The following is a 57,671-nucleotide window of genomic DNA, read 5'->3' as shown; positions in this document are numbered from 1 at the left end:
CATTGATGGGCGAATTGTTGGAAGATCCATTTGCAATGTTAGATGACATGGTGGCCCAAGTCAGCAAGGAAACCAATTGTATTTTTGTCGATTTTCATGCCGAAACAACGAGTGAAAAATTGGCCTTAGCTTGGTATTTAGATGGTCGGATTTCAGCGTTAGTTGGAACGCATACGCATGTGCAAACAAATGATGCACGTGTTTTACCAGACGGAACGGCAGTGTTGACAGACGCCGGGATGACAGGTCCTTATAACGGGATTCTTGGTGTGAAACGCGAAAAAATCATTTCACGGTTTATGACGCAACGCCCAGAACGATTTGAACTAGTGACAGAAGGTCCTGGCCAATTGAATGGCTGTTTAATTGAAATTGATGATCAAACGGGTCATGCCAAATCAATCAAACCCATCCATATTTCACCAGATCATCCATTCGGATCACGCTTTTAAGAGATAGAAAGGGGCTTGAAAATGCCGCAAAAAACAAAAGAAACGCCAATGATGGCCCAATATCAAAAGGTTAAGGATCAATATCCAGACGCCTTTTTATTTTATAGATTGGGTGATTTTTACGAATTATTCAATGACGATGCTGTTAAAGCATCACAACTTTTAGAATTAACGCTGACAGCGCGTAATAAGAATGCAGCAGACCCCATTCCGATGTGTGGTGTGCCCCATCATGCAGCGCAAAACTACATTGATATTTTAGTGGATCAAGGTTACAAGGTCGCCATTTGTGAACAGATGGAAGATCCTAAAACGGCTAAGGGCATGGTGAAACGCGAAGTTGTCCAATTAGTAACACCTGGGACTGTGATGGACGAAAAAGCCGGTCACGCTAAACAAAATAATTATTTAACGGCAGTCGTTGCACAAGGCGATCAATTTGGCTTTGCCTATACGGATTTATCCACAGGTGAAATGAAGGTTAGCCAAATCAGTAGTTTAGATGTGTTATTAAACGAAATGTTGAGTTTACAAACCAAAGAAGTGGTTGTGAATCATGATGTCCCAAGCGAAGTCGTCCAAGCCTTTGTCCAACAACAAATCTTGGTTTCTTATCAAGATGAGGGGGCCGATACGGCAGAGGTCAGTTTTGTTTCTCAAAACATCTCACAACCACTAGCGTTAGCCGTCATTAAACAATTAGTTGTTTATTTAGCAACGACGCAAAAGCGGCACTTGGGTCATTTACAACGCGCCCAAGCCTATGAACCTTCTCAATACTTGAAGTTGGATCATTCGGCTAAGATGAACCTCGAATTGACGGCTTCATTACGAACTGGTCATAAGAGTGGGACGTTATTGTGGTTATTGGATGAAACGAAGACTGCGATGGGTGGTCGTTTATTAAAACAATAGTTGGAACGACCATTGTTGGATCTAAACCAGATTAAGAACCGGCAAAACCAAGTCGCTAGTTTCTTACAGCATTACTTTGAACGGACGAACCTTCAAGAAGCCCTAACTAAAGTTTATGATTTGGAACGTCTAGCGGGTCGCGTTGCTTTTGGGAGCGTTAATGGTCGCGATTTGATTCAATTAAAAACATCCTTAGAACAGATTCCAAAGATTAAAGATGTTTTGACGGGCATTAACGAAACGCAGGCTTTTGATCAAGCGTTAACGCGTTTGGATCCAGTTGATGATGTGCGGACGTTAATTGAAACAGCGATTAACCCGGATTCACCGATTTCAGTGACTGATGGTGGGATTATTCAAGATGGTTACGACGAACAACTTGATCAATACCGCAATGCGATGTCTAACGGCAAGCAGTGGTTGGCGCAATTAGAGGCGCAAGAACGAGAAGCTACGGGCATTCATAATTTGAAAATCGGCTTTAACCGCGTCTTTGGGTATTATATCGAAGTCACGCGGGCTAACTTGAGTTCATTACCGGAAGGGCGGTATGAACGCAAACAAACGTTAACCAACGCCGAACGATTCATCACACCGGAATTAAAAGAAAAAGAACAACTGATTTTAGAGGCGGAAGAACGCTCAACCGCTCTAGAATACGAATTGTTTACCCAAGTTCGGGAACAAGTGAAGTTACAAATTGAACGGCTCCAAACATTGGCTAAAGGCGTAGCGGCCCTAGATGTCTTGCAAAGTTTTGCGGTCGTCAGCGAAAGCTACCACTATGTCCAACCAACATTAAGAACTGATAGTCGCGAAATTGATTTAGTCGATGGCCGTCATCCGGTGGTTGAAAAAGTATTGGGACGCCAAAAATATATCCCCAATGCTGTTCAAATGGGCAAAGAAACGGATATGTTATTGATTACCGGGCCTAATATGTCTGGTAAAAGTACCTACATGCGGCAATTGGCCTTAACGGTCATCATGGCGCAAATGGGTTGTTTTGTACCTGCCAAGTCAGCGAACTTGCCTGTATTTGACCAAATCTTTACCCGCATTGGTGCGGCAGATGATTTGATTTCAGGACAAAGTACGTTTATGGTAGAAATGATGGAAGCCAACCGTGCGATTATGAGTGCGACCGCCAATAGTTTAATTCTCTTCGATGAAATTGGTCGGGGAACGGCCACTTATGATGGGATGGCCTTGGCACAAGCGATTATCGAATATATCCATGATCATGTCCACGCTAAGACGCTCTTTTCAACGCATTATCATGAACTGACGGCTTTAGCCGATACGTTGACCGCCCTTCGTAACGTGCATGTTGGTGCAGTTGAGGAAAACGGTGAGTTGGTCTTCTTACACAAGATGTTGGCCGGACCTGCGGATAAGTCTTACGGGATTCATGTCGCTAAACTAGCGGGCATGCCAGAAACCTTATTACAACGGGCCGATGTTATTTTAGGTCAGTTAGAAGATAAACCAAAAGCACCGGTGCAACCAGAAACAGTCGTACCAGCACAACCGACTGCAGCGGCTGTCGAAGAACAGATGGCGCTTTTTGAACCAGAAGTGGCGGCCCCGGTCGATAAGAAAACAGATAAAGTGGTAGCGGCAATTAAGAATTTTGATTTGATGAGCGCCACACCACTAGAAGCCCTCAATCAATTATATGAGTGGCAAAAGCAATTAAATAAACATTAATAGTGAACTGAGAGGATTAGATGATGGGGAAAATTCATGAACTGTCGGAAATTCTGAGTAATCAAATTGCGGCGGGGGAAGTGATTGAACGCCCCGCCTCAGTGGTCAAGGAATTGGTTGAAAACGCGATTGATGCTAATAGTACGCAAGTCGATATTGTTGTTGAACAGGCCGGTTTACAGATGATTCAAGTGATCGATAACGGTGACGGGATTGAACCAGAAGATGTGCCAGTCGCCTTTAAGCGGCATGCCACCAGTAAGATTGCGACTCGGCAAGATTTGTTCAAGATTCAATCGCTAGGGTTTCGGGGTGAAGCGTTAGCTAGTATCGCGTCCGTTTCCGATTTAACGATTGAAACGGCAACTGCGGACTCTCTAGGAACCTTTGCTCATTTTAAGGGTGGTCTGTTAGAGGAACAAAAAACAAATCCGATTCGACCGGGGACGGCGATTACGGTGCGGGATTTATTCTTTAATACACCGGCACGATTGAAATACGTGAAGACTTTTCAAACCGAATTGGCGAATATCGTCGATATCGTCAATCGGCTAGCAATGAGTCATCCACAGATTGCCTTTACGCTAACCAATGATGACCATCTACTTTTAAAAACGGCCGGCAACAATGATTTAAAACAAACGATTGCTGGTATTTATGGCGTCACCATGGCCAAGAAACTCTTAGCCGTGAGTGCTTCGGATTTAGATTTTAAACTAACGGGCTACGTGTCATTGCCGGAATTAACGCGGGCAACGCGCAATTATTTGTCGATTTTAATTAATGGTCGGTTTATTAAAAATTACCAATTGAATAAGGCCATTATCAAGGGCTACGGTTCTAAATTGATGGTCGGACGCTATCCAATCGCCGTCTTAGCGATTGAGATGGATCCGCTATTGATCGATGTCAACGTGCATCCAACAAAACAGGAAGTCCGCTTAAGCAAAGAAACTGCCTTGATGACCTTGATTGAAGGGGCAATCAAAGAAAGACTGGCAACCGAGAATTTAATTCCAGATGCCATGCAGAATTTGAAACGGACCAAGACGGTAGATGTTGATCAGCTCCAGATGAATTTAAACCAAATTACACAAGAACGACGGCACCCAAGCGGTACGGTGCGACCAGTCAGTCCAATGCCAATCCCAGTAAAAACGGTAACACCCGAAATTGCGGAAACCGAAACGCCGTTAGCCGCACCAACTGCTAAAGCGCCATCGATGACACCGGAGCGGCCCTTATTTGAGCAACCCCAGGCATTGGCCGAGTGGGATCAGAAGTACGCGACAGAAGCGGTTGGAAAGCCGTTTGGTGATCAAGTGATAGACGAAACGGACGAAAGTGAAGAAAACGTAGTCGAACCCACTGTTCGGTTCCCAGAGTTACGCTACATTGGGCAACTGCATAGTACTTTCTTATTAGCGGAAGGCGAAGATGGCTTTTATATCTTGGATCAACACGCTGCGCAAGAACGGATTAAGTACGAATATTACCGAGAAAAAATTGGGGAAGTCAGCACCTCTGTGCAAAACTTGTTAGTACCACTTGTTTTGGAATATCCGAATAGTGATGCGCTAAAGATTCAGGAAAAAACTGAACTTTTAGCCTCAGTCGGAATCCAATTAGAAAATTTCGGGCAGAATAGTTTTGTGGTCCACAGTCACCCAACTTGGATTGAACAGGGACAAGAGGAAATGACGATTCGTGGGATGATTGACGATGTTTTAAAAGACGGTCGCATTAGCATTGCCCAATTCCGTGAGAAGACGGCGATTATGATGAGCTGTAAGCAATCGATTAAAGCGCACCATCATTTAGATGATACCCAGGCTAAAGCACTTTTAGCTGATCTAGCGAAGACCGAGAATCCGTTTAATTGTCCCCATGGGCGCCCGGTTTTGATTCACTATACGCAAAAAGATTTGGAAAAGATGTTTAAACGGATTCAAGAACCACATCATAGTTGGGAGGGCGAATAATGTTTATTTTAGCATCGCAATCACCGCGCAGACAGGCACTATTAAAGCGCGTTGTAAATGACTTTGAGGTACAACCAGCACAGATTGATGAACACGAAACACCGCTAACGACACCGGGCGATTATGTCCAAACTTTAGCGCAACGCAAGGGTGAAGCAGTCGCGGTTCAATATCCAACGGCGACCATTCTAGCGGCGGATACGGCGATTAGTTTTCAAGGAACGCTTTATGGCAAACCCAAGGATCGCCAAGACGCCTATGAAATGCTGCGCCAGTTAAGTGGTCAGACACACCAAGTGTATACCGGATTGTGGCTGATGAAAGACGGTCTGGTGCAACAAAAGGTTGTCCAAACCGACGTTACATTTTGGCATTTAAGCACCGCCGAGATTGAACAGTATTTAGATCAGAATGAATATGCGGACAAAGCAGGTGCCTATGGGATTCAAGGCGCGGGTGCGCTATTAATTAATAAGATTAATGGTGACTTTTACAACGTGGTTGGCTTACCAGTCAGCACCGTTGCAAGAATGTTGCAGGATTAAGAGGAAATAAAAATGATGAATGTGGCAGTTTTTTGTGGGGCCAGCAGTGGCCGTCGCCCGGTTTATACACAGGCCGCCAGCGATTTAGGCCATTGGTTAGTCAAACGACAAGATCAATTAATTTATGGTGGGAGTCGGGTTGGCTTGATGGGTACGATTGCCGATACCGTTTTAGAAAACGGTGGTCGGGTAATCGGTGTGATGCCTGAATTCTTAAATCAACGAGAACCAGCGCATGCTGGCTTAAGCGATTTGGTGATGGTTGACAATATGGCCGAACGGAAATCAAAAATGATTGAATTAGCCGATGTCTTCATCGCTTTACCCGGTGGACCAGGTACGTTAGAAGAAATGAGCGAAGTGATTTCGTGGGCGCGAATTGGCCAGCAAGATGGCCCCTGCATTTTCTACAACGTAGCGGGTTATTATGATTTATTACAACAATTCTTAGCCCACATGGTTGAAGAAGGCTTTTTAACACAAGGCGATTTTGAAAAATACTTGTTTACCGATTCTTTAACTGAAATGGCGACGTTTATTGTGACTTATCAACCACCAAAAATACGAGAATATTAATCATTGGGATTGGGACCGAGTATGATGGGCCTGATCCCAATTTTGATGAAACGTGCTCTTCACACCAACTTCCTGTGCTTTGCCGACACTTGTCAAATCAACGATTGCATCGTTAATTCGCCAAGTTAAGCAAATGCTCGGAAGTTACCCGGTGTGAAGAGCACTCTTAGCCAAATCGTTTTGAATCACACTCTGTATTTATGGTACAATTTAGCAAGCAAATATATGTTCTCGTAAAGTAGGTTAGATTATGTATGAATATTTAAAGGGTTTAGTGACGGCGGTTAATCCGTATTACGTTGTTTTGGAAGTCCAAGGAATTGGCTATCAATTACAAGTTGCCAACCCATATCGGTATACGGAATCGATGAGCGAAGTGGTTCAAATTTATGTCCACCAAGCGGTACGCGATACTGATATTACGCTTTTTGGTTTTTACGACTTAGATGAAAAACAACTTTTCCAAAAATTAATCAGTGTTTCCGGAATTGGTCCCAAAAGTGCCTTGGCAATTTTGGCTAACAGTGATCATTCTGGCTTAATTCAGGCGATTATGAACGATGATATTGGGTACTTAACGAAGTTCCCAGGCGTCGGGAAGAAGACGGCCCAACAGATTGCCTTAGATCTTAAAGGTAAGTTAGGTGATCTAGAACAAAGCGCAACGTTAGTCGGCCAAACGGCAATTGATTTAGGCAGCCAAGGCGATTCACCTGAATTAAGTGATGCACTAGCGGCCTTGAGTGCGCTTGGTTATTCCGCACGGGAAGTCAAAGCGATTACGCCTAAGTTAACTGATTTTGCAGCGCAAACAACTGATCAATATCTCAGAGAAGGTTTGCGGTTATTGATGAAGAAATAAGGAGGACTTTAAATGGCAGATGAGCGAATTGTTTCAGCCGAAAACGATGATTTTGCTGAAGCAAGCATTGAAAAAACATTGCGGCCACAAGTCCTTGCACAATATATCGGTCAAGATCGGGTTAAAAATGAATTAGCGGTCTATATTGAAGCGGCCAAAAAACGGGAAGAGTCCCTCGATCACGTTTTACTTTATGGCCCACCAGGTTTGGGGAAAACCACGTTAGCGATGGTGATTGCCAACGAGTTGCAAGTCCAGATTCGAACGACGAGTGGTCCTGCAATTGAGCGGCCTGGGGATTTAGTGGCGTTATTAAACGAGTTACAACCTGGGGATGTTTTATTTATTGATGAAATTCATCGCTTACCTAAGATGGTTGAAGAATTACTTTATTCAGCGATGGAAGATTTCTACATCGATATTGTGGTTGGTCAAGGGCCCACCGCACATCCCGTCCATTTTCCATTACCACCGTTCACATTGATTGGCGCGACGACGCGGGCGGGCTTATTGTCTGCGCCATTGCGAGATCGTTTCGGGATTGTGGAACACATGGCTTATTACACGGAGGCTGATTTGATGGACATTGTGCAACGCTCAGCCGGCGTCTTTAATATGTCGATTGTGCCAGATGGTGCGTTAGAAATCGCACGTCGCTCGCGAGGGACGCCGCGGATTGCCAATCGGTTGTTGAAACGAACTCGAGATTACGCACAAGTGGCTGACCAAAATACGATTGATCAGGCGATTGCTGATCACGCATTAAGTCAGCTGCAAGTTGATATTCGGGGCTTAGACGGTGTCGATCGCAAAATCCTCCAGATGATGATTGATTATTATCAAGGCGGACCAGTCGGTTTAAAAACCATTGCCGCCAATATTGGTGAAGAAAACGAAACAATTGAAGAAGTTTACGAGCCTTATTTACTGCAAATTGGCTTTTTAAAACGAACGCAAAGAGGCCGGCTGGTAACGCCGGCTGGTTATGCCCATTTAGGCATGCCTTATCCAGAAAAATAGAAAGAGGTAACCACATGGTATCCACAGAAGATTTTGATTACAATTTACCAGAAGAATTAATTGCACAAACACCAATGATTGAAAGAGCAGCATCACGTTTATTAGTGATGGATCACGAAACTGGTGCTTTAGAAGACAAGGTTTTCTACGATATTATTGACGAATTAAACCCTGGCGATGCAGTTGTCATGAACAACACGCGTGTTTTACCAGCACGTTTATACGGTGTTAAACCTGATACTGGTGGTCATGAAGAAGTCTTGTTATTAAACAATACGCATGACGATGAATGGGAAGTTTTAATGAAGCCTGCTAAACGGGCTAAAGTGGGGACTGAAGTTGTCTTTGGTGATGGCCAATTAAGAGCCATTGTCACTAAGGAACTTGAACATGGCGGTCGGATGATCGAATTTAAATACGACGGCATCTTCATGCAAATTCTAGAAGCTTTAGGCGAAATGCCATTGCCACCATACATCAAGGAAAAATTAGATGATCCAGAAATGTATCAAACAGTTTATGCTAAGGAACCAGGTTCAGCCGCTGCACCAACAGCCGGTTTCCATTGGACAGAAGAACTTTTACAAAAGGTGCAAGATAAAGGCATCAAATTGGTTTACTTAACATTGCACGTTGGTCTAGGGACTTTCCGCCCTGTTTCAGAAGACAACGTTGAAGATCACAAGATGCACAGCGAATTCTATCGTTTAACAGAAGAAGCTGCTGCAACGTTGAACGAAGTCAAACAAAATGGTGGTCGGATTGTAGCGACTGGGACAACCAGCATTCGGACATTAGAAACAATTGCAACGAAGTTTGATGGCGAAATCAAAGCTGATAGTGGTTGGACAGAAATCTTCATCAAACCTGGTTACCAATGGAAAGCCGTTGACGCTTTTATCACGAACTTCCATTTACCAAAATCAACCTTAGTGATGTTAGTGGCTTCATTTACTGGCCGCGAAAACATCTTAAACGCTTATCAACATGCTGTTGATGAACGTTATCGTTTCTTTAGCTTTGGCGATGCCATGTTTGTTAAATAAATTATGTAATCGAGGTGTGAGCATTGATGTATTTAAGAAAAGCCGCTTTTTCTGATTTACCACGAATTTCAGCAATTATCGATGGTGCTAAAGCCGCGTTAAAAGAACGGGGTGTTAACCAGTGGCAAGCTGGCGATCCTAGTGAAAGTCAGTTTGAAAATGATATTCGCCAAGAATATTGTTATATCTTAATTAAGGATGATACGATTGTTGGCGTCGCATCAATTGTCGATACAGTTGATGACGGCTACAGTGCAATCACGAATGGTGACTGGCAATCGGTTGCTTCTAATCATCCCTATTATTCAATTCACCGGATAGCCTTAGATGGTTCAGTTCGCGGCCAACATTTGGCCCATCAGTTTATGACGTTATTAATTACGGCCGCCAGTATTGACGGCGCGCACGATGTTAGAATCGATACGCATCCCGATAATTTAGCCATGCAACACGTCATTCAAAAGGCGGGCTTTACTTACTGTGGCGATATCTTGATTGCTGATGATCCGTCACCTAAACGCTTTGCTTACCAACTCGTTTTAAAATAAAGTTTAAAATTAAATTGTCCAAACGAAACTAAGATACTCAGGTATCTTAGTTTTTTTTATGTTTTTAAAGTAAGCGTTATCAATTGGTGCGATAGGATTCTGGTTATAAAACGTGAAATTGCTAACATTAAAAGTGTAAGAATCCCCCTGAAAGCGATTACCATCGCGACTATAGTAGGTCTTGTAAACAAAGGAGGTAGTTTTAAATGACAAGTCCAATTCATGTAAATTCCGAAATCGGAAAACTTAAGACGGTCTTACTAAAACGGCCAGGTAAAGAAGTCGAAAACATTACACCTGACATTATGTATCGTTTATTGTTTGATGATATTCCTTATTTACCAACAATCCAAAAAGAACACGATCAATTTGCACAAACATTACGTGACAATGGTGTTGAAGTGCTTTACTTAGAAAACCTCGCTGCCGAAGCAATCGATGCTGGTGACGTTAAGGAAGCTTTCCTTGATAAGATGTTGAACGAATCACACATCAAATCACCACAAGTTCAAGCAGCCTTAAAAGACTACTTAATTAGTATGGCAACGTTAGACATGGTTGAAAAAATCATGGCTGGGGTTCGGACCAACGAAATCGATATTAAATCAAAGGCATTGATTGACGTTAGTGCTGATGATGACTATCCATTCTATATGGATCCAATGCCTAACCTATACTTCACACGCGATCCTGCCGCATCAATGGGGGATGGCTTAACAATTAATAAAATGACTTTTGAAGCTCGCCAAAGAGAATCAATGTTCATGGAAGTCATCATGCAACATCATCCTCGTTTTGCCAACCAAGGCGCACAAGTTTGGCGCGACCGCGATCACATTGACCGCATGGAAGGCGGCGACGAATTAATCTTGAGCGATAAAGTGCTTGCAATTGGGATTTCACAACGGACTTCCGCACAATCAATTGAAGAACTTGCCAAGGTATTATTCGCTAACCACAGTGGCTTTGAAAAAATCTTAGCAATTAAGATTCCACATAATCATGCCATGATGCATTTAGATACAGTCTTCACCATGATTGATTATGATAAGTTCACCATTCATCCAGGCATCCAAGGTGCTGGCGGCATGGTTGACACTTATATCTTAGAACCAGGCAATAACGATGAAATCAAGATTACACATCAAACAGATCTTGAAAAAGTTCTCCGCGATGCTTTGGAAGTGCCTGAATTAACCTTAATCCCATGTGGTGGCGGCGATGCAGTTGTTGCCCCTCGTGAACAATGGAATGACGGTTCTAACACATTAGCAATCGCACCTGGCGTTGTTGTCACTTATGATCGCAACTATGTTTCAAACGAAAACTTACGTCAATATGGCATTAAAGTGATCGAAGTCCCATCAAGTGAATTATCACGCGGTCGTGGGGGTCCACGTTGTATGAGTATGCCACTTGTAAGAGAAGACTTAAAAAAATAAACAATAAAAAACGAGGTTGATCAACATGACAAACAGCGTATTTCAAGGCAGAAGTTTATTAGCAGAAAAAGATTTTACTAAATCAGAACTCGAATACTTAATCGATTTCTCATTACATTTGAAGGATTTAAAGAAAAAAGGGATTCCACATCACTATCTAGAAGGTAAGAACATTGCCTTACTATTTGAAAAAAATTCAACCAGAACGCGTGCTGCTTTTACAACAGCTGCCATTGACCTAGGGGCTCACCCAGAATTCTTAGGTAAAAATGATATTCAACTTGGTAAAAAAGAATCAGTTGAAGATACAGCCAAAGTATTAGGAAGCATGTTTGACGGCATTGAATTCCGTGGCTTTAGCCAAAAAGTGGTTGAAGACTTAGCTAAATATTCAGGTGTTCCTGTATGGAATGGTTTAACTGACGAATGGCATCCAACACAAATGATCGCCGACTTTATGACAGTTAAAGAAAACTTCGGCAAATTAAAAGGTGTGACATTAACTTATGTTGGTGATGGCCGTAACAACATGGCTAACAGCTTGTTAGTAACAGGTTCAATGTTAGGTGTAAATATCCACATCGTTGCCCCAGATTCATTACAACCAACACAAGAAGTCCGTGATTTAGCTGAAGGTTACGCTAAAGAAACAGGCAGCAAGAATATGATTACTTCAGACGTTGACGCTGGTGTTAAAGGCTCAGATGTTTTATACACAGACGTTTGGGTTTCAATGGGTGAAGAAGATAAGTTTGAAGAACGGGTTAACTTGTTGAAACCATACCAAATCAACATGGACATGGTTAAGAAGACCGGTAACGAAAACATGATTATCATGCACTGTTTACCAGCTTTCCATGATATTGAAACTGAATATGGTAAGAAGATTGACGAACAATTCGGTATTCAAGAAATGGAAATTACTGACGAAGCATTCAGAAGCAAATATGCCCGTCAATTTGAAGAAGCTGAAAACAGAATGCACTCAATCAAAGCAATCATGGCAGCAACATTAGGCAACTTATTCATACCTCAAGCATAACTAGATTGTAGAAAGGGGCTGGAAAACAAAACTTTGTTTTGTCCCGGCTCCTTTTTTAATTGAAACCACAATTAATTAACAGAAAGTAGGACAGGATTATGACAAAACGTAAAATCGTCGTTGCATTAGGTGGCAATGCTATTTTATCAACTGATGCCTCAGCAAACGCTCAAATCAAAGCCGTTAAGGAAACGGTTAAACAATTAGTTGCATTCGTAAAACAAGGCGACCAACTCATTATTTCGCATGGTAATGGGCCTCAAGTCGGTAACTTGTTGATTCAACAAGCTGCTAGCGATTCTGAAAAGACACCAGCAATGCCATTAGATACGGTCGGTGCGATGTCACAAGGCGAAATTGGTTACTGGATGCAAAATGCTTTTAACGAAGTTTTAGCAGAAGAAGGCTTGGCTTTAGATGTTGCCACAATCGTAACTCAAACGATTGTTGATGCTAAAGATGAAGCTTTCCAAAACCCAACGAAACCAATCGGACCTTTCTATAGCGAAGCAGAAGCTAAGAAACAACAAAGTATCAACCCAGAAGCACACTTTGTTGAAGATGCCGGACGTGGCTGGCGGCGAGTAGTCCCTTCACCACGGCCAATTGGTATTCAAGAAGCACCCGTTATTCAAAAATTAGTTGAAGGTAACGTGATCACGATTTCAGCCGGCGGCGGTGGTGTGCCAGTTGCGAAAGAAGGCAACAAGCTCCGCGGGGTTGAAGCCGTAATCGATAAAGATTTCGCTTCAGAAAAATTAGCGGAATTAGTGGGTGCAGACATGTTAATTATTTTAACAGCTGTGGATAACGTCTACGTTAACTTCAACAAGCCAGATCAAAAGAAATTAACCAACGTCTCAGTCGCTGAATTAGAAGATTACATCAAAGACGATCAATTCGCTAAAGGCAGCATGTTACCTAAGATTCAAGCCGCAATCGAATACGTTAATAATCGTCCTGATAGTAAGGCCATCATTACTTCCCTTGATAACGTGAAGAATTTATTGGCACATGATGCCGGGACAATTATTACGAAATAGAGGCTAAGCTAATGGAAATTGCAAATTTCGGCGTTGAAGAGTGGTTAAACGTGTACGAAACACAAGCGACTTTGGATATCGCGCAAAGTACGATTGCCTCAATGACCATGTCAGAATTGATGGCCCTCTCGCCTGATAACGGGACACAATTTTATCAAGACTTAGCGCAACAAAAGATGAATTATGGTGCGATTGAGGGTTCAGAGGCCTTTAAGCAAGCTGTTAGTGAATTGTATCAAACGGTCAACAGTAATCAGGTGTTGCAAACTAACGGGGCGACCGGTGCCAATTTATTAGCGCTCTATGCCTTAGTGAAACCGGGCAATCACGTGATTACCATGTTTCCGACTTATCAACAACTCTACGAAATTCCCATCTCAATTGGGGCAACCGTTTCGTATTGGCAGTTGGATGAGGACAATAATTGGGTACCAGATATTGCTGAACTGAAAAAGTTAATTAGACCAGAAACCAAATTGATTTGTTTGAACAATGCTAATAATCCAACTGGGACGGTCATTTCGACTGAACTGATGCAAGCAATCGTTGAAGTGGCACGAACGGTGGGCGCATACGTCCTTGTGGATGAAGTTTATTTACCATTAGGTGAAGGCTAACAAACAACTTCGATTGCTGATTTATATGAATTGGGCATTGCGACCAATAGTTTATCGAAGACCTATTCAGTCCCTGGTATTCGGGTTGGTTGGCTTGTCGCTAACGAAACATTAACCGATTTGTTTAGAAAATATCGTGATTACACCATGATTTGTGCCGGTGTTTTCAGTGATCAGTTAGCGGTTTATGTATTACAGAATCGCAAGCAGGTTTTAGCCCGTAATCGGGCGCTTGTTCAACACAATCTTGAGATTTTTAAAGCGTGGGTTGCACAAGAACCACTCGTTGATGTGGTCTATCCAGAATCAGTATCAACATCGTTTATTCATTTCAAAGAGATTGAAGACGATGAAGCATTTTGCAAATATTTATTAAAAGAATACGGCGTCTTATTAGTGCCCGGCAAGCGTTTTGAAATTCCCGGACATGCAAGATTAGGGTATTGTGCACCAGAAGCAACTCTGAAAAAAGGGTTGGCCGAATTATCAAAAGCGCTCAGAACCTATTAATAATTGAGTGACGCAATTTAGGAGTGGTTTAAAATGACGGAAGAAAAACCAGCAAAAAAAATTGGCTTATTGGCATTAATTGCATTGGTTATTAGTTCATCTATTGGTAGTGGGGTCTTCGGATTAACATCTGATTTAGCGAGTGCATCCGCACCGGGCCCAGTGTTAATCGCATGGGTGATTGTCGGCTTTGGGATTTTAATGCTGGCATTATCCTTGAATAATTTATTGATGAAAGAACCTGAACTAGAAGGGATTTTCTCTTACGCTGAAAAGGGCTTTGGCCCCTTTGCCGGCTTCATTAGTGGCTGGGGTTATTGGTTGTCAGCATGGTTGGGGAACGTAGCTTTTGCGACAATTTTAATGAGTGCGTTGGGTTATTTCTTCCCGATTTTTAAATCAGGGCAGAACTTACCCTCAATCTTAGTTGCCAGTGTTTTATCGTGGAGCTTAACATATTTTGTTAATCGCGGGGTAGAAGGCGCAGCTGCGATCAATACATTGGTAACAATTTGTAAATTGATTCCACTATTTGTCTTCATTATTTTTGGGATTGTGTTATTTAAAGGTCATCTTTTCACACAAGCATTTTGGAATAATATGAGTAGTAGCTTTGTTGCCGGCGATGTGATGAGCCAAATCAAGAACTGTATGATGGTTATGATGTGGGTCTTTGTCGGTATCGAAGGCGCTTCAATGTTATCGGCGCGGGCGGAAAAGAAGTCTGATGCTGGTAAAGCAACAATTTTAGGATTAGTGAGTTTACTAGCCATTTATATCTTAGCGTCTGTTTTACCTTATGGGTATTTAACGCAAGATCAATTAGCTAGCATCAAGCAACCAGCGATGTTATACATTTTTGAACAGATGGTTGGGACTTGGGGGGGCTACTTCATCGGTGTTGGGTTAATCATCTCAATTTTAGGGGCTTGGTTATCTTGGACAATGTTACCTGCCGAAACAATGTTGTTAATGGCAAAGCAAAATTTATTGCCAGCTTACTTCGGTCGCGTCAACAAGAAAAAAGCACCGACGTTTGCACTAGTCGTGACAGCGGGGTTGATTCAAGTTTTCCTATTCACCCTATTATTCACAACGAAAGCTTATAACTTCGCTTATTCATTATGTACGGCTTCAATTATCGTTTGTTACATGTTGGTGGCAGCTTATCAAATTAAATATTCTTGGGCCCACCTGCAAGAAAAAGGAAATCGGCAACAATTATTAATTGGGGTTTTAGCCTTATTATTTGAAATTGCCGGAATCTTAATGGCGGGTGTCAGTTACTTATTACTCTGTTTTATAGCCTATATTCCGGGGATTTACTTCTATGGTCGTGCCCGTAAAAATAATGGGCACCAACATTTCTTATCAAAAGGGGAATGGTTAATCACGACAATTATTGTCATCGGTGCAATTATCGGGATTTGGTTAGTTGTTTCAGGGAAAATCGTTATTTAGATATGTTATATTAGAACTTTGGTTACTTTGAGTAAAAAGTAATAATTGAGAATACTTTGGGAGCGAAAATCATGATTGCCGCAGACGAATATCCAAGATATATTCAATACTTAAGGACCAGACCTGAATTTATTGATTTTTCAGATGAAGAAATGAATATTCTGATGAATAATATGAAAGTCAAAGATTTTCATAAAGGCCAGGAATTGTTTGATCAAACAGATGAGCGCAGCCGATTCTATTTCGTTGTAAGCGGTCTCGTAAGAGCCGAACGGACGGATGAAAGTGATGAATTTACGTTCTATACGTATATCAAGCAAAACTTAGCTTTTCCTTATCGGGGGATGTTTACTGATCAATATTATCCATACACCGCTCGGGCGATGACGGATATTGAGATTATTTATTTCCCAATGGCGACTTTTGAGCATCTTTTACAAAAGAATACCGATTCAATTGTTAAAGTCGTTCAAGAAATGGGCTCGATTATTAGTGAATCAGAAGATCAAATCCAGCGAATGGTAACTTCTAGTGCGAAACAACGGGTTATTCAAGCCCTAAAAATATTTGAAATTAACTTAGGTGAACCGCTACGGTGCGGCCGCTCATATATTCCGTATCCGATTACGGTGAAGGAATTAGCGACAATGAGTGGGACTACCCGTGAAACAGCGGGCCAAATTGTTAAACAATTGGCTGCCCAAAAACTGCTGAGTTATGAGCATAAAGAATTTCGGTTTGAAAAAGCCTTCTTTAAAGATGACTTGGCGTAAAAATTAAGGGGCACTTCGTCTCGAGATTAAGTTTAAAAGCCCATAATAAATCGTCTTAAAAGACGACTATTATGGGTTTTTATGTGCCAATCATTGTAAGCGTTTTAAAGGGGTGTATTAAAAAAGGAGATGGCATGATGAATGATGCTGAAATAATCAAGACTAAGAAGCGGTTTAAACTTAAAATGCCGGGGGCTTTTGTGATCCTCTTCATACTGACAGTGGTCGCGGTGATGGCGACGTGGGTTGTGCCGTCAGGATCTTACGCGAAGTTATCGTATGACCAAAAGAGTACGCAACTGGTCGTGACAAAACCATCAGGTCAAGTTGAAAAGGTGCCAGCAACACAGGCATCATTAGACCGACTCGGCGTTAAAATCAAAATTAGTCAATTTACTTCTGGTAGTATTAATGCAGCCGTGTCGATTCCCAATACCTACCAAAGATTGAAACAACGGCCGGCCAGTTTAGCAGCTGTTCCTAACAGTATGGTTCGTGGGACCGTTGAAGCTGTCGATATTATGGTTTTTATTTTAGTATTAGGGGGCTTGATTGGCACGGTCAAGGCTAGCGGCGCATTTGAGTCGGGGCTGTTGGCCTTAACCAAGAAAACAAAAGGGCATGAATTTCTGTTAATCTTTTTCGTCGCGATTCTCATGGTTCTAGGCGGGACTTTATGTGGGATTGAAGAAGAGGCGGTGGCCTTTTATCCAATTTTAGTACCGGTCTTTATTGCGATGGGGTACGATTCGATTGTTTGTGTGGGGGCGATTTTCCTTGCCAGTTCAATTGGCACGACTTTCTCGACCATTAATCCCTTTTCAGTTGTGATTGCTTCAAATGCCGCTGGGATTAGTTTCACAGAAGGCTTGTTGTGGCGAGTTGGCGGCTGTATCGTAGGGGCCATTTTTGTCATTTATTATCTCTATCGCTATTCTAAAAAGGTCAAGGCTGATCCGACCCAATCGTATTCATATGAAGATCACGACGCTTTTGATAAGATGTGGGCAATTACATCTGAGGGGACGCAGTCAAAAGCCGTTTTTACCTGGCGGAAGAAATTAATTCTGGTCTTATTTGTGGTGACCTTCCCGATTATGGTCTGGGGCGTTATGTCTCAAGGGTGGTGGTTCCCAACGATGGCGGCGTCATTTTTAACGTTTGCGATTATCATCATGTTTTTAACCGCGACAGGACCAGAAGGCATTGGCGAAAAAGGGGTTATCGACGCTTTTGTGAACGGTGCTTCTAGTTTAGTAGGCGTCTCGCTCATTATTGGTCTTGCGCGAGGGATTAACTTGATTATGAATGAAGGGATGATTTCAGATACCTTATTACAATATTCGTCATCATTAGTCGCACATGTTAGTGGTCCGATTTTTATTTTGATCATGTTAGTGATATTCTTCGTGCTTGGCTTTATCGTTCCATCTTCTTCGGGACTAGCCGTCTTATCGATGCCGATTTTAGCACCGTTAGCAGATACGGTTAATATTCCCCGATTTGTTGTGGTAACGGCCTATCAATTTGGGCAATACGCAATGTTATTCTTGGCACCAACTGGCTTGGTAATGGCCACCTTACAAATGTTAGATGTTAAATACGCTCACTGGTTACGGTTCGTTTGGCCAGTAGTCGCTTTTGTGCTGACTTTTGGTGGGGCCATGTTAGTCTTACAAGTCCTAATTTATTCGTAAAATCGCGTAGAGAAATAACGTGTTTTCTTGCTTAATCACTAAAGTCTGATAGAATGAAGCAAGTAGAAATTCTAGAATTGGAGTCGATTAAATGGAACCAGCGATCAAGTATCGTTTAATCAAAAAAGAAAAACATACAGGCGCGCGCTTAGGCGAAATTGTAACACCGCATGGGACTTTTAAAACACCGATGTTTATGCCGGTGGGGACCCAAGCCAGCGTTAAAACAATGGCCCCTTAAGATTTGAAAGAAATGGGTGCCGGCATTATTTTGTCGAATACTTATCATCTATGGTTACGCCCTGGTGAAGATATCGTCGAAAAAGCAGGCGGGTTGCATAAATTCATGAACTGGGATCGGGGTGTCTTAACCGATTCAGGTGGTTTCCAAGTCTTCTCATTAGCAAAATTACGTGATATCAGTGAAGAAGGGGTGGCCTTCAAGAGTCATTTGAATGGTGAAAAACTATTCCTATCACCTGAAAAAGCAATTCATGTTGAAAATGCTTTGGGCGCAGATATTATGATGAGTTTCGATGAATGCCCACCATTCTTCGAAAGTTATGACTACGTTAAAAAATCAGTTGAACGGACTTCACGTTGGGCTGAACGAGGCTTAATTGCGCATCAAAACCCAGCTACACAAGGCTTATTTGGGATTGTCCAAGGGGCCGGTTTTGAAGACTTACGTCGCCAAAGTGCACGTGATTTAGTGGGGATGGATTTCCCCGGCTATTCTATCGGTGGTCTTTCAGTTGGTGAATCAAAAGGTGAAATGAACCGGGTTCTTGATTTTACAACACCGATGTTGCCTGAAGACAAACCACGTTATTTGATGGGCGTTGGCTCACCAGATGCGTTGATTGATGGTGTCATTCGGGGTGTCGATATGTTTGATTGCGTGTTACCAACTCGGATTGCGCGTAACGGAACAACGATGACGTCTCAAGGCCGTTTAGTGGTTAAGAACGCGAAATATTCTGAAGATTTTAGACCACTAGATCCAAAATGTGACTGTTATGTCTGCAAGAATTACACACGGGCTTACATTCGTCATTTAATCAAAGCGGATGAAACTTTTGGCATTCATTTAACGAGTTACCATAACTTATACTTCTTGATCAACTTGATGCACCAAGTGCAAGATGCGATTGAACAAGATAACTTATTGGAATTCAGAGAAGCATTCTTCGAAGAATACGGCTATAACGAAAATAACGGCCGTAATTTCTAGCGAATCACTGGAAGTTAGGCGATAAGTCTGCTAAAGTTGATTAGTAGATAAATAACGAAAAGAGGTATTTTAAATGTTAAACCTAGTATTAGGTGCCAATCCATTTGGCGGCAACTCAAGTTTCTTAATCATCCTTGTTTTGATGATGGTCATGATGTATTTCATGGTTATGCGGCCACAAAAGAAACAACAACAAAAACATCAAGAAATGGTTAACCAAATGAAAAAAGGTGACCAAGTCGTAACAATTGGTGGTTTACACGGTGTTATTGACTCAGTGAATAACGATACTAAAATTGTTGTTTTAGATTGCGATGGCGTTTACCTTAAGTTTAACTTAAGTGCTATCCGGACAGTTGAACCAACTGCTAAGGCAACAGAAACAGTTGTTGAAGAAACGGTTGACGAAACAAAAGAAGAAACAAAATAGTAATTTAAAAAGCGTGGTTAATTTTCTAGCGATAGAAAAATTAGCCATGCTTTTTTTGTGATTGGTATTAGTGATTTTAAATACAATCAGCGGTGATGTGATAGGTTATTATGAATTTGATGTGTTAAATTGGTGTTTTTAATATGTTAAAAAAATCGCAATAATGGTTTACAAACGGTTTCAAATGCGTTATGCTTTCTTTGTTAATTAAATCACATATAAAAATTACGGAGGCATTCCTGATGGTTAAAAAAGAAGGCGTTAAAGCGGTTGTTGATGCGGTATCTGAAGTGGATAAGATGGTGACGGATTTAGTCACACGGGCCCATGAAGCACTTAAAATCATGGAAACATTCGATCAAGAAAAGGTGGATCATATTGTCCACCAAATGGCGATTGCCGGCCTTGATCATCATATGGAATTAGCTAAAATGGCCGTTGAAGAAACAGGTCGTGGGATTTATGAAGATAAAGCCATTAAAAATATTTTCGCAACGGAAGAAATTTGGCACGCGATTAAAGATAATAAGACAGTTGGTGTCATTGAAGAAGATCCTGAACATGGGATTACTAAGATTGCGGAACCAGTCGGGGTCATTGCTGGGGTAACACCTGTTACCAACCCAACTTCAACCACAATTTTTAAGGCAGAAATTGCCATTAAAACACGGAATCCAATCATTTTTGCTTTTCATCCCAATGCTCAAAAATGTTCTGCCAGAGCACTAGAAGTCATTAAAGAAGAAGCCGTTAAAGCTGGCTTACCAGCTGACGCGTTATTATTCATTGAAGAACCTAGTTTGGCAGCCACCCAAGCTTTGATGAATCATACCGGCATTGCAACGGTCCTAGCAACTGGTGGACCAGGGATGGTCAAGGCTGCTTATTCAACTGGGAAACCAGCATTAGGGGTTGGGGCTGGTAACGCACCAGCTTATATCGAAGAATCAGCCAATATCAAACAAGCAGTCAATGATTTAATTTTATCGAAATCATTTGATAATGGGATGATCTGCGCATCAGAACAAGCGGTGATTGTCGATGCTAAAATCTACAACGAAGTTAAAAAAGAATTCCAAGCACAAGGTGTCTATTTTGCTAAAGCAAGTGAATTACCAGCTTTAAACGAAGCAATTATTGATCCAGCTAAAAACGCTGTGCGGCCAGCAATTCCTGGTCAATCAGCTGCTAATATTGCTAAGTTAGCTGGGATTGATATTCCAGAAGATACACCCGTTTTAATTGCTGAAATCAAGGGTGTTGGTCATCAATACCCACTTTCACATGAAAAATTATCACCAGTCTTAGCGATGATTAAAGCTAAAGACCGTGAAGATGGGTTGGCATTATGCGAGGCGATGCTTGATCTGGGTGGTTTGGGCCATACAGCATCATTGCATACGACAGACGATGCGTTACCATTAGAATTTGCAAGACGGATGAAGGCTTGTCGTGTATTGGTCAATACACCATCTGCCCAAGGTGGGATTGGTGATTTATACAACGAAATGATTCCATCATTAACACTTGGCTGTGGCTCTTATGGGCATAACTCAATTTCACATAACGTCTCAACAATCGACTTATTGAATATTAAAACATTGGCGAAACGCCGCAATAATATGCAATGGGTCAAATTGCCAAGCAAAATCTATTTTGAAAAAAATTCGGTCAACTATTTAGAAAAGATGGCTGATTTAAATAAGGTTTTTATCGTCGCTGATCAAGGGATGGTTAACCTTGGTTATGTCCGGATTGTTGAAGAAGTGTTAGCTAAACGGGCGAATGACGTTCAAATGCAAATCTTCTCAGATGTTGAACCAGATCCATCAACCAACACGATTTATAAGGGTGCTGCAGCGATGCGGAGTTTTGAACCAGATGCAATCGTCGCAATTGGTGGCGGTTCTGTCATGGATGCTGCTAAAGGGATGTGGTTGTTCTATGATTCAGAAGAAGCCGACTTCTTTGGCGCAAAACAAAAATTCTTAGACATTCGCAAACGGACTTACAAGTTCCCTAAACTTAACAAAACGAAGTTAATCTGTATCCCAACGACTTCTGGGACGGGCTCAGAAGTAACACCTTTTGCGGTGATTACCGATAGTGAAACCCATATTAAATACCCATTGGCAGATTATGCATTGACACCAGACGTTGCGATTGTTGACAGTCAATTTGTCGAGAGTGTGCCACCACGAGTTGTTGCACACACTGGATTGGATGTGCTCTGTCATGCGACTGAAAGTTACGTATCAACAATGGCTTCTAACTACACGAAGGGGCTTAGTTTACAGGCGATTAAATTAGTTTTTGATAACTTGAAGGCTAGTTACGATGGCGATATTACGGCCAAAGGTAACATGCACGATGCCTCAACAATGGCGGGGATGGCCTTTGCGAATGCGTTATTAGGCATCAACCATTCACTGGCACATAAATTAGGCGGGGCGTTCAACTTACCTCACGGTTTAATGATTGCCATCACGATGCCGCATGTTATCCGCTATAATGCGACAACGCCAACCAAACGGGCACTCTGGGCTAAATATAGTTACTTCAGAGCTGATGAAGATTACGCCGAAATCGCACGTTATATTGGGTTGAAGGGTAATACGACAGCAGAACTTGTTGAAGCTTATGCAAATGCAGTGACTGAATTGGCCGAAAGTGTTGGTATTCAAATGAGTTTGAAAGCTAATGGCGTCACAAAGGCGGACTTCAAGCAACATGTGGATGAGTTAGCTGAATTAGCTTATGAAGACAACTGTACTGTTACAAATCCAAAAGAACCATTGATTAAAGAATTAAAAGGCATTTTAGAGGCAGAATTTTAAAATAAATTGAACAAAAGGGTTAAGCTGAACAAGAAGGGCTTAATCCTTTTTATATTGCTTAAATTTAAGCTTGAGAGTATTAATATTATCCAAAATAGGGCATAATAGAGGGTAGACATTCATTTAATTCAGGGAGAACTGAGAAAAGTTTGTCGACAAACTTGATTAAGGATCGGGATGGCAATGACACCCAATAAAGAAGACTATTTAAAAATTATTTTTGAACTTGGTGGCGACGCAAAAAAAGTTACCAATAAGGAAATTCTAGCGGGATTGAACGTTTCGGCAGCATCAGTCACGGAAATGGTCAACAAATTAGTGAAAGAGAATTACGTCAACCACACACCCTATCAAGGGATTCAATTGACAAGTGAAGGTGCTAGAGAAGCAGCGCTATTAGTGCGCAATCATCGCTTGTGGGAAGTTTTTCTAGTCGACAAGTTACATTATCAATTTAATACCGTTCATCCAGAGGCGGAGCAACTCGAACATGTGACCAACCACGACTTGGCTGAACGCTTAGCCGATTTTCTAGGTCATCCAAAACGATGCCCGCACGGTGGGATTATTCCCAATGCCAAAGGTGAGTTTGAACAACAGAGCCATCACGCGTTAGTCGACCTTGAAGTTGGCGAAAAAGCAGTGATTGAACGGGTACTAGATGATAATGATTTATTGAAATACACATTAGAAATCGGCTTGACAGTTGGCGATACTGTGACCTTGACGAAGGTGGGCCTTTTTGAAAGCCCCATTACCGTGATGGACGAAACACAGCAAACTGAAATTCAAGTTGGCATTAAAGCGGCGCAACACATTTTTGTGACGCCAATTGCAGCAGATTAATAAAGAAAGTGGTGTGAACATGCGCTCAGATTTAGCAGCATTATTTATTATATTTGGTGGCTCGGGGGATTTAGCACAACGGAAGTTATACCCAGCCCTTTTTAACCTATATCGTAAGGGTTACTTAAAAGAAAGCTTCGCAGTGATTGGCACCGCTAGACGACCTTGGACGGATGAACATTATCACGAAATCGTGATGGCCTCTCTAGAAGGTTTTGAAGAAGATGACGAAACGAAACAAACTTTTACTAGTCACTTCTATTATCAATCGCATGACGTTACGGATGCTGAACATTATGAAACACTGAAGGCATTAGCAGCGAAATTAGATGACAAGTACCAATTAAACCAAAACCGCATCTATTATATGGCAATGTCACCCCGTTATTTCGGGACAATTGCGAGTCATTTAGGGTCAGAAGCTTTATTGACCGCAGATGGGTTCAACCGTTTAATTATTGAAAAACCATTTGGTCGTGATTATGAAAGTGCCAAAGCACTCAATCAAGAATTAACTCAAACTTTTGATGAAAACCAAATTTATCGAATTGATCATTATTTAGGTAAGGAAATGATTCAAAACATCGTTGCTTTACGTTTCGGTAATGGTCTATTGAGTGGTGTTTGGAATAATCAATTCATCGATAACGTGCAAATTACGTTAGCTGAATCAGTTGGGGTTGAAGAACGGGCTGGCTATTACGAAACGTCTGGTGCTTTGCGCGATATGTTCCAAAACCATATCATGCAAGTCATTGGGATGTTGGCAATGGAAGTCCCTGTTAACTTCTCAGCAGAAGATGTGCAACGCGAAAAGACACGTCTGTTCAGAAGCATCCAACCTTATTCACCTGCAGAGATTAAACAAAACTTTGTCCGCGCCCAATACGCTGAAACAACGGTCGATGGTGAAAGCAAACCAGGTTATCGTCAAGAAACTAACGTGGCACCAGACTCACAAACCGAAACGTTTGTTGCCGGTAAAGTGATGATTGATAACGAACGCTGGTGTGGTGTGCCGTTTTATGTTCGGACCGGGAAACGTTTGGCCCGCAAGGAAACTCAAATCAACATCGTCTTCAAGAAGACCGGGGTTAATATTTTTGCTGATGATAAGTCAGATCGCTCAGCTATGGCGCCCGATGTCTTAACGATTTATGTGGAACCAGAACAAGGTTTCTCATTAACGATCAACGGTAAGGAAGTTGGTCAAGGCTTCTCATTGAAACCCGACCAATTAAATTACCAATATGACGAACAAATGTTAGCTGACAGCCCAGAAGCTTATGAACGTTTGATTTTAGAAGCGTTAAATGGCGATGGCACAAACTTTACGCATTGGCATGAATTAGCTGCTTCATGGCAATTTGTCGATGCGATTCGTCAAGTTTGGGATGCAGATCAAACACCGCTTCCTACGTATGCAATCGGTTCAATGGGCCCTAAAGAAGCGACGGATTTGTTGGCTTCAACAGATGCAAAATGGATTTTTGATCCAACTCAAACAAAAAAATAAGAATTACCGAGAAGTCTGCGTGTGAAGCCATTCATACCAGGCTTTTCTTATCGCGTGAAAGTGGAGGTGTAAAATGGCTGAATTATTTAAAATTCCGTTGGAAAACGATACGAGTCGCAAGATTATTCATATTGATATGGATGCTTTTTACGCCGCCATTGAAGAACGTGAGCAGCCCGACTTACGGCAAAAACCGCTGATTATTGCCCGTGATCCGAGTGACACAGGGGGCAAAGGGGTCGTAACGACGGCCAATTACGTTGCTCGTCAATATGGTGTGCATTCGGCGATGAGTGCCCAAAAGGCTGCCGAATTAATTCCTAAACACCAAGCTGTTTTTAAGACGCCGAACTTTCCGTTATATCAGTCCGTTTCGGCGCAGATCCACGAAATTTTCCATACGGTGACCGATAAAATCGAACCGATTGCTTTTGATGAAGCTTATTTAGATGTTACTGAAAATAAGTTGGGGTTAGCGCACACGATTGAAGTCGTCGCTTATTTACAAAAGGCGATTTTAGAAGAAACGCAATTGGTCAGTTCCGCCGGAATTTCCTACAACAAATTTTTAGCGAAGATGGCTTCTGATTACCGTAAACCGGCTGGTCGAACACTGGTTTTGCCGGAACAAGCAATCGCCTTTTTAAGCCGATTGCCGATTGAAAAATTTAGAGGGGTTGGTCAAAAGACGGTGCCGAAGATGCAGGATTTAGGCATTATGACCGGTGCTGATTTATTGGCGCAATCGGAAATGTTTTTGATGCAACATTTTGGCAAGTTGGGTTATGGGTTATATCGCCATGTGCGGGGGATTGATAACCGACCAGTTGAATACCAACGCGAACGTAAATCAATCGGTAACGAACATACTTACGGACAACCGTTGATTAGCGAAGAACAAGTACAGGCCCAACTGAAAAGCTTGGCGGTTGAATTGGCCCAGCGGCTGCGCAAAAATCAAAAACACGGTTTAACAGTCGTTTTAAAAGTGCGTAATCGACAATACGAAACAATTACCAAACGCAAAACACTTGGTGAGTATGTCGGCAATGCAGCCGAATTAGAGGCAATTGCTAACCAAATTTGGCAATCAATCGGGCAGGCGGAAGTCGGGATTCGCTTGTTAGGGATTACCGTGACCAATTTAGCACCCCAGACTTTTGAAAATATAACGCTCCCACTTTATGATTGGGAAAATGATAGATGAGATTACTTTGTTTTTGTCGGGTAAAACCGATATACTGTAAGTAACTATGAAAATGGGCTAATAGTCGAATTGGCGCAAAATAGGATTAACTAAGCGGAAACGGCGGTGGTGTTTGAGTGGCAACGAAGCATGATCAAATATTAATGTACATTGAGAATTTGCCAATTGGCGATAAAATTTCGGTGCGCTCAATTGCCAAGACGCTAGCGGTTAGTGAAGGGACGGCTTATCGGGCAATTAAGGCCGCCGAAAATAACGGCTTGGTCAGCACGATTGAACGGGTCGGCACGATTCGAATTGAACAAAAATTAAAAGGTAAGATTGAAAACCTGACTTTTGCCGAGATTGTTCAAGTTATCGATGGTGAAGTTTTAGGTGGCAAAGATGGCTTGAATAAGTTGTTGGATAAGTTCGTAATTGGTGCGATGCAGTTAGCAGCCATTACCCGGTACATCACGCCGAAATCGTTATTGATCGTTGGTGATCGAATTGATGTGCAACGATTAGCGTTGGAAAATGGCGCGGCGGTTTTAATCACGGGTGGCTTTCACACCTCAGATGAAGTGATTGCGCTTGCTAACGAGCTAGCATTGCCCATCTTGCAAACGACTTACGATACGTATACCGTTGCGACGTTGATTAACCGGGCATTAACCGACCAATTAATCAAAAAGGAAATTACGACGGTTGCTTCAATCTATCGCCCATTTTCAGAAACATACTCATTATTGGCGACTGATACGGTTGGCGATTACAAGAAATTGAGTGCCGCCGTTAAACATTCACGCTTCCCTGTGATTAATGAACACCGGCGCTTAGTCGGGATTGTCACGGTGAAGGATATTTTGGATAAACCAGCTTCGATGACGCTTGATAAGGTGATGACTAAAGAACCTGCGAGTGTTAAGAAGTATATGAGTATTGCCAGTGTCGGACATGCGATGACTTGGAATAGTTTGGAAATCATGCCGGTGGTTGCTGATAATCTTGAATTAGAGGGGATTATCACGCGCCAAGACGTGATGAGTAATATGCAAACGGCCCAACGACAACCGCAAGTGGCCGAGACTTTCTACGACCAAATTATCGAACTACTGCACCCTAGCGAGAGCTTCCCCGAATTTTATTCGGCGGCATACCAGTTTGAAGTGAGCCCGCAAATGACCAACAACTTAGGGACGATTTCGTTTGGTGTCTTGAGTGAAGCCGTTTCGGCCGCTTGTCAGCGCATGTTGCAGTCGACACATCAACGCCATTCAATGATTGAACAGATTAATTTGCATTATCTGCGCTTAATTCAAATTGAAAGTCAGATTCAGATTTTACCGCGGATATTAGAGATTGGCCGGCGTTCCGCTAAAATTGATGTTGATGTTTATGCCAATCACGTCATTGTTGCCAAAGCAATTGTGACTTGCCAAATTTTAGAAAGAGGTTAATCAATGACTATTCCAGAACAAATTATTGCTAAAATTAAAGCTTATCAAACGATTATTATTCATCGCCATGTCAATCCAGATCCAGATGCGATTGGTTCGCAAGTTGGTTTGGCTGAAGTGATTCGTAATAGCTACCCTGATAAAAAGGTTTACCAAGTCGGTAGTGATACCGGCAACTTAGCTTGGTTAGCCAATGCACAACCAATTGATCCGGCTTTATACCAAGGCGCTTTGGTGATTACAACTGATGCTGCCAACACGCCCCGGATTAGTGGCGAAGATTATAACCAAGGTGCTTACTTGATTAAGATTGATCATCATCCTAACGATGAACCCTATGGTGATTTAAATTGGGTGTTACCGGATGCTTCTAGCACATCCGAAATTATTGTTGATATGATCAATGATAGCCAAGGCCAATTACAATTGAATCAAGCAGCAGCTCGTGTGCTTTACGCCGGGATTGTGGGCGATACTGGGCGCTTCATGTTTAATTCAACGACACCGCACACAATGACTTGTGCCGCGCAACTAATGACGTTTGACATTCAACATGATAAGATTAACCAACGGATGAACGAGATTACACTCGAACAAGCGAAGTTACAAGGTTATTTATTTGATCAATTGCAGGTTAATGACGACCAAGTGGCTTATCTGGTTGTGGACCAAGAAACGCAAAAACGTTTGAATGTATCAGCCCAACAGGTTCATTCAATTGTCGGCACACCTGGTCGGTTAAAAGGTGTGTTAACGTGGGTCATTTTTGTCCAACAAGACGATGGCACTTATCGCGTCCACTTCCGTTCTAAAGGGCCAATCATTAATGAGTTGGCTAAGCAACATGACGGCGGTGGGCATCCGCTTGCCAGCGGGGCCAAAGCAGCTGATCAAGCTGAAATTGACACGATTATTACGGCATTATCAGCGCTTGCCGCTGATTACACAGCACAGTAACAGATACTTTTTTGACGGATTTAAACAATAGAAAGCAGGACTTTATGGATAATCAATTTACACAATTTAATCTAAAACCAGAAATCATTACGGCTTTAGACGAGATGCACTTTACAAAACCAACGGCGGTTCAACGCCGTGTAATTCCAGCCATCAACGCTGGTAAGAGTGTTATCGGACAATCACAAACAGGGAGCGGGAAGACACATGCCTTCTTATTACCACTTTTAAATAAGTTAGTCCCTGAAAAAGACGAAGTTCAAATCGTCATCACAGCCCCTAGTCGGGAATTGGCTTACCAAATTTATACGGCCGCTGAATTAATCACAAAGCATATGACTGGTGATATTCGGATTGGTCGCTACGTTGGTGGGACTGATAAACAACGTCAAATCGAAAAATTACAACAACACCAACCACAAATCGTGATTGGGACACCTGGTCGGATTTTAGATTTGATTACAAGTAAGGCACTTAAGATTTATACAGCTAAAACATTAGTCATTGATGAAGCTGATATGACGCTTGATATGGGCTTTTTGAAGCCAGTTGATAATATTGCGAGCCGTTTACCAGAAGACTTACAAATGATGGTCTTCTCAGCAACGATTCCTGATAAATTACAACCATTCTTACAAAAATACATGCATAACCCAGTAATTGAAGAAGTGAAAAATGAAACGATCATTAGCCCAACGATTGAAAACTGGTTGGTGCCAACTAAGGGCAAAGCCCTCAATCAAACAATCTATTCATTAATTACAATGGGCCATCCATTCATGGTCTTGATCTTTGCAAATACCAAGAGCAAGGTTGATGACATCCATCATTACCTCCAATCACAAGGTTTGAAGGTCGCTAAGATTCATGGCGATATTCCACCACGTCAACGGAAACGGATTATGAAGGAAGTTCATAACCTCGATTATCAATACGTTGTTGCGACTGATTTAGCCGCTCGTGGGATTGATATCGAAGGGATTAGCATGGTCATCAATGCCGAAGTGCCACGCGAAGATTTAGAATTCTTCGTGCATCGTGTTGGTCGGACAGGCCGGAATGGTCTTAAGGGTACTGCGATTACACTTTATGGTCCAGATGACGAACAAGCTGTTGCACAAATCGAAGCAATGGGAATTAAGTTTACACCAAAAGCCTTTAAAGATGGCGAATTGGTGACTTCTTATGACCGTAACCGTCGTAAAAAACGGGTTGCAACAACTCATGAATTAGACGTTAACTTGAAGGGCTTTGTTAAAAAGGCCAAAATCAAGCGTAAGCCTGGTTACAAGAAAAAGATTAAAGAAGCAATCCAAAAGGATGCGCGTCAAAAACGTCGGATTGAACAACGTGTTGAAATGCGTGAACGTAAACGTAATAATAAAAAACAAAATCAAAAATAATAATCGCTAATGAGTTTATAAATGAGGTGTTGTCATGGTACATGAAAATGACTTGCAATTACCAAATTGGTTACAATTATCGGAACAAGCCCGGCGTGCTAATTTTGGCCAGGTTTTACGGTATTTTGTCAGCCCACTTGTCGCCATTGAAGGGATTCAACCGGAAGTGGTCCAAGCTGGTCGACTAACATTTAAGACATATAGTGCTTGGTTTTCTGGTGAACAGTTCGTCTTCATTCCGGCACAATCAGCCGTTAGTTTAGGTTGGTCATTGGGTGCGGATAAGCTGGCGCCGAGTGAATGGTTTGCACAAACCAATCGGCAACTGGCTGCTAACGAGGGGCAACTCTGGGCAGATAAGGCTGATGTAGATGCGTATGTTGAGCAACTCACCACGCCGAGTCGGATTGTTAATATGCCAGCGTTACTGGTGGCACGAGAATCCGTACCGCGTGATTGGCTAGCGCAAGGACGCTATTCACCAATCACACGACATTTTACAGGCAACCAACTATTCTTCAGTCGTTTTCAAGCTGAGATTCAAAATGGACTATACCGAACGCAGCCTGAGACACCGTTGTTAGAAACGGCGCACTTAGTGTTACGGCTTTTGGCAGACCAACAAGTTTATCAGGTTTTTGAGAAAACGACTTTTACGGATCAACAACTCAGACAAACATTGCGGCAACAAGGCTATGACTTTGTCAGTGTTGATCAGTACGAATGGTTAAGAGGTGCGGGTGCGCCTACTTTATGGCCAAGTGGCAATCATTTACCACAACCAATGGCTGAATCAGCGGCTTCGTTTGGTTTAGATTTTACGGCTGACCAACAGGCTTATGAAATAACAACTGACCCGCTTGTTTACAAGGGTGGGCCGTGTGTCACTGGTGGTCGCTATCAACTTGAACGTCAGTTACCAAGCTCGCCATTTTATGAATCAGGCGTACCAACTGCGTTGATGGGCAATACCGATCTTGCGACGCGTTATCGGCGCACAATCACTGTTGCACTCGAGTAGTTGACAAGTGGCGGATTATTTTCTATACTTTTGAAGTGCTGGGATATACGTTAATCATTAGAACGACAGGAACAACACCCTTGACTGAGAGGTGCTGACTACGGATTGACGCGCTCCCCAACGCCTAAATAATTGAATAAACTCATAAAGAGGTTAACGACTAACATCGTTGCAATCAAGGTGGTACCGCGCTTTTGCGTCCTTGAATTTGCAGCGGTGTTTTATTTTTTAAGGAGAGAATGATATGAAACAACTCACAAGCGCCCAAGTGCGCCAAATGTTTTTAGACTTTTTTAAAGAAAAAGGCCATGATGTTGAACCAAGTGCCTCATTGATTCCAGACGAAGATCCAACGTTATTATGGATTAACTCTGGGGTTGCCACTTTGAAGAAATATTTTGATGGCCGTGTTGTGCCTAATAATCCGCGGATTACAAATGCACAAAAGAGTATCCGGACAAACGATATCGAAAACGTTGGTAAGACTGCCCGTCATCATACATTCTTCGAAATGCTCGGTAACTTCTCTGTTGGTGATTACTTTAAAGAAGATGCTATTCCTTGGGCTTGGGAATTCTTAACAAGCGACAAGTGGATTGGTTTAGATCCTGAAAAACTTTATGTGACGGTTTATCCTAAGGATAAGGATGCGCACCGCATCTGGCACGAAAAAGTTGGTTTAGCAGAAGACCGAATTATCGAAGTTGAAGATAATTTCTGGGATATCGGTGAAGGCCCATGTGGTCCCGATTCAGAAATTTTCTACGATCGTGGTCAAAGCTTCAACAATGTAAGTGAAGACGATCCTGAAAACTACCCTGGCGGCGAAAATGAACGTTATCTCGAAGTTTGGAATATCGTGTTCTCAGAATTTAATCACTTACCAAACGGTGAATATGTCGAACAACCACACAAAAATATTGATACGGGGATGGGTCTTGAACGACTTGTCTCAGTGATTCAAGAAGCCCCAACTAACTTTGAAACAGATTTATTTATGCCATTGATTGAAGCCACAGCTGCAATGAGTGACCATAAACAATACGGTCAAAATGCCGCTGACGATATTTCATTTAAGATTATCGCCGATCATGCACGGGCAGTTACCTTTGCGATTGGCGATGGCGCAATGCCAGCTAACGAAGGACGCGGTTATGTGCTCCGTCGTTTAATCCGTCGGGCCATCTTAAACGGTAAGAAGTTAGGCATCAACGACGCTTTCATGTACAAATTAGTCCCAATCGTTGGCGAAATTATGCACAGCTATTACCCAGATGTCCTAGAACAAAAAGACTTCATTGAAAAAGTGATCCGTTCTGAAGAAGATCGTTTCCGCGAAACTTTAAATGATGGGTTACGCTTATTAAACCAAACAATCGAAGCCGTTAAAGCTGAAAACGAAACTGAAATTAACGGCGCAGATGCTTTCAAACTCTTTGATACATTTGGTTTCCCAATCGAATTAACAACTGAATATGCTGAAGATGAAGGTTTAACCGTTGATCAAGCTGGTTTTGAAAAGGAAATGGCTGCTCAAAAAGCACGTGCTCGTAATGCACGGAGCGATGAACAATCAATGGGCTCACAAAACGAAGTCTTATTAAACATCAAGACTAAGAGTGAATTCACAGGTTACAGCGAATTAGAAACTGAAAGTCGTCTAGCAGATATCATTCAAGATAATGCTGAACAAGAAAGTGTGACAACCGGCGTTGCGCAATTAGTCTTTGAAGCAACACCGTTTTACGCTGAAATGGGGGGCCAAGTGGCTGATCAAGGGATTATCAAGAACCTTGCCGGTCAAGTGGTTGCTGAAGTGACAGACGTTCAATACGCACCAAATGGCCAACCTTTACACACTGTTAAAGTGTTAAAAGAAATGATCAGTGGCGTCCACTATACCTTATCTGTTGATCCAACTTTCAGAGGCGGCGTTGTTAAGAACCATACGGCAACCCATTTATTGGATCAAGCATTAAGAGATGTGTTAGGCGAACATACTCATCAAGCTGGTTCATTAGTGGAACCTGATTACTTACGTTTTGATTTCACTAACCTGGGCCAAGTGACACCAGACCAATTAGCTGAAGTGGAACAAATCGTAAACGATAAGATTTGGGCAGCTCTTCCAGTTAATACGGTTGAAACCGATATTGAAACAGCTAAACAAATGGGGGCCATCGCGCTCTTTACTGAAAAATATGGTAAAACAGTTCGTGTTGTTCAAATTGGGGATTACTCAATGGAACTTTGTGGTGGGACACATGCTAATAACACTTCAGATCTTGGCTTGTTCAAGATTACCAGTGAATCAGGTATTGGGGCTGGCACACGTCGGATTGAAGCCGTTACTTCTAAGGCAGCCTTTAAATATTTAAATGACAAACAAGTGCTTTTAAATGAATTAGCTGGTGAATTAAAAGTTGCACAAACAAAGGATCTTCCTAAGAAGATTCAACAATTACAAGCTGATTTAAAAGCAGAACAAAAAGAAAATGAACAATTAAAAGCTAAATTTGCGCAAGAACAAGCCGGCAATGTTTTTGAAAATGTTGTTGATGCAGGTCAATGGCGCTTAGTGGCAGCAGATGCAAAGGTTGCCGGGATGAATGAATTACGGCAATTAGCGGATAAATGGCAACAAAAACAAATTTCAGACGTCTTAGTGCTCGCAACTGTTGCGGGTGACAAGGTTAGTTTGATTGTGGCAGTAGCTCCTGATGCGATTAAAGCTGGGATCAAAGCTGGTGACTTAATCAAACAAATCGCCCCACTTGTTGGTGGTGGCGGTGGTGGCCGTCCTGATATGGCCCAAGCTGGTGGTAAAAATCCAGCTGGGATTCCAGATGCTTTGGCAGCTGCTAAAGAATTCTTAGCTTAATAGATAAAAAATAAAGTTGATTATTTTTAATCAACTTTATTTTTTTGCAGAAAACAGCATGTTCCGTTTGAATTGTGGTATAGTGGATATTCAGCATTATGACAACCGAGTGATGCGAGTTGTACTTTTACTGATTTTCGAGTAGAATATGGTTGTATAAGTAGCGAAAAGTTGAGGTGTTGAGAGATGAATCTAGATAAAACAGTCCATTTTGATTTTGGTAAGAATAGTCCTAAGAATGTGCATGAAACATTGGTAACGGTCTACCAAACTTTAGAAGATAAGGGCTATAATCCAATTAACCAGATTGTCGGCTACCTGCTATCAGGGGATCCTGCTTACATTCCACGCTATAACGACGCTCGTAACTTAATTCGTAAGCACGAACGAGATGAGATTATCGAAGAACTCGTGAAGAACTATCTTGATAAGGGGAATACTAAATAATGCGCTTAATGGGATTTGATGTCGGTTCAAGAACCGTCGGTATTGCTGTGAGCGATTTATTTGGTTGGACCGCCCAAGGTGTTGAAATCATTAGAATTAATGAAGATGAATCTGAATTTGGTTTAGACCGAGTGAAGGAACTCGTTGCACAGCACCAAGTAACGGGCTTTGTCTTGGGGTTACCTAAGAATATGAATAATTCAATCGGCCCCCGGGCGGTTAAAGCACAGGAATACGGTGCCATGTTAACCGAGTTATTCCCAGAGATCCCAGTTGATTATATTGATGAACGACTAACAACTGTTCAGGCTGAACGGATGTTAGTTGAACAAGCTGACACCTCACGGAAAAAGCGTAAGCAAGTGATTGATAAACTTGCTGCGGTAATGATTTTGCAGAATTATTTGGATGCTAAGGGCCCTTTGACGAAACAAGGGTATTAAAGCAACCGGTTAATGAATTTGATAATTAAATATTAAGGGGTTTTGATGAATGACTGAAACAAATAAGAACATCCACCAAGAAGCAGAACAAGAAATTACTTTAATCGATGATCAAGGTAACGAAGAATTATACCAAGTGCTCTTTACTTTTGATTCTGAAGATTACGGTAAATCATATGTCCTATTATACCCAGCAAGCTCAGCTGAAGACGAAGAAGTCGACATCCAAGCTTTTGCATTCACATCAGACGTTGCAGGAGACGCCAGCCAAGGCGATCTCTTCCCAATCGAAGATGATGAAGAATGGGAAATGGTAGAAGAAGTCCTAAACACATTCTTAGCAGACGACAATATGCAATAAAACAGAGTGCCTCTCAAGCTTGATCAGATATTGAGCATTAGCATAGGTTGTCGGATTAGCGATTATATCGCTAATCTGACAACCGGCGCTAAGCGCAGAAATCTAGCTTGGGAGGCACGTTTTAATGAGGCTATGCTATAAAAAAAATAGGGATCAAGACGCTAAATCGTCTTGGTCCCTATTATCATTATGAGCGTAAAGCCTGTGCTTTTTTGGTGTTAATAAAATGCAATTTAGCAAATTGGCCTAGGTATTCTAAACCGCCTTGGTCCAATAAATCAGCCGCAATTTTGTCGATCGATTTGTGTGCACCGACTGGGATGTCGCGTCCAGCGAGTTTGGAAAGTTCAATCATTGATAGGTTAGCTTGATGGCGGGCAATAATAGAAGCTGCCGCAACCGCTAGATGAAACTGTTCCGCTTTAGTTGTAAAGTAGACGTTATCTCGTAATACCACCGGTTCGTCTTTTAAATAACGATAGTAGGTGGCACGAGGTTCGAATTGATCGATTAAAATGCCTTGGGGCTGATCAGGTTGGATTTTTTTCAAAACTTTTAAGAGGGCGAAGTTATGGCTGACCGCCTTCATTTTTTCGATATTCATTTGTTCGTGAACTTGGTTATACTTTTGCGGCATGATATTGACGATATGATAAGGGAGTTTGGTCATCATTTTAATCGCCATCTGATCAATCTGAGCGTCAGTTAATGTTTTTGAATCAGCGACGCCTAAATTGCGGACAAAGCTGAGATTTTCCTGACTGACATAGACGGCGGCAATCGTCAGTGGGCCAAAGTAACTGCCATTACCAACTTCATCTGAGCCGATAACCGACCAGTTAGCAAAATCGGGTGGTAGCGTGTCACCTTTAGCAGACCCCTTAGTAGCCTTACTTTTCTTGGCAGGTGCTAGTGGGCCCCATTTAGCAGCGGCTGCTTCGGCTGTTGCGCCTTGAAAAAGGACTTTGCCGGAGCGATAGCCGGTAACGTTCAAACCGTTGCCACGGTGGGCAAAAACGGCACCAGGTGGTAGGGGACGGTTGGACGGATAAGTTTGTTGAATTGTTTTTAATTGCGCTGGGGTCATTTTTATCACAGCTTGCATGCGCCATCCTCCTCAATGAATGGTAAAATAAGATATTAATGGTAAAATTGCTACTTCTCCTTATTTCATGATAAAATAGTTCAGTTGAAGTAGCAAATTTTATTTGCGATGTCTGAAGCAGGTTACCAGAAATAGCTGGTTGGCCTGATAGTGATGAATCATATCAAATTAAAAGCGCGGTTAAGGGGAAATTATGCTAAGTCTAATTATTATCTTAATGTTGTTACATGCGGTTTATACTGGGATGCGCCGGGGAATTGTCTTACAGGTCGTTTATGCAATTGGTTATTTTATCGCCTTTTGGATTGCGGTTCCATTGAGTCAGACACTCGGACCTAAATTGAATTTGTTAGTGCCGTATCCATCGGCAACAGAAGAAAGTTACTTTGCCTTTTTCCAACAGAAGGTGGGGTTATCACTCGATAAAGCTTTTTATATCGGTGTGGCCTTTGTATTAGTGATGTTCATCAGTGGCCTGATTATTCGTTTTATTGGCTTATTACTGAACTCGTTAACGTTTATGTATGTTTTCAGTCGATTTAATAAGGTTTTAGGTGGTGTTTTAAACTTCATCGTTGTCTATATTGGGATTTTCTTAGTGTTATATGTCTTGGCCTTAGTACCAGTTGACGGGTTACAGAACATGTTGGCCCATTCGTGGCTCGCTAAGATGATGGTGCTTAAAACACCACTATTAACCTCACTTGTAACGCAATGGTGGATAGTTGGTTAACATAGTTGTAAGGGGCTGACGAAGGTCGCCCCTTTTTTAGAAGGAGTTAACAGAAATGAATCATAAAATATTAAAAACATTAGAGTACGATAAAATTAAACAAATGTTGCAAGGCTATGCGATTACAGCATTTGGTCAAGAACAAATAGCAACTTTAGAACCGATTAATGAAGCAGATCTGATTCAGATTCGCTTAAACCAAACCAAAGATGGTGTTGATATCGAACGGTTAAAAGGTGGCATTCCATTGCCCCAACTGGAAAATATCAGACCACATTTAAAACGAATTGAAATCGGTGCGATGTTAAATGGTAGTGAGCTCGCTCAAATCGGGCGCGTTTTACGTGCGACATCTGCCGTGGTTCGTTTCTTTGATGACCTGGAAAAAGACGAACTCGAATTAAAAGCCTTACCCGAATTAGTAGCGCAATTTGTCACGTTACCGCAATTAACCGAACGAATTAGAAGTTCGGTGGCTGATGATGGTGCCATTTTAGATACTGCTTCAACCAAGTTACGCGGTTTAAGAACGGGCTTGAAGCAGTTAGAAGGCCAGATTAGAAGTCGGATGGCCAGCTACACACACGGTGCCAAGGCTAAATATTTAAGTGATCCGATCGTGACGATTCGTAACGACCGCTACGTGATTCCTGTTAAACAAGAATACCGCGGCCAATTCGGTGGTGTGGTACATGATCAAAGTGCCAGTGGGCAAACCCTATTCATGGAACCCCAAGCGATTATGGAATTAAATAACCGTTTGCGCCAATTACAAATTGAAGAACAACAAGAAATCGAACGGATTTTGGCGGAATTATCAGAAGCCATCATGCCGGAACGTCACAATATTTTAGCGAATGCTGAATTATTGGGTCAACTTGATTTCGTGAATGCTAAGGCCCAACTTGCGAAAGCTCTAAAAGCAACGGAACCTTTAATCAATGCGGAAAACCATGTCGATTTAAAACAGGCACGGCATCCTTTAATTGATGCGACTAAAGTCGTGGCCAATGATATTGCAATCGGTGCGGATTATCAAGCGATTGTGGTAACTGGTCCGAATACCGGTGGTAAAACCATCACACTTAAAACGTTGGGCTTAGTCCAAGTGATGGCCCAATCAGGGTTATTCATTACTGCGCGTGAAGAAAGCCAAGTTGGTGTCTTCTCAGATATCTTTGCTGATATTGGTGACGAACAATCAATCGAACAAAACTTGAGTACTTTCTCAGCACACATGGAAAATATCATTCAGATTCTCAAACAGATTGATGATCGGAGTTTGGTGCTATTAGATGAATTAGGTGCCGGGACTGATCCGCAAGAAGGGGCCGCTTTAGCGATTGCCATCTTGGATCAAATCGGGATTGTCGGAGCCAACGTGGTTGCGTCAACTCATTATCCTGAATTGAAGATTTATGGCTACAATCGACCACAAACAATTAATGCCAGCATGGAATTTGATGTGGCGACTTTACAGCCAACGTACCGTCTTTTAATTGGGGTGCCTGGTCGGAGTAATGCGTTTGATATTTCAACGCGCCTAGGCTTACCAAATTCAATCGTCGATCAAGCGAAACAGTTAATGAACGATGAAAGCCAAGATTTGAACAATATGATTACCGATCTTGAAAATCAACGTAAAGCGGCTGAAACAGAATACCAAGCACTACGGCATGAATTGACGGAAGCGACGGATCTACATCAACAACTCTCAACAGCTTATCAACAATTCTTTGAAGATCGTGAAACGGAAATGGCGAAGGCTAAGGAAAAAGCGAATGCGATTGTCGAAAAAGCTGAAGTCAAAGCGGATAAAGTCATCACTAAATTACGTGATATGCAGATGAATCAAGGCGCACGGATTAAGGAAAATCAATTAATCGATGCCAAGGCTGAATTAGGGCAATTACATCAAGAAACAACCTTGAAGAAAAATAAGGTCCTCCAACGGGCTAAGCGGCGTCAAACGCTTAAAGTTGGGGATGACGTCTTGGTCACGTCTTACGGCCAACGAGGCACTTTAATTCGCCAAGTCGATTCGAAAAATTGGGAAGTCCAAATGGGCATCATCAAGATGAAGATTGCTAATGACGATTTAGAAAAGCAAAAAGTCGTTGAAGATAACCGACCACAACGCCATGTGACAACCGTTAATAGCGGTGGCGCACGCCACGTTAAAGCACAATTGGATTTACGAGGCAAACGCTATGAAGAAGCAATGGCCGAAGTGGATCAATACATTGATGCGGCGCTATTAGCTAATTATCAACAAGTCACGATTGTCCATGGTAAAGGGACTGGCGCGATTCGCCAAGGGGTTCAAGAATACCTCCAAGCTAACCGTCAAGTGAAGAAGTACGAATATGCACCAGCTAATGCTGGTGGTAATGGTGCAACCATTGTGACATTTAAGTAAGGTCCTTAAGTTGAAAACTCAGAGGCTAGTGCATTGGTAATGCCGGCTTTTGAGTTTTTTTAATTGTTTTTTGACGGGCAAAAGTGTAGACTAAAAGTAAGCAATCGGTTTTACACAACTGATTATAGGAGGTGCGGATATGGTAGATGTTTTAACGGATAAAGATTTTGAAGCAGAAACAAGCCAAGGTGTTGTTTTAACAGACTTTTGGGCTACTTGGTGTGGTCCTTGTCGGATGCAATCACCTGTCATTGAAGAGTTAGCACAAACAAATGATAAGGTTAAATTCACAAAGATGGATGTGGATGCCAACCCTGATACCCCAGCTAAATTTGGGATCATGGCTATTCCAACATTGCTCGTTAAAAAAGATGGGCAAGTTGTCGAAACAATTACTGGCTTCCACAATAAGGAACAATTAACGGAAACATTAGCTAAATATACTGATTAGAGCACAATGACGATTGTAAGCATGCGTTGAAAAACGTCTCTAACAACTGAAGGACCAGGGGGAGAATTTCTTTACCAGGTCCTTTTTTAGTCCCCAATAATGTGTGACAAAAATGTTAGTGGTTGTTATTAAACCAGTATGGTACCTTTAATAAGGTAATATAGCGTACCAATCAGAAAAAAAGAGAAAGAAATGGTGAAAATGGGACAAAAAATCCTTAATTTTTGGCAAAAACCAGTTGTCAATTTCATTGGCAGAACGATTATATATTTTATAATTCTCTTAATTTTACTCTACCTGTACGATTACAGTGGTATTGGTAGCCCTAAATTTATTTATAATGAATTTTAGTTTAATGAAGGAGCGTAATGGTGATGACAAATAGCATTATTCAAAAAATTGATACAATTGCGATTGAACAACCGCAAACTGTAGCGTATCAATACGGTCAAACGCAGTATTCATATGCAGACTTAAAAGTTGCATCCGATCGAATCGCGGCGTTTATCCAAGACCAAGCATTGCCTAAAGGCGCCCCAGTGATTGTTTTTGGGGGCCAACAGTTCGAAATGGTGGCGACATTCTTAGGTGCTGTCAAAGCAGGCCATGCCTACATTCCGGTTGAACAACACTCAGATGCAGAGCGGATTCAACAAATTGAATCTGTTGCTAAACCAGCGGCTGTCCTATCATGGGCACCAGCTAGTCAAATTAATGTTGATATGCCTGTCTTCCAAGAAGCGACATTAGCAGACGTTGTGGCAAACGGTGCAACGGATTACGACGCACAACAAAGTGTTCAAGGTGACGATAACTTCTACATTATTTTCACCTCTGGGACAACTGGTTTACCAAAAGGGGTTCAAATTAGTGAAAACAACCTTTTGAGTTTCGTTGATTGGGCTAACCCAGCATTTGGCGTTGCTGATAATAGTCGGGTCTTAATTCAAGCCCCATACTCATTCGATTTATCAGTCATGAACCTTTATCCAGGGCTTTGCTCAGGCGCAACATTAGTAATTTTAGAAAAAGAAATTACGGACAACTTCAAGACTTTATTTGAAGTATTGCCAACCTTGAAGGTTAACGAATGGGTTTCAACACCATCATTTGTTGAAATCTGTTTACTCGCACCAACGTGTTCAATACTTACGGGCCAACAGAAGCAACGGTCGCAATGACCAGCATCGAAATTACCGCTGATATTCTAGCACAGTATGATCGGTTACCAATTGGTTATACAAAGGCTGATACGAAGACGGTTGTGGTTGATGAACAAAACAACGAAGTCGCACCTGGCCAACCTGGTGAATTATTGATTAGTGGCCCTAGTGTTTCTAAAGGCTACTTAAATAATCCCGAAAAAACGAACGCTGCCTTTTTCGAAAAAGATGGCCAACGTTTCTATCATTCAGGAGACTTAGTGGTTGCCGATGACAATCAATTAATCTTCTACAAAGGGCGGACTGATTTCCAAGTTAAGATGCATGGTTATCGGATTGAACTAGAAGAAATCGATCATCATTTAGGACAACTAGCACAAGTGAAACAAGCTTGCACGGTTCCTCGTTACAACAAGGCGCACCAAGTAACGCAATTAATTGCTTACGTCGTGCCAGCTGAAGGTCAAGTGGGGGATGCGACATTAACGAAAACGTTAAAAGCAGCCCTGGCTGAAAATACAATGGCCTACATGATTCCCCGACGTTTCGTCTATCCAGAAAGTTTACCATTATCCGTCAATGGTAAGGTTGATCGTAAAGCGTTGATTAAAGAGGTAAACGGGAATGCCTAATTTACAACCGTACGCAAATCCTAATTACTTCATTATTTTAGGCATTGCGTTAGTGCCGCTAATCATTGGTTTTTTAAATGGTAAACGGTGGCACATCTATGAAACACTTGTTTCACTGCTCTTTTTGGTCTTAATCTTTGACGGTGATAAGATTAATCAAGGGTTAGCTTTAATCGGCTACGTGATATTCGAAGGGGCTCTCATTTGGGGCTACACCGTGTATCGCCAAAAACGTAATAATACAGCATTGTTCGACTTGGCGGTTGTCCTGGCCATCATGCCGCTAGTCATTGTTAAATTCGTGCCATTTTTAAATCCAGGACGGAATTCAATTATTGGTTTCTTAGGGATTAGTTATTTAACCTTCAAAGCTGTCGGCATGATTATGGAAACCCGTGATGGGAGTATTAAGAAGTTTGAGCCATGGTTGTTCTTACAATTCATGCTGTTCTTCCCAACTATTTCATCCGGTCCGATTGATCGTTACCGGCGTTTTAAGAAGGATTATCTAAAAGTACCTGAACGTGATCACTATATCGATATGTTAGGGAAAGCAATGCACAACTTCATGTTAGGGTTTGTGTATAAGTTTATCTTAGGTTATGCATTCGGAACCTTGTTATTGCCAAGAATGGCGCACTTAGCCATGGCAAGTCGCGGCGGTTTCTTAGATATTTCATGGGGCCTTGTGGGTTACATGTATGTCTATAGTATGTATTTATTCTTTGATTTTGCGGGTTACAGTTTATTCGCAGTTGGGACGAGTTATGTCATGGGGATTGAAACACCAATCAACTTTAACAAGCCATTCTCATCACCAAATATCAAGGAATTCTGGAACAGATGGCATATGACGTTATCATTTTGGTTTAGAGATTACATCTACATGCGACTCATGTTCTTCTTGATGAAGCATAAAATTACTAAGAGTAAAGTATTAATCGCCAATCTTGGCTACTTAACGTTGTTCTTATTGATGGGCTTCTGGCATGGCTTAACCTGGTATTACATCGCTTACGGATTATTCCATGCAATTTGGATTATCCTAACAGATGTCTGGTTACGCTTTAAGAAGAAACATAAGGATCACATTATCAGCAATCGTTGGACAAATTATCTCGCAATTTTTGCAACATTTAACACAGTATGTTTAAGTTTTTTAATTTTCTCAGGCTTCTTGGACCGACTCTGGTTCCATTAAGACCAAACAATTGAAGGAGCGTTTTAATCATGGATGTAGAAAACACAGTAGTAGAAATTTTGGCAGATTTAACAGGTAACGATGATATCAAAGATGATATGGATATGGATTTATTTGAAACAGGGACATTAGATTCAATGGCGACTGTTCAATTATTACTTGAATTACAAGGTCAATTAGACATCGACGTACCAGTTTCAGAATTCGATCGTAACGAATGGGCAACACCAAACAAAATCATCGCCAAAGCAAAGGAATTGCAATAAGATGTTTAAGAAATTGTGGCTGATTTTTGGGCCAGTGTTAATTGCCGGTGCGTGCTTAGGCGCGTTACTATTATCGCCATTTCGCTTTAGTCATCCGAGTGCTAAGACTTTATCAACAGCGGCAACATCAATGTCAGCCAATGTGATTAAAGGTGAAGCCATCAAGGATGCTGCATTTAATGCGGATTACATTCCTATTATCGGATCTTCTGAGTTGTCACGAATGGATCCCTTGCATCCTTCTGTGATGGCTGAAAAGTATAATTGGAAAAATAAGCCGTTCTTAATTGGCGCACCTGGTACACAGTCATTAACACATTTCTTATCCCTACAAGCGACAGGTCAACACCTAACGGGTAAGAAAGCGGTCGTGATTATTTCGCCACAATGGTTTGTACCACGAGGGGTTAAATCAGAAATGTTTGATTTCTTCTATTCACCACTGCAAACATCGTACTTCTTAGTTCGTGCTAAGGATTCAGCAGCAACGCGATATGCAGCTAAACGGATTCTAGATTTAACGAGTGATACAACCAGTGGGGTAATGCGGGATGCATTAAAGAACAAGGCGTTGGGCTTACCGCTAACAACGGTGCAAAAAGTGTATATCAACAACATTAAGCGCCCAGGTTTGCAACATCAAGATCAACTCTTCAGTCAATTATTCATTCACGGTCGTGAAAAAGAATTAACTAGAGGCTTGAAGGCTTTACCAGATGAACAAGACTTACAAACACTTGACCAAGTTGCCACAACACTTGGTCGCAAAGCAACTGCTGGTAATCCATTTGGGATTCAAAAGAAATTCTATGAACAACGGATTTTACCAAATCAAGCGAAATTGAAGGGCGAACAAAGTAACTTCAACTATGAAAGTTCACCAGAATTTTCTGACTTCCAGTTGATGCTCGATTTCTTCGCACAACACAAGATGGCAGTGCAATTCATCATTCCACCTGTTAACGCACGGTGGGCATCTTATACGGGCTTATCACAAGATATGTTAAATAACTTCTCGACAAAGATTTCTTACCAATTGAAATCACAAGGCTTTAACAATATTGTTGATATGACCAAAGATGGTAACGAAGATTACTTTATGCAAGATACCATTCATCTAGGCTGGCGTGGTTGGTTGAAAGTTGACCAACATGTGCAACCATTCATGGCCACTAAGAAGGCTGGTAAGGTCTCATATAAATTATCAGATGACTACTTAGATCGTTCATGGCAAGATGTTGCTGGTGATCAAGTACAAGATTTTGAAGAATAAACTAAAAGAGCGTGCTGACCATGGTCAGCACGCTCTTTTGTTGTTTTAGTCACACTTCTTATAACGTGTTCATTCAACCTGGTTTCTGTGCTTTGCAACACTTGTCAAACTAGCGATTGCATCGCTAATTCACCAAGTTAAGCAAATGCTCAAAACCACCCAGTTGAAGTCACACTTCTTATTTAACGACTTTTAATACTGATTGGATCATTTCTTCATACGCGATTGGGCCTTTGTACATCCAGCTTGATGATTTGTCATAGCTATAGAGTTGCTTGTTCTTAACGGCTTTGACGTTTTGCCAGATTGGTTCCTTGAACATAGCAGCCCCGCGGTCGCTGTTAACTAGGAAAATATAATCGGCATCCAGTTCAGTTAGTTTTTCTAAAGAAACGGGCATCCAGTCGGCAGTTGCGTTTTTAGAAATTGTTTTAACCAACTCTGGTTCTTTTAGACCGAGATCTTGGTAGAGAAGCGCGCCACTTGCGGCGTGATCATTGACCATGAAGGCTGAGTTATTTGTAACCCATAAAACAGCGGCTGATTTATTCGGCGCTTTTGTTTGGATTGTTTTCTTGGCGCTGGCTAATTTTTGGTCATAGTCTTTTAAAACGGCTTGACCCTTATCTTCTTTGTTGACCGCTTTGGCAACGTCCTTCAATTGGGTGCGCCAGTTGACTTTAGCACCATTTTTAACAACGTAGGTCGGTGCTAGTTTGTTGTATTGAGCATATTTACCACCTTGAACAGCGCTGTTGTCACCCACTAAAATCAGATCTGGTTTAGCTTTGGCGACAGCTTCAAACGGTAAATCATAGTTGATAGTAGGGACATCTTTTAAGTGTTTTGCAAGGTAGTCTTGGCGACTGGTCCCGTTTTTGACAGACCATTGCACGACTGGTTTGATATCCAGCGAAACAAGATAATCTTCTAGATATGAACCAATAACACGTTTGGGGTGTGTGGGAACGCTTACCTTATGGTCCATACTATCGGTTATGGTTCGAGTTTGTTTCTTAGTGGCTGTTTTGGCTTGGCAACTAGCTAAGATGATTAATGACGTTAATCCTAAAATGGCAATAAAACGACTTGACTTTTTCATGAGTTTCCTCCAAAAATATAATTGAGAACTATTCTCATTATCGAATGTTTATAGTGTAACTGTCAAGTTGTTTCGGAATTTTGATATTGTTTTCTCATATAAGATTGTTATCTGAGAAATGTTTTCTTATAATATGTAAGAGCCGTTAATCGGGCGAAAGGTGAGCGGAATTATGGCAATTTTAGAAACACAACAGGTCAGTGTCGGTTATAATCGACGCTTAATTATTCAGGATTTATCAATTCAAATTCCTCAAGGGCAGATTACAACCTCGATCGGACCTAACGGGAGTGGTAAGTCAACTTTGATACGGACGTTAGCCCATTTGTTGAAACCGTCTTCAGGAACGGTTCTGTTGGCAGATCAGGCGCTAGCGACTAAGACGCCTAAAGAGATGGCCCAAGAAATGGCGTTATTACCGCAAGTTGGGGAATTAACGACCGATTTGTCTGTCTTTGATTTAGTATCGTTTGGACGGCTGCCTTACCGGCAACAATTCAGACCTTTGTCAGCGGTCGATAAAGAAAAAATCGAGTGGGCAATTGAACGAACGGGGCTTAATCAATTTAGAGACCGTTTCTTGAGTACCTTGTCAGGCGGGCAACGCCAACGTGCTTGGATTGCGATGGCTTTGGCGCAAGACACAGATATTTTAATATTGGATGAACCAACCACTTATTTAGATTTGACCCACCAACTAGAAATTATGTTATTAATTCAGGAATTAAATCAGATTGAAGGCCGCACCATTATCATGGCGTTGCATGATTTAAACCATGCGGCCCGTTTTTCAGATCAGTTGATTGCCCTAAAGAATGGTCAATTACAGGCCAGTGGGACAGTCAATGAGGTCATGACGCGTGATAATTTACGACGTATCTTTAATATTGATGCGACGTTAATTGAACATGATCAGCGTCCCTTAATCCTAACTTATGATCGCTGGTCAGAAGGGGAATAGGATCATGATGAATAAAAAATTCGGCTTTTCTTTAGTGATTAGTTTGATTCTGTTAGCCATTTTGATGGTTGTCAGCATTCGCTATGGTGCGGCGCAAGCAACGATGAAGACGGTCTATCATGCGGTTTTTGATTATCACGCAAGTCAATTACAACAAGCCGTGATTCATGAAATTCGGTTACCACGGATTTTAGGCGCCGCTTTAATAGGCGCTAGTTTGGCGGGTAGTGGCCTGATTATGCAGGAACTAACGCAAAATCCATTAGCCGATTCTGGCTTATTAGGTATTAATGCAGGTGCTGGGTTCATGTTAACAATCAGCTTTATCGTGTTACCTAAAGCGACACCGCAACAAACTGCTATTTTTGCCTTAATCGGGGCCGCATTGTCAGCCTGTTTAATCTTAGCAATTAGTATGGCTAAAAAGACGCAGAAAACGGCGACGGTAGTTTTAGCCGGGATGGCGATTAGTAGCTGTCTGGTTGCTTTAAGCGAAGGCCTTTCTTTAATGACCTAGCTTAAACGGGATTTAGCGTTTTGGCATTTTGGGGGCGTCGCGGCGATTACTTGGGCGCAATTAACACAACTAGGACCATGGTTGATTGGCGGCCTGATTGCAAGTCTCTGTTTGGCACCGCAACTACGTTTATTACAACTAGGTGATGAACTTGTATTAAGTTTGGGCCGCAAGACGAGTGTCGTGCGGTTATTGGGCTTTATCTGTGTCATTATTTTAGCGGGTATTTCAGTGGCCTTAGTTGGATCTGTCGCTTTTGTCGGCTTGATGGTCCCACACATTACGCGGTATCTAGTCGGTTACGATGTGCGTAAGGTGATGCCAGTCACGTTATTATTAGGGGCCAGTCTGGTTGTGGCAGCGGATTTGATTTCGCGGACGATTAATCCGCCACAAGAGATTCCCTTTGGCATTATGATTGCCTTAATTGGCGTGCCGTTCTTCATTTATCTAGCGAGAAAAGGGGCGAGTCAAGCATGAATATGACGACAAAACGTTATCGGCGTTGGCTCGTCGGGTTGGTGGCTTTGTTAATTGCAACGACCTTGATTAGCTTACAAACAGGCCAATTAGCGATTGGTCCACAAGCAATCGGCCAATTATTGATTGGTCAGGGTCAAGCGCAAGATGCGTTAATCTTAGTTGATTTTCGGATGCCACGGATTATTATTGCAATCTTAGTGGGCTTTGCGTTAGCGATTGCGGGTGAAGTATTACAGAGTACGACGCAAAATCCATTGGCAGACACCGGCTTTTTAGGAATTAATTCGGGTGCGGGAATTGCGGTTTTATTATTTATTACATTTGCCGCCGATCAAGGTAGTCAGATTTTTATATTACCGGTATTAGCTTTGATTGGGGCGTTAGTCAGCGCTGTAGTAATCGTGATCGGCGCGTATCAAAAGTCGGTGGGGATTACGGCCAATCGCCTATTACTAACCGGAGTCGCGGTTTCGACCTGTTTTTCTGCATTAATGGTCTTATTGACCTTGAAGTTATCCCCTGATAATTATCAATTTGTGATGACTTGGCTAGCGGGGAGTATCTGGGGGAGCAGCTGGCCATTTATCTGGGCGCTGTTGCCATGGTTGTTATTAACATTGCCTTATATTTTCAGTAAGAGTCAAACCTTGGATGCCTTTGTTTTAAAACCTGATAACATGCGTTCATTGGGAGTTGATTTTCAAAAGCAACGGTTGTACTTGATTGGCGCTGCGGTGATCTTGGCGGGTGCTAGTGTTTCAATTAGTGGTGGGATTGGCTTTATTGGGTTGATTACACCGCATATTGCCCGCAGAATTATCGGGTATCAGCACCGCTATCAATTACTATTAACGGGACTTTTGGGCAGTTGCTTTTTATTAGTTGCCGATACTTGTGGCAAGCTATTGAGCCCTACTGCCGAAATACCGGCCGGCATTATCGTGGCCTTAATCGGTGCCCCTTACTTTATTTACTTACTAATCAAAACGAAATGAGAGGAGTATGACCGCAATGACTAACATTTACGAGACAACGATTATTGGTGGTGGCCCAGCTGGTTTGTATGCTGCTTTTCAAGCTGGTTTATACGGTTTAAACGGCCAATTATTGGAAGGGGATCAACAATTTGGCGGCAAGGTTGCCACTTATGCGGAGCGTGTGATTCACGATATTGGCGGGATGCCCAACATTACGGGCCAGGATTTAATTCAGAATCTAACAGCGCAGGCCGCTTTTTATGACACACCTTTGCGCACTCAAACCTTAGTGACAGACGTCAAATATCTAGCCGACCAACATTATTATCAAATTGACACGCCGGATGATCGGTATTATAGTCAAACCTTGATCTTAGCGATGGGTGGTGGCGTAGTTCGCCCTAAACAATTACGGTTGTTTGAGGAACAAACTTTTGAAAACGTCCATTATGCACCAGCCAACCCTGAGGATTATCGGGATCAACGGGTGGTCTTAATTGGCCCTGGGTATAACTTGATGGAATTGGCGCCGCATTTGTTAGTGACTGCTAAATCAGTGGTGTGGTTAACGACCAAGCGCCCCTTTGTGGATGAAGCAGCTGAAAAAGCGTTCTTAACCGCTTATCCACAGATTGACTATTACTGCCAGCCTTTTGCAAGTTATCAACAGGTGGATCAACAAGTGACGAGCATCACGTTGGCGGATCAAACGCAAATCACATTTGATCAAGCCGTGGTCAGTCTTGGCTACCGCCGGTCATTACAGACGATTGATCAGTGGCAGTTAAGCGCAGAACAGATTGAAGAACGCCCAGATATTTGGGTGATTGGTAATCAAATTCCGGATCGTGCTGGGATTAGCCTGTTAACAAGTGCTTTTCAAGATGGGATTACGGCGGTAACTGAGATTGTTGCCCAACTTAAACCAACGGCTAAAACGCCGATGGTCACGACGCATAATCCAGTTTTCCAGGCGGATACAAAAGCCTATTGGCAAGAACGATTACGATAGATGTGATAACAAAAAAGGACCTGATGCAAACTTGGCATCAGGTCCTTTTGAACATATTTAATGTTTTTTACGGCGGTGTAATTCTTGACGGCTAGGGAGATTAGCCACACTACTAAAGGAAGCTTTAGCGACCGGTTCATGTTCCGGTTCAGGTGTTGGTTCAGTAGCGACCGGTGTCACTGGTTCTGCTGGTTCCGTGGGGGCAATTGGTGTGACTTCAGGTGTCTGCATGGTCACCATTGCTTCTGTTTCAAGCGGAATTTCAATCGGATCATTTGTATCCGTTTGAACAAAAATAGTAACTCGTTTTTTATTTTCAACGGTTGCCTTAGCTTCAGCAGTGACTTGTAATTGTTGCTCAAGGGTTTGGGCCATAAAACCGGCTTCGAGTTGGAAGTCGGGTGTTTTGAAATCGGCTAGTCGCTTAGTGATAATCGGACCAGTGAGTTCAAAAAAGTATTGGTTTTTCTTTTGCTTTTTAAGCGATAATTGGCCAAAGTTAATTTGTTCGAAGAATTGACTGAGATCCGCAATTGATTCCAACGGAAATTTAGTAGCTAATTGCTTACCAGCCCAATAACTAATGCCTTCAGTTTCATCACCTAAAATAAGCGGTAATAAGATATCGCGGAGCGTGGCTTGGGCTAGGTAAGTAGCGGTTTGAGGGGTATCTGTGAGTTGTGTATAAAGTGATTGAGTCACGACGGTGCTCCTTTTTAATAACATTTTTTAATTAAGATAGTTGTATTATACCGCGAAATCAGATTATTTTTTAGTATTTAAAGGGTAGTCGGTTGAATTTTAGGTAAAAAAAAGAGAAAATAGAGTTTACGAATGCATTTTGTGATGAAAAGAGAAAGACTACTATGAAGAAACAACCAATTGGTTTTATGGATTCCGGTGTTGGCGGTTTGACGCTAGTCAAAGAAGCCCGCAAACGCCTCCCAAATGAAGACATGGTGTTTATTGGTGATCAAGCACGATTACCTTACGGCGAAAAGCCGGCTGCCACAGTACGCGAATTTGCTTGGCAGATGGCTAATTTCTTACGCCATCAAGAGATTAAGGCGCTAGTGATTGCCTGTAATACAGCAACCGCTGCGGCCTTACCTGACTTACAAGCCCAATTGGCGATTCCGGTGATTGGGGTTATCAAACCAGGTAGTATTGCGGCCCTACAAACGACGCATAATCGACGTGTCGGGGTGATTGCAACAACTGGCACGATTCAAAGTGCGGCTTACAGTCAACAAATGGCAGCCCTTAATCCTGATGTGCAAGTGACCGGATTAGCAGCACCGCAGTTTGTGACGATGATTGAAGCCAACCAACGACACGGTCAAGCAGTGCAAACCATCGTCAATCAGATTTTACAACCTTTACAAAAAAGTGAGATTGATACGCTTGTTTTAGGCTGTACGCATTTTCCATTATTGACGACCGCCATTCAAACGGCAGTGGGGCCTGACGTGACGTTGGTTAACCCAGCAGTCCAAGCGATTACGATGTTAGAAGAAGTCTTGACGCAACAACAACAATTGGCGACAACCACGCCAGGCACGCTACGGATGTACACAACAGGCTCTGTCGCCGCTTTTGAAGAGATTGCGCAACAATGGCTTGCCCAACCAGATTTAACAGCACAACAAGTTGATATTCAAAAGGAGAAAAATGATGGTCCGGACCGATAATCGAGCAGCAAATGATGTACGCCCTGTCAAAGTACAGTGGCATTATCTGACGAAACAACCCGCTTCTGTCTTATGGCAACGCGGGACAACCAAAGTATTGGCAGCTGTCACTGAGCAAGCAACTAAGAAAGTCACGCTAATTGGCAGTGGCTTGACGCAAGTGCAAAGTGACTGGTTACAACAGACGCTAACCACTTTGTTAGCGCCCGCTCTGGAAAAGACGGGGTTACTGGTGTCAGTGACGGTTTTAGAAGACGGTGGTAGTTTACTAGCAGAAGCTAGCAATGCCGTTTTTGGGGCCTTGCAATTATTACCTGAACAATTCTTACCTAATCGTGCAGCAGCCGTTACGGCTATTCTGACCGGTAACGAAACCTTAGTTGATGCCAGTGACACGGAAGAAGCGGTTGCTGATAGCACATTGTTAGTCGTGACTGATAATCAAGAACAAGTTTTAGCGATGACATTACAAGGCGCAACGGCGGTTAATAGCAGTCAGTTAAACGAATTGTTATTGGTCGCTAGCCAAGGCGGTACACGGACTGCTGAACAGATTCAAGCGAGTTATCAACAAGCTGTCCACCCAATCATTCAAAAGGAGCACTCTGAGATGCCAACAATTGTGATTGCCACTAAAAACCCGGGCAAGGCCCAAGAATTCCATGCGATGTTTGAAAAAGAGGGGATCCAAATTAAAACGTTATTGGATTACCCTGAATTACCAGAAATTAATGAAACCGGTCAAACCTTTGAAGAAAACGCTCGTTTAAAGGCTGATCAGATTGCTGCTATTTTACAGCTCCCCGTTTTGGCAGATGATTCAGGCTTAATGGTCGATGCCTTAGATGGTCGTCCTGGCATTTATTCAGCACGTTTTGCGGGTGATCATAACGATGCCGGCAATAATGCCAAGTTATTATACGAATTAACGGGCGTCCCTGCTGAAAAACGGACAGCCCATTTCCATACAACGTTAGTGTTTGCGAAACCAGATCGACCTAACGATGATTTAGTGGTTGAAGGTAGTGTTAACGGTCGGATTCTAGGAATTCCCCGTGGCGATAACGGCTTTGGTTACGATCCGTTGTTCTACGTACCAGAACTAGATAAATCAATGGCCGAATTATCGATGGCCGAGAAAAATGCGATTAGCCATCGTGCAAAAGCGATTGAAAATTTAGAACCACTTTGGCGTGATTGGTTGGCAAAATAGGAGGGATTAAGATGCGGTTAGTAGTAGTCAGTGATAGTCATGGCGATCGGGATATTTTGGTGCAATTGGTTGCGCATTATAAGGACGAAGTAGTCACTTTCTTACATTGTGGCGATTCCGAATTAACGACGACCGATTCATTATTTCAACAAATGACGGTTGTGCAAGGCAACATGGATTTTAATGGCCACTTCCCAGAACAAGTGGTGGTGCCAGTTGGGGCGCAAAAGGCTTTTTTAACGCATGGTCATTTGTACGGTGTTAATTTTGATTTAACGCGGTTGATGTTAGCGGCTCAAGCAGAAGGCGCGCAATTGGCTTTTTACGGACACACACATCAGTTAGCCTGTGAAATGCACCAAGGGCTCTTGGTATTAAATCCAGGCAGTATTTCGCAACCGCGGGGCCAATTCCAACCCTTAGGTGGCACCTATGCTGTTGTGGATATCACGGCGACTGACTATCAAGTCCAATATTATGACCGCCATTTTGAAAAAGTACCACAACTCCAATTTAAATTTAAAAGAGCTTAAAGTTAAAGACTATCCAAAGTTTAGACGCTGTGGATAGTCTTTTTAGTTAGTGGTTTGGTACAATATTAAACGTAGGTAATCAGAAGGAGGACACTGCATGATTTCAGATGCGTTTCAGAATTTATTACTCGAAAACAAAGAACATTTTTTAATTCCTGGTGAAATGGTCGCTAGCGTTCAGGAAAATAACTCGTTAGAACATGCGTTTATTCTCTTAACAACTGTTAAATATTCAAGTATTCCGGTGCTCGATAATCATTCGAAGTTTAAAGGGATGCTAACCATGCCACTGATCACAGAGACGATGTTAGGACTCGATCACTTGAGTTTCGATAACCTCCGTAAAATGACCGTTCAAGATGTGATGCAAAAGGATGTCGTGACAATTAAAGATCCATACGATATCGAAGAAACACTTCATTTGTTGGTTGATCATCCGTACTTACCGGTATTATCAGACGACGGCGAATTCACAGGGATTGTGACTCGGCGCGAGATGATGAAGAGTTTTAACCGGGTAGCCCATAATATTGAAAAAGAATATAAGATTGAGGCTTTACCAATAGAGAAACAACAAGATTAGTTTATTTTAGCGCATTAAAAAAGCGTTGCGGCAAAAGTCAGTCGTAACGCTTTTTTTGATGGCTAAAATATGCTTTTTGAAACTGCCTTCTGCGCTTAGCGTCACTCGTCAAACAACTGCTTGCAGCAGTTATTCACCGAGCTGTGCTAATGCTCAAAGCCAAAGCGTTTCAAACGCACTCTGATTTTAAACGTGCTTTTGTCAGTATCTTTCTGCGCTTAGCGTTACTCGTCAAACAACTGCTTGCAGCAGTTATTCACCGAGCTGTGCTAATGCTCAAAGTCAAAGCGTTTCAAACGCACTCTTTAGGCGCGATCGAAGTAAATCGTTGCAATGGCTCCTAAGACGAGCATCACGGCAATTAATGCGATTGGCCCTAGTAGTGCGGTTAAACCACCCACGGCCGGCCAAGCGGGTACAACGCCTGTTTCAGCTAGGATCCAGATGGCTGCTAGGATCACGCCTAAAACGCCAGCATAAACATATTGGGCATAGTGAGCGAGTAAGTAATGCATGATTTTAGCGACAATCACGGTCCCAATCACAGCGCCTAGCATAAATGGCAAGAGGAGGGCGACACTTTTGAAAGCCTCGCCTGCCTGTTCAAAGCGGCCGGTAACGAGATAAACGAGCAAATCGAGTAATTGGCTAACGGCGTGATAGACGGTACCATATTGTTTGATAATCATTAACATGATCGAACCCGAAACACCGGGAATCACCATCAATGAAACGGAGAAAAAGCCGGTAAAGGTTAACATCCCGAAATCTTGGAGGGACGTTAGTTGTTTGATGGCAATGTCAGATTCGTTTTGATGACCACCAATTTTGGTAATCAATAACATCAAGCCACCACAGGCAATGGCAATTAAGACTTGCTGCCAGTTTAGCTTTTTAAGCTTGCGCCAGATGAACGGTAAGCTACCTAAAACGAGGCCGATGAAGAAACTATAAGCGGCCAGTGGATAAGCGGTGCATAACCATAAAATAACTTTGGTCGATAATAATACACCGATGCCCGCGCCAATACCGATTGGCCATAAAAAGCCAATTGCTTGGCGCCAATCTTGTTTGAACTGCGCGATGGCCTTTAATAATGGTTCATATAAACCAACGATGACGGCAAAGATACTACCAGATAAACCAGGAATAACGAGTGCGACACCGATTAGGGCGCCTTTGAGTGCATTAATTAGTGGCATAAGAGTGCTCCTTTGGCGGATAATTTAGTTGGTTAAAGTCAATGAACTGGTGGGAAGGGTGATACCAGCAGCGTTAATTGCCTGCAAGTAACCCTGTAAAAATAAGCGTTGCGTCGTTGCTTGTTCGCCGTTAAGCGTGTGCATCACCACTTGATAAGCGAGTGTGCCGTCCGTTAAGGTTGAAACCCCCAGTAATGTGGGGCCGTCTTTGATCTCAGGATGGCGGGGGACTAATTCGGTGTTAACTTGCTTAACAATCGTTGCGAGCTGTTCGATATCCGTATCGGGGTTGATGCGAATATTAATCAGCACTCGCATATTATTACGGGAGAGATTGCTGACGATTGAGATGTTACGGTTGGGGATGAAATTGAGCGTGCCATCGTAGCTTTGCACTTGTGTGGTTCGCAAGCCAATCGCTGTAACGGTACCTTCAATCGTTCCAATTCGGACGGTATTGCCAACGTCAAATTGTTGTTCGGCAAGGATGAAAAAGCCAGTGACAATATCGTTGACAAATCCTTGGGCACCAAGACCAACGGCTAAACTGAAGATCCCAGCACCGGCAATTAATGTCCCGACTGGAACGCCGATAATGCTGAGCAGTGCATAAAGGTAAAAGAAAATTAGCAGATAAGCTAAAGCGTTGGTCATCAGGGTATAGATGGTATTCATTCGATTGTTGGAAAAACCATCTGCTTCGCGATATTTGCGAAAGGCCCGTTTGATAATAAAACGCCCAATGCGACTAAGCAAGTAAAAAAGTAGTGAAATTAAAATGATTTGAAAAAAGCCAGTGATGAAGAGGCCTAAGAGGTGATCCCAATCGATGCTGGTTATATAGCGCATAAAGATATTGGTTTGCTTTTGAACCGACTCGACGGGTGTGGTGGTTAGTGATTGAAAGAACATGCTGACAAACTCCTTTAAAAGTGCATAATTCTAGTTTAGCAAATGTTTAAAAAAATGACATCTAATATAGTATGATTATTTGAAGGTTGTACCGAATAATGCTATCCTAGAGACTGAGAAACAAGATAATAGACGACGAAATAGGAGGAACAAATTGATGACGGGTGGTCAAATTGCAGCATTAATCGCTGCAGGGGCTTTTGCAGTTTTGGTTGTTTTTCTAATAGTGATGTTATTAAAAGTCACTAAGGTTTTAACGCGTGTTTCCGAGACAGTCACCGAAGCCAATAAGAGCGTGACAACAATTACGAATGATGTAGATGTCCTTTCAAGACAAGTTGAAGGTCTGTTGAACAAAACGAATGTTTTACTAGACGATGTCAACGGTAAAGTAGCAGATTTAGATCCAGTTTTCCGTGCAGCCGGCGAATTAGGCGAGAGTGTTTCAAGTTTGAATGCTGCCAGTCGCGGTTTGACTGAAAAAGTAACAAGTGTCGGTCGCACGACCGCCAAAGCAACAGTTGCTTCTAAAATGGGGGCCAGTGCCCTTAGATTCTATCAAAATAGACGACAAACAAAAGACAAGGAGTAATTCACATGGCAAAAAAAGGCTTTTTATTCGGTGTTTTAGTGGGCGGTGCAGCAGCAATTGGTGCCACACTTTTATTAACACCTAAAACGGGTAAAGAATTACAAAATAAATTAGTGGACTTGGGCGAAGATGCCATTGATCGCGCACAAGACTATTATTACTTGATGAACGAAACGGCTGCTGATCTTAAAGGAGAAGCAAAGTTCCATATGAACCGTGTGCATGATTATGCGAGTGATTGGCAAGAAAATGCATTGGATATCAAAGAACAAGCTAAAGCGCAATTTGATGAAAAGACGGCAGACTTAAAATCACAATTCGGTAGTAGCTTAGAACCAGCTGCTGAAGATTTTGATGATATCGTCATTGAAGGCAAGAGTGCTTTTGGCCAAGCCAAAGATGAAGCAGAAGAAAAGATGGCACCAGATTCATTAGGTGAATAAAGGATTGTTAAAAAGCCCTCACTGATTGTGAGGGCTTTTTAATTTGGAGGGGTGATTGTAACACCTTTCGTAGAAGTTACCCGTTTGGCACAGTACTCTATCTGAAACGTGCCATTAATTGCAACAACTTCCGCTTAATCTAAAATGAGCCATAATCTTAAAACCAAGATTATGGCTCATTTTGTATTAATGCTTAGTTGCTAGACGCAATTAAGGGCACTCTTATTTGAAACGTGCTTCTTCGAACTGCCTTTTCCGGTTAACAAAAAACGCGAATCATGACCAAGAGCGTCATAATCCGCGTTTTTAAGTTAATCCTCAAAGCCAATTCGTTCGAATCAGCACTCTTACTTGAAACGTGCTTCAGCAGGCATATTTCTGCGGCTAGCTACGTCCGTTAAACGACCAACGAGTTGGTCATTCACCAGACTAGGCTAGTCCTCAAAATATAACCGCTTGCTTACGCACTTTATCCGAAACGTGCTTTCATTAACAGCTTTCTGTGCTTTGCTACGTATTGCAAAACGACCGGCAGAGCCGTTCATTCACAACACTAGGCAAATGCTCAAAAGCTCCCCGTTAATGACGCACTCTTAGAATGTTTGTAGTTCTTTTGTCATGTGTGTGAATGATTCTGCGCCTGTTTCTGTAACGTGGACACAGTCTTCAATCCGGACACCGGCAACACCTGGGATGTAAATCCCTGGTTCGATTGAGAAGCACATGCCTGGTTTGATAATCATGTCGTTACCTTCCATGATTGATGGGAATTCGTGTTCTGAAGTCCCAATCCCATGACCTAAACGGTGAATAAAGTATTCGCCATAACCGGCCTTCGTAATCACGTCGCGGGCAATCTTATCTAATTCAGCAGCTGTAATGCCGGGTTTAACAGCATCTTGTGCAGCTAAGTTTGCTTCAAGACAAACTTTGTGGATTTCAAG

48 protein-coding genes and 6 pseudogenes (2 of these 54 cut by a window edge) are annotated in these 57,671 nt (G+C 42.2%); 48 read left to right on the top strand and 6 right to left on the bottom strand.

The genetic code is table 11. The features are described 5' to 3' along the window. The 30 genes and pseudogenes from LEUCM_RS00675 to LEUCM_RS00530 form a co-directional block, all read left to right on the top strand. Positions 1 to 452, top strand: a pseudogene (locus LEUCM_RS00675) (YmdB family metallophosphoesterase); its annotated part reaches 25 nt to the left of the window's first position; the annotation flags it as partial. 21 nt (positions 453 to 473) lie between these two features. Continuing rightward, positions 474 to 3,077: pseudogene (mutS, locus tag LEUCM_RS00670) on the top strand (DNA mismatch repair protein MutS). Positions 3,078 to 3,100: 23 nt separating this feature from the next. Continuing rightward, positions 3,101 to 5,059 (top strand): DNA mismatch repair endonuclease MutL, encoded by a 1,959-nt coding sequence (mutL, locus tag LEUCM_RS00665; protein WP_025016298.1) that lies wholly within the window; start codon positions 3,101 to 3,103, stop codon positions 5,057 to 5,059. Beyond that, positions 5,059 to 5,604, top strand: a complete 546-nt coding sequence (locus LEUCM_RS00660; RefSeq protein WP_016264640.1) for a Maf family protein — start codon at positions 5,059 to 5,061, stop codon at positions 5,602 to 5,604. Before mutL ends, LEUCM_RS00660 begins: the two co-directional genes overlap by 1 nt. 12 nt (positions 5,605 to 5,616) lie before the next feature. Continuing rightward, positions 5,617 to 6,180: an LOG family protein gene (locus tag LEUCM_RS00655; RefSeq protein ID WP_016264641.1), complete on the top strand. Its 564-nt coding sequence runs from the start codon at positions 5,617 to 5,619 to the stop codon at positions 6,178 to 6,180. 250 nt (positions 6,181 to 6,430) lie between these two features. Further along, on the top strand, positions 6,431 to 7,042 hold the full coding sequence (ruvA, locus tag LEUCM_RS00650) for a Holliday junction branch migration protein RuvA (RefSeq protein ID WP_056936468.1): 612 nt from the start codon (positions 6,431 to 6,433) through the stop codon (positions 7,040 to 7,042). Between the two features lie 12 nt (positions 7,043 to 7,054). Next, positions 7,055 to 8,062, top strand: a complete 1,008-nt coding sequence (gene ruvB / locus LEUCM_RS00645; protein WP_016264643.1) for a Holliday junction branch migration DNA helicase RuvB — start codon at positions 7,055 to 7,057, stop codon at positions 8,060 to 8,062. 14 nt (positions 8,063 to 8,076) lie between these two features. Beyond that, positions 8,077 to 9,108: a tRNA preQ1(34) S-adenosylmethionine ribosyltransferase-isomerase QueA gene (queA, locus tag LEUCM_RS00640; RefSeq protein WP_011374077.1), complete on the top strand. Its 1,032-nt coding sequence runs from the start codon at positions 8,077 to 8,079 to the stop codon at positions 9,106 to 9,108. A 26-nt stretch (positions 9,109 to 9,134) separates the two neighbouring features. Then, positions 9,135 to 9,656, top strand: coding sequence for a GNAT family N-acetyltransferase (locus LEUCM_RS00635; protein WP_016264644.1), 522 nt, complete (start codon positions 9,135 to 9,137; stop codon positions 9,654 to 9,656). Between the two features lie 206 nt (positions 9,657 to 9,862). Further along, on the top strand, positions 9,863 to 11,098 hold the full coding sequence (gene arcA / locus LEUCM_RS00630) for an arginine deiminase (protein WP_016264645.1): 1,236 nt from the start codon (positions 9,863 to 9,865) through the stop codon (positions 11,096 to 11,098). A 25-nt stretch (positions 11,099 to 11,123) separates the two neighbouring features. Beyond that, entirely contained in the window at positions 11,124 to 12,140 is a 1,017-nt protein-coding gene (argF, locus tag LEUCM_RS00625; RefSeq protein WP_011374080.1) for an ornithine carbamoyltransferase, read from the top strand. A 98-nt stretch (positions 12,141 to 12,238) separates the two neighbouring features. After that, entirely contained in the window at positions 12,239 to 13,183 is a 945-nt protein-coding gene (gene arcC, locus LEUCM_RS00620; RefSeq protein WP_016264646.1) for a carbamate kinase, read from the top strand. Positions 13,184 to 13,194: 11 nt separating this feature from the next. Next, positions 13,195 to 14,310 (top strand): annotated as a pseudogene (locus tag LEUCM_RS00615) (aminotransferase). A 33-nt stretch (positions 14,311 to 14,343) separates the two neighbouring features. Continuing rightward, entirely contained in the window at positions 14,344 to 15,771 is a 1,428-nt protein-coding gene (gene arcD, locus LEUCM_RS00610) for an arginine-ornithine antiporter (protein ID WP_011374083.1), read from the top strand. A gap of 71 nt (positions 15,772 to 15,842) precedes the next feature. Continuing rightward, positions 15,843 to 16,544, top strand: a complete 702-nt coding sequence (locus LEUCM_RS00605; RefSeq protein WP_016264649.1) for a Crp/Fnr family transcriptional regulator — start codon at positions 15,843 to 15,845, stop codon at positions 16,542 to 16,544. Positions 16,545 to 16,681: 137 nt separating this feature from the next. Continuing rightward, the gene (locus LEUCM_RS00600; RefSeq protein WP_025016295.1) at positions 16,682 to 18,241 is read left to right on the top strand and encodes a YfcC family protein; all 1,560 of its coding nucleotides are present in this window, start codon (positions 16,682 to 16,684) and stop codon (positions 18,239 to 18,241) included. Positions 18,242 to 18,332: 91 nt separating this feature from the next. Continuing rightward, positions 18,333 to 19,475 (top strand): annotated as a pseudogene (gene tgt, locus LEUCM_RS00595) (tRNA guanosine(34) transglycosylase Tgt). Positions 19,476 to 19,548: 73 nt separating this feature from the next. Then, positions 19,549 to 19,905: a preprotein translocase subunit YajC gene (gene yajC / locus LEUCM_RS00590; RefSeq protein WP_011374087.1), complete on the top strand. Its 357-nt coding sequence runs from the start codon at positions 19,549 to 19,551 to the stop codon at positions 19,903 to 19,905. A 242-nt stretch (positions 19,906 to 20,147) separates the two neighbouring features. Further along, the gene (gene adhE / locus LEUCM_RS00585; RefSeq protein ID WP_056936467.1) at positions 20,148 to 22,742 is read left to right on the top strand and encodes a bifunctional acetaldehyde-CoA/alcohol dehydrogenase; all 2,595 of its coding nucleotides are present in this window, start codon (positions 20,148 to 20,150) and stop codon (positions 22,740 to 22,742) included. Between the two features lie 183 nt (positions 22,743 to 22,925). After that, entirely contained in the window at positions 22,926 to 23,588 is a 663-nt protein-coding gene (locus LEUCM_RS00580) for a metal-dependent transcriptional regulator (protein WP_011374089.1), read from the top strand. A gap of 19 nt (positions 23,589 to 23,607) precedes the next feature. Continuing rightward, positions 23,608 to 25,104 (top strand): glucose-6-phosphate dehydrogenase, encoded by a 1,497-nt coding sequence (zwf, locus tag LEUCM_RS00575; RefSeq protein ID WP_025016294.1) that lies wholly within the window; start codon positions 23,608 to 23,610, stop codon positions 25,102 to 25,104. 73 nt (positions 25,105 to 25,177) lie between these two features. Beyond that, entirely contained in the window at positions 25,178 to 26,311 is a 1,134-nt protein-coding gene (gene dinB, locus LEUCM_RS00570) for a DNA polymerase IV (protein ID WP_056936466.1), read from the top strand. A gap of 116 nt (positions 26,312 to 26,427) precedes the next feature. Beyond that, positions 26,428 to 27,750 (top strand): DRTGG domain-containing protein, encoded by a 1,323-nt coding sequence (locus LEUCM_RS00565; protein WP_025016293.1) that lies wholly within the window; start codon positions 26,428 to 26,430, stop codon positions 27,748 to 27,750. Positions 27,751 to 27,753: 3 nt separating this feature from the next. Further along, positions 27,754 to 28,707, top strand: a complete 954-nt coding sequence (locus LEUCM_RS00560; RefSeq protein ID WP_011374093.1) for a DHH family phosphoesterase — start codon at positions 27,754 to 27,756, stop codon at positions 28,705 to 28,707. 44 nt (positions 28,708 to 28,751) lie between these two features. Continuing rightward, positions 28,752 to 30,110: a DEAD/DEAH box helicase gene (locus LEUCM_RS00555; protein ID WP_025016292.1), complete on the top strand. Its 1,359-nt coding sequence runs from the start codon at positions 28,752 to 28,754 to the stop codon at positions 30,108 to 30,110. 34 nt (positions 30,111 to 30,144) lie between these two features. Next, the gene (locus tag LEUCM_RS00550; protein ID WP_025016291.1) at positions 30,145 to 31,131 is read left to right on the top strand and encodes a hypothetical protein; all 987 of its coding nucleotides are present in this window, start codon (positions 30,145 to 30,147) and stop codon (positions 31,129 to 31,131) included. Positions 31,132 to 31,375: 244 nt separating this feature from the next. After that, positions 31,376 to 34,012, top strand: coding sequence for an alanine--tRNA ligase (gene alaS, locus LEUCM_RS00545; protein WP_025016290.1), 2,637 nt, complete (start codon positions 31,376 to 31,378; stop codon positions 34,010 to 34,012). A 186-nt stretch (positions 34,013 to 34,198) separates the two neighbouring features. Then, complete coding sequence (locus tag LEUCM_RS00540; protein ID WP_011374097.1) at positions 34,199 to 34,459, top strand: IreB family regulatory phosphoprotein; 261 nt, start codon at positions 34,199 to 34,201, stop codon at positions 34,457 to 34,459. Then, a complete protein-coding gene (ruvX, locus tag LEUCM_RS00535; RefSeq protein ID WP_011374098.1) occupies positions 34,459 to 34,902 on the top strand; it encodes a Holliday junction resolvase RuvX in 444 nt (147 codons plus the stop codon). The genes LEUCM_RS00540 and ruvX overlap by 1 nt, the downstream gene beginning before the upstream one ends. Positions 34,903 to 34,951: 49 nt before the next feature. After that, complete coding sequence (locus tag LEUCM_RS00530) at positions 34,952 to 35,263, top strand: DUF1292 domain-containing protein (RefSeq protein ID WP_011374099.1); 312 nt, start codon at positions 34,952 to 34,954, stop codon at positions 35,261 to 35,263. Positions 35,264 to 35,450: 187 nt separating this feature from the next. On the opposite strand, the gene rnhC is transcribed toward LEUCM_RS00530, so the two are convergent. Continuing rightward, a complete protein-coding gene (rnhC, locus tag LEUCM_RS00525) occupies positions 35,451 to 36,368 on the bottom strand; it encodes a ribonuclease HIII (RefSeq protein ID WP_011374100.1) in 918 nt (305 codons plus the stop codon). Between the two features lie 193 nt (positions 36,369 to 36,561). Between rnhC and LEUCM_RS00520 the strand changes: the two genes are divergently transcribed. From LEUCM_RS00520 to dltD, 8 genes and pseudogenes are all read left to right on the top strand, one after another. Continuing rightward, positions 36,562 to 37,101, top strand: coding sequence for a CvpA family protein (locus tag LEUCM_RS00520; protein ID WP_016264660.1), 540 nt, complete (start codon positions 36,562 to 36,564; stop codon positions 37,099 to 37,101). Positions 37,102 to 37,156: 55 nt separating this feature from the next. Beyond that, on the top strand, positions 37,157 to 39,520 hold the full coding sequence (locus LEUCM_RS00515) for an endonuclease MutS2 (RefSeq protein WP_025016289.1): 2,364 nt from the start codon (positions 37,157 to 37,159) through the stop codon (positions 39,518 to 39,520). A 139-nt stretch (positions 39,521 to 39,659) separates the two neighbouring features. Continuing rightward, positions 39,660 to 39,971, top strand: coding sequence for a thioredoxin (gene trxA, locus LEUCM_RS00510; RefSeq protein ID WP_011374103.1), 312 nt, complete (start codon positions 39,660 to 39,662; stop codon positions 39,969 to 39,971). Positions 39,972 to 40,163: 192 nt separating this feature from the next. Beyond that, positions 40,164 to 40,322 (top strand): teichoic acid D-Ala incorporation-associated protein DltX, encoded by a 159-nt coding sequence (locus LEUCM_RS00505; protein ID WP_371857370.1) that lies wholly within the window; start codon positions 40,164 to 40,166, stop codon positions 40,320 to 40,322. A 23-nt stretch (positions 40,323 to 40,345) separates the two neighbouring features. Further along, positions 40,346 to 41,766, top strand: a pseudogene (locus LEUCM_RS00500) (D-alanine--poly(phosphoribitol) ligase). Then, a complete protein-coding gene (dltB, locus tag LEUCM_RS00495; RefSeq protein ID WP_011374105.1) occupies positions 41,759 to 42,967 on the top strand; it encodes a D-alanyl-lipoteichoic acid biosynthesis protein DltB in 1,209 nt (402 codons plus the stop codon). The pseudogene LEUCM_RS00500 and the gene dltB overlap by 8 nt, the downstream one beginning before the upstream one ends. Positions 42,968 to 42,996: 29 nt before the next feature. Then, the gene (gene dltC, locus LEUCM_RS00490; RefSeq protein WP_011374106.1) at positions 42,997 to 43,233 is read left to right on the top strand and encodes a D-alanine--poly(phosphoribitol) ligase subunit DltC; all 237 of its coding nucleotides are present in this window, start codon (positions 42,997 to 42,999) and stop codon (positions 43,231 to 43,233) included. A 1-nt stretch (position 43,234) separates the two neighbouring features. Next, the gene (gene dltD, locus LEUCM_RS00485; RefSeq protein ID WP_025016287.1) at positions 43,235 to 44,506 is read left to right on the top strand and encodes a D-alanyl-lipoteichoic acid biosynthesis protein DltD; all 1,272 of its coding nucleotides are present in this window, start codon (positions 43,235 to 43,237) and stop codon (positions 44,504 to 44,506) included. Positions 44,507 to 44,684: 178 nt separating this feature from the next. On the opposite strand, the gene LEUCM_RS00480 is transcribed toward dltD, so the two are convergent. Continuing rightward, a complete protein-coding gene (locus LEUCM_RS00480; RefSeq protein ID WP_016264665.1) occupies positions 44,685 to 45,608 on the bottom strand; it encodes an ABC transporter substrate-binding protein in 924 nt (307 codons plus the stop codon). Positions 45,609 to 45,780: 172 nt separating this feature from the next. Here LEUCM_RS00480 and LEUCM_RS00475 point away from each other — a divergent pair, with 172 nt between their 5' ends. The 4 genes and pseudogenes from LEUCM_RS00475 (at position 45,781) to LEUCM_RS00460 (ending at position 49,558) form a co-directional block, all read left to right on the top strand. Continuing rightward, positions 45,781 to 46,569 carry an ABC transporter ATP-binding protein gene (locus LEUCM_RS00475; RefSeq protein WP_056936465.1) on the top strand — a complete coding sequence of 263 codons (789 nt, stop codon included), beginning with the start codon at positions 45,781 to 45,783 and terminating at the stop codon, positions 46,567 to 46,569. Continuing rightward, positions 46,544 to 47,566, top strand: a pseudogene (locus LEUCM_RS00470) (FecCD family ABC transporter permease). The gene LEUCM_RS00475 and the pseudogene LEUCM_RS00470 overlap by 26 nt, the downstream one beginning before the upstream one ends. After that, a complete protein-coding gene (locus LEUCM_RS00465) occupies positions 47,563 to 48,564 on the top strand; it encodes a FecCD family ABC transporter permease (RefSeq protein WP_016264668.1) in 1,002 nt (333 codons plus the stop codon). The pseudogene LEUCM_RS00470 and the gene LEUCM_RS00465 overlap by 4 nt, the downstream one beginning before the upstream one ends. 16 nt (positions 48,565 to 48,580) lie before the next feature. Continuing rightward, on the top strand, positions 48,581 to 49,558 hold the full coding sequence (locus LEUCM_RS00460; RefSeq protein WP_016264669.1) for an NAD(P)/FAD-dependent oxidoreductase: 978 nt from the start codon (positions 48,581 to 48,583) through the stop codon (positions 49,556 to 49,558). A gap of 57 nt (positions 49,559 to 49,615) precedes the next feature. Here LEUCM_RS00460 and LEUCM_RS00455 read toward each other — a convergent pair whose 3' ends face one another. Then, positions 49,616 to 50,260, bottom strand: a complete 645-nt coding sequence (locus LEUCM_RS00455) for a YslB family protein (protein ID WP_016264670.1) — start codon at positions 50,258 to 50,260, stop codon at positions 49,616 to 49,618. A gap of 164 nt (positions 50,261 to 50,424) precedes the next feature. Here LEUCM_RS00455 and murI point away from each other — a divergent pair, with 164 nt between their 5' ends. From murI to cbpB, 4 genes are all read left to right on the top strand, one after another. Then, on the top strand, positions 50,425 to 51,249 hold the full coding sequence (gene murI, locus LEUCM_RS00450) for a glutamate racemase (RefSeq protein WP_011374114.1): 825 nt from the start codon (positions 50,425 to 50,427) through the stop codon (positions 51,247 to 51,249). Continuing rightward, positions 51,230 to 52,462: an XTP/dITP diphosphatase gene (locus LEUCM_RS00445; protein ID WP_056936464.1), complete on the top strand. Its 1,233-nt coding sequence runs from the start codon at positions 51,230 to 51,232 to the stop codon at positions 52,460 to 52,462. The genes murI and LEUCM_RS00445 overlap by 20 nt, the downstream gene beginning before the upstream one ends. Before the next feature lie 11 nt (positions 52,463 to 52,473). Further along, a complete protein-coding gene (locus LEUCM_RS00440; RefSeq protein ID WP_011374116.1) occupies positions 52,474 to 52,995 on the top strand; it encodes a metallophosphoesterase family protein in 522 nt (173 codons plus the stop codon). A 97-nt stretch (positions 52,996 to 53,092) separates the two neighbouring features. Beyond that, entirely contained in the window at positions 53,093 to 53,578 is a 486-nt protein-coding gene (gene cbpB, locus LEUCM_RS00435) for a cyclic-di-AMP-binding protein CbpB (protein ID WP_016264672.1), read from the top strand. 305 nt (positions 53,579 to 53,883) lie between these two features. On the opposite strand, the gene LEUCM_RS00430 is transcribed toward cbpB, so the two are convergent. Both LEUCM_RS00430 and LEUCM_RS00425 read right to left on the bottom strand, forming a co-directional pair. Then, positions 53,884 to 54,780, bottom strand: a complete 897-nt coding sequence (locus LEUCM_RS00430; protein WP_016264673.1) for a DUF368 domain-containing protein — start codon at positions 54,778 to 54,780, stop codon at positions 53,884 to 53,886. A gap of 24 nt (positions 54,781 to 54,804) precedes the next feature. Next, positions 54,805 to 55,692: a mechanosensitive ion channel family protein gene (locus LEUCM_RS00425; RefSeq protein ID WP_011374119.1), complete on the bottom strand. Its 888-nt coding sequence runs from the start codon at positions 55,690 to 55,692 to the stop codon at positions 54,805 to 54,807. Between the two features lie 157 nt (positions 55,693 to 55,849). On the opposite strand from LEUCM_RS00425, the gene LEUCM_RS00420 reads away from it, so the two are divergent. Next, positions 55,850 to 56,284: a DUF948 domain-containing protein gene (locus LEUCM_RS00420; RefSeq protein WP_016264674.1), complete on the top strand. Its 435-nt coding sequence runs from the start codon at positions 55,850 to 55,852 to the stop codon at positions 56,282 to 56,284. 5 nt (positions 56,285 to 56,289) lie between these two features. Then, a complete protein-coding gene (locus LEUCM_RS00415) occupies positions 56,290 to 56,727 on the top strand; it encodes a YtxH domain-containing protein (RefSeq protein ID WP_016264675.1) in 438 nt (145 codons plus the stop codon). 593 nt (positions 56,728 to 57,320) lie between these two features. On the opposite strand, the gene LEUCM_RS00410 is transcribed toward LEUCM_RS00415, so the two are convergent. Further along, positions 57,321 to 57,671, bottom strand: partial view of a M24 family metallopeptidase gene (locus LEUCM_RS00410; RefSeq protein ID WP_016264676.1) — the end only. 747 nt of this gene lie beyond the right edge of the window; the window shows 351 of its 1,098 coding nt (coding positions 748–1,098); the start codon falls outside the window, past its right edge; the stop codon is at positions 57,321 to 57,323.

The sequence above is a fragment of the Latilactobacillus sakei subsp. sakei DSM 20017 = JCM 1157 genome (genome assembly GCF_002370355.1).
Classification (GTDB): domain Bacteria; phylum Bacillota; class Bacilli; order Lactobacillales; family Lactobacillaceae; genus Latilactobacillus; species Latilactobacillus sakei.
This window is presented reverse-complemented; position numbering and strand designations above follow the sequence as displayed.

Excerpts from the sequence above, each read along its gene's own strand:
- LEUCM_RS00580 (WP_011374089.1), top strand. The coding sequence starts at position 22,926 with ATGACACCCAATAAAGAAGACTATTTAAAAATTATTTTTGAACTTGGT.
- adhE (WP_056936467.1), top strand. The coding sequence starts at position 20,148 with ATGGTTAAAAAAGAAGGCGTTAAAGCGGTTGTTGATGCGGTATCTGAA.
- LEUCM_RS00505 (WP_371857370.1), top strand. The coding sequence starts at position 40,164 with ATGGTGAAAATGGGACAAAAAATCCTTAATTTTTGGCAAAAACCAGTT.
- murI (WP_011374114.1), top strand. The coding sequence starts at position 50,425 with ATGAAGAAACAACCAATTGGTTTTATGGATTCCGGTGTTGGCGGTTTG.
- mutL (WP_025016298.1), top strand. The coding sequence starts at position 3,101 with ATGGGGAAAATTCATGAACTGTCGGAAATTCTGAGTAATCAAATTGCG.
- yajC (WP_011374087.1), top strand. The coding sequence starts at position 19,549 with ATGTTAAACCTAGTATTAGGTGCCAATCCATTTGGCGGCAACTCAAGT.
- LEUCM_RS00480 (WP_016264665.1), bottom strand. The coding sequence starts at position 45,608 with ATGAAAAAGTCAAGTCGTTTTATTGCCATTTTAGGATTAACGTCATTA.
- LEUCM_RS00600 (WP_025016295.1), top strand. The coding sequence starts at position 16,682 with ATGAATGATGCTGAAATAATCAAGACTAAGAAGCGGTTTAAACTTAAA.
- dinB (WP_056936466.1), top strand. The coding sequence starts at position 25,178 with ATGGCTGAATTATTTAAAATTCCGTTGGAAAACGATACGAGTCGCAAG.
- LEUCM_RS00460 (WP_016264669.1), top strand. The coding sequence starts at position 48,581 with ATGACTAACATTTACGAGACAACGATTATTGGTGGTGGCCCAGCTGGT.
- LEUCM_RS00445 (WP_056936464.1), top strand. The coding sequence starts at position 51,230 with ATGATGGTCCGGACCGATAATCGAGCAGCAAATGATGTACGCCCTGTC.
- LEUCM_RS00550 (WP_025016291.1), top strand. The coding sequence starts at position 30,145 with ATGGTACATGAAAATGACTTGCAATTACCAAATTGGTTACAATTATCG.
- LEUCM_RS00560 (WP_011374093.1), top strand. The coding sequence starts at position 27,754 with ATGACTATTCCAGAACAAATTATTGCTAAAATTAAAGCTTATCAAACG.
- arcD (WP_011374083.1), top strand. The coding sequence starts at position 14,344 with ATGACGGAAGAAAAACCAGCAAAAAAAATTGGCTTATTGGCATTAATT.
- rnhC (WP_011374100.1), bottom strand. The coding sequence starts at position 36,368 with ATGCAAGCTGTGATAAAAATGACCCCAGCGCAATTAAAAACAATTCAA.
- LEUCM_RS00440 (WP_011374116.1), top strand. The coding sequence starts at position 52,474 with ATGCGGTTAGTAGTAGTCAGTGATAGTCATGGCGATCGGGATATTTTG.
- LEUCM_RS00635 (WP_016264644.1), top strand. The coding sequence starts at position 9,135 with ATGTATTTAAGAAAAGCCGCTTTTTCTGATTTACCACGAATTTCAGCA.
- LEUCM_RS00660 (WP_016264640.1), top strand. The coding sequence starts at position 5,059 with ATGTTTATTTTAGCATCGCAATCACCGCGCAGACAGGCACTATTAAAG.
- LEUCM_RS00425 (WP_011374119.1), bottom strand. The coding sequence starts at position 55,692 with ATGTTCTTTCAATCACTAACCACCACACCCGTCGAGTCGGTTCAAAAG.
- ruvA (WP_056936468.1), top strand. The coding sequence starts at position 6,431 with ATGTATGAATATTTAAAGGGTTTAGTGACGGCGGTTAATCCGTATTAC.
- LEUCM_RS00420 (WP_016264674.1), top strand. The coding sequence starts at position 55,850 with ATGACGGGTGGTCAAATTGCAGCATTAATCGCTGCAGGGGCTTTTGCA.
- ruvB (WP_016264643.1), top strand. The coding sequence starts at position 7,055 with ATGGCAGATGAGCGAATTGTTTCAGCCGAAAACGATGATTTTGCTGAA.
- arcC (WP_016264646.1), top strand. The coding sequence starts at position 12,239 with ATGACAAAACGTAAAATCGTCGTTGCATTAGGTGGCAATGCTATTTTA.
- alaS (WP_025016290.1), top strand. The coding sequence starts at position 31,376 with ATGAAACAACTCACAAGCGCCCAAGTGCGCCAAATGTTTTTAGACTTT.
- dltD (WP_025016287.1), top strand. The coding sequence starts at position 43,235 with ATGTTTAAGAAATTGTGGCTGATTTTTGGGCCAGTGTTAATTGCCGGT.
- trxA (WP_011374103.1), top strand. The coding sequence starts at position 39,660 with ATGGTAGATGTTTTAACGGATAAAGATTTTGAAGCAGAAACAAGCCAA.
- LEUCM_RS00530 (WP_011374099.1), top strand. The coding sequence starts at position 34,952 with ATGACTGAAACAAATAAGAACATCCACCAAGAAGCAGAACAAGAAATT.
- cbpB (WP_016264672.1), top strand. The coding sequence starts at position 53,093 with ATGATTTCAGATGCGTTTCAGAATTTATTACTCGAAAACAAAGAACAT.
- LEUCM_RS00515 (WP_025016289.1), top strand. The coding sequence starts at position 37,157 with ATGAATCATAAAATATTAAAAACATTAGAGTACGATAAAATTAAACAA.
- arcA (WP_016264645.1), top strand. The coding sequence starts at position 9,863 with ATGACAAGTCCAATTCATGTAAATTCCGAAATCGGAAAACTTAAGACG.
- LEUCM_RS00555 (WP_025016292.1), top strand. The coding sequence starts at position 28,752 with ATGGATAATCAATTTACACAATTTAATCTAAAACCAGAAATCATTACG.
- ruvX (WP_011374098.1), top strand. The coding sequence starts at position 34,459 with ATGCGCTTAATGGGATTTGATGTCGGTTCAAGAACCGTCGGTATTGCT.
- LEUCM_RS00540 (WP_011374097.1), top strand. The coding sequence starts at position 34,199 with ATGAATCTAGATAAAACAGTCCATTTTGATTTTGGTAAGAATAGTCCT.
- LEUCM_RS00605 (WP_016264649.1), top strand. The coding sequence starts at position 15,843 with ATGATTGCCGCAGACGAATATCCAAGATATATTCAATACTTAAGGACC.
- argF (WP_011374080.1), top strand. The coding sequence starts at position 11,124 with ATGACAAACAGCGTATTTCAAGGCAGAAGTTTATTAGCAGAAAAAGAT.
- LEUCM_RS00415 (WP_016264675.1), top strand. The coding sequence starts at position 56,290 with ATGGCAAAAAAAGGCTTTTTATTCGGTGTTTTAGTGGGCGGTGCAGCA.
- LEUCM_RS00430 (WP_016264673.1), bottom strand. The coding sequence starts at position 54,780 with ATGCCACTAATTAATGCACTCAAAGGCGCCCTAATCGGTGTCGCACTC.
- LEUCM_RS00475 (WP_056936465.1), top strand. The coding sequence starts at position 45,781 with ATGGCAATTTTAGAAACACAACAGGTCAGTGTCGGTTATAATCGACGC.
- LEUCM_RS00655 (WP_016264641.1), top strand. The coding sequence starts at position 5,617 with ATGATGAATGTGGCAGTTTTTTGTGGGGCCAGCAGTGGCCGTCGCCCG.
- LEUCM_RS00465 (WP_016264668.1), top strand. The coding sequence starts at position 47,563 with ATGAATATGACGACAAAACGTTATCGGCGTTGGCTCGTCGGGTTGGTG.
- queA (WP_011374077.1), top strand. The coding sequence starts at position 8,077 with ATGGTATCCACAGAAGATTTTGATTACAATTTACCAGAAGAATTAATT.
- LEUCM_RS00520 (WP_016264660.1), top strand. The coding sequence starts at position 36,562 with ATGCTAAGTCTAATTATTATCTTAATGTTGTTACATGCGGTTTATACT.
- dltB (WP_011374105.1), top strand. The coding sequence starts at position 41,759 with ATGCCTAATTTACAACCGTACGCAAATCCTAATTACTTCATTATTTTA.
- dltC (WP_011374106.1), top strand. The coding sequence starts at position 42,997 with ATGGATGTAGAAAACACAGTAGTAGAAATTTTGGCAGATTTAACAGGT.
- zwf (WP_025016294.1), top strand. The coding sequence starts at position 23,608 with ATGCGCTCAGATTTAGCAGCATTATTTATTATATTTGGTGGCTCGGGG.